Raw genomic sequence first — 57,671 nt, forward strand, 5'->3', positions numbered from 1 at the left:
GGTAGCCTATTGGGGGAGGGTGGTCAATTTCTACCCGACCGATAGTGATCAATTATCGACCGGCGCTACTGGCTAATTATAGCCCGGCGTCGACATTATATACAAGCTCATCACTGATATTGTCAAAATCAATGTTAATCACCTGATTGCCCCCCTTCATAAAAGTTACTAAAATTATAACAATACAAAATTTCTCATTCCAAATTTCAAAAAGGTTTCTTTTAAGTACTATAAAATGATCCTTTTTCAGAACTCGAATAAGGTGGGATTTATTCTCCTTAAAGCAAATAAACAATCCCCATGCCAAAATGACACGGGGATTGTTTATTGTTATCTAACTTACAATATATCTTTGAAAATGTTGAAGATATGACTTGGATTTATTTTTCACTCAAATAACAAACCAGCCATTGCTGATACATTCTCCCCTGTCTATTCTGCAGGTTCTTCGATATCAAACCCGCCTTTAAGAATATAATCCTGAAACAAATTATGGACTTTTATATTGACCTTAAATGCTAGTATTTTCAATTTTTCTAGTGTAGGCATGGCTTCTTTTATCATGCGATAGTAACAAATCGCCTCGGGTATACTGCTGGTAACAAAAATTGCATGAAATTTAATATTGTGGCTCAAGGTCATCCAGTTATCGATAATATACGTTACTACCATTCTTTTATGATCTTCAGTTTCATATTGAGCTCTGGGCAAGTAGTCCTCGATACCTTTTACATAATTTCCGTCACTGCCGATATCGTCCGCCAACAGCCGCTCCAACTGCAACAACTACTTCTCCTCCCGTTAATTGTCCTATGATGACCGCAAAACAAAGGACTCACATGATGCAGGATATGATGGCATCACCAGAAATGAAGAGTATGATGATGAATATGATGAAAGAAATGATGTAAGAGATGATGACAAAACATGATCCCCAACTGCAAGAAGATCATTCTCAAGATCAATAATTTCATATCAAAAAAGGGGCTTTTAATACATCCACTTGTTATTTATTCACCAGACGACGCCCCAAAGGAAAGAGGGAAGTGGTTTTTCAAAGCCACTTCCCCTTCTTTTTTAGCACTAAATTGCAAAGCTCAAAAAACACGCTTAGCTCCATAATACCGTTGTACAAAATAATTGTCAGTCATATCTGCAACTGCAGACTGCTAGTTTTAGCCACGCTCCTATATTGCTATATCTGAAACTGTTTTACAGCATTTTCCAGTGATATTGCCATCTGTGCCAGACGTTGGCTTGAAGCAGCCATTTCCTCCATTGAGGCCGACTGTTCCTCGGTTGCCGCAGATATAGTCTGCGTTTCGGCTGCAGTATGTTTACTCACTTGATCAATTTCTCGCATTGCGGCCACTACATGACTACTGTTTCCGGCCATCTTTTCAATTGCGACTGCTATTTGTCCAACCTGCGTCGAGACCTTCTCAACCAACGCTGCAATTTGTGCAAAAGATTCGCCTGCATTATTAACTACGGCCGTCCCAGTTTTAACCTCCCGGGTGCCGTCTTCCATCGCCGCCACGGCCCGTACGGTGTCCTGCTGGATTTCGCCAATCATGGCAGCTATTTGCTTGGCCGCCACTGCCGATTGTTCGGCAAGCTTGCGCACTTCTTCGGCGACCACCGCAAAACCGCGGCCCTGCTCACCGGCCCGGGCAGCTTCAATGGCGGCGTTAAGGGCTAATAGATTGGTCTGCCCGGCGATGCCGGTAATGGTATCAACGATTTGGCCGATTTCTTTCGACCGCTCGCCTAATTCAGTCACCACCTGCGCCGAGGTGGACACCGTCTTTTCAATATTGGCCATCTGCACCACCGCAGCTTCGGCGGCTTTATGACCTTGCCGGGCCGTTCCGGCGCTTTCATTGGCTACACTGACGACGGTATTGGCATTTACTGCCATGTGCTGCATATTGGCTGCCATGTGCTCAATGATTTGCGTCGTATCATCCACCGTTTTCGACTGCTGTACCGTACCTTCCGCGACCTCCATGATGGAGGTCGCGATTTGAGTCGTGGCCTGGGCCGATTGTTCCGCCCCTTCGGTTAACGCCTCTGATGCTGTCGCTACCTGCTGCGCCGACTCAGATACCTGGCGGACTAACTGCCGCAGATTGGCTGCCATTTCATTAAAAGCCTTGGCCAGTTGCCCTACTTCATCATGCGTAATCGCAACTACGTCTTCTCCCGTTAAGTCACCTTTCGATATATTTTCCGCCCTCGCAACCATAGTCTGCAGCGGCCGCGCTATCATTCTGGCAATCCACAGCCCCAAGCCCAGCGACACCAGCATGGCGACCACGGTAATGCCCAGCGATAATGTAACAGCAGTCATTGCTTCCTTGGCGCTATGCTCGCTGCGTTCCTCTGCCTGCTTGGCTTCCGCATGGGCCAATTCTTCCATGACAGCATTAATATGCCCAATATGACCGGCAGCGTTCTTGATAAAAAAGGCATACCCTTCCTGCCTTTTGCCGCTAAGCACCAGATTCACCGCTTTTTGCCGTTCTGCATGATAGTCGTTCATCATCTTTTTTACTTCAGCTACTTGTTGACGAGCTTGCTGGGTAGTTACTTGTTTTTCATACTGGTCGATTAACTGATCGGCATCATCCATCCGGCTTTTGGCCTCAGCCAGCAGTTTTTCCTGCTGCGCTTTTGCTACGTCTGCCAACACCACCTGCAGCGTCAGCGCCTCCGCTGTCCGGGACTGAGCCCGCGCCATATTGAGCCACTCCACAGGCAACAGATTGGCTTGATACATATCCTCCAGCGACTTTTTCATGTGACTGACATAATAATAGCCGGTAAAACCAACCATTCCGGTAAATACCAGCATAACGACAACCAAACCCACTATTTTTTTTGCCATGCTCCAGTTTCGAAAAAAGCTCACACCCATCGCCCTCCCGCAAATAATCCATAACTAATCTTATTGTAAACTGTCCAGCTCACCATGAAAAGACATTTTTTGCGCAAATTGCAAAGCTCAAAAAACACGCTTAGCTCCATAATACCGTTGCACAAAATAGTTATCATTCATATCCGCAACCGCTACTACTCCTTGAGTATACGACGTGTGGATAAACTTATTGCCGCCGATATAAATGCCTACATGCGAAGCTCCCGGCTCATAGGTCGTAAAATATACCAGATCGCCCGGCTGTAACCTAGCAGGCGAGACAGTTCTTCCTACCATGAACTGCAAGTCAGCTGTTCGCGGAAGTGAAATACCAGCCTGGCGAAATACATATTGGACTAAGCCAGAACAATCAAAGCCTTCCGAAGGATAAGCGCCTCCCCATACGACCGGAGAACCAAGCAGCGACTTAGCACCTAAAACAACTTGAGCAGCTTGTCCGGAAACGCCAGCCGTGTTATAGCCCGTCATAAGCACTTCTTCGGCAACAGGCAGTACAGCCTCTTTCTGAATGGCATCAAGATTTTTTAGCAATTGCCCATACCCGGTTTGGGGAGCGGCCTGTGTTTCTGATACTCCTAACAGCAAGACTACAGTTATAACGGCAAGACTTATCCACTTCTTCACATTCCGCTCCCCTTTCATTTAGTGACTCATGCTTTGTAAATGCGTCGTCGTCTTCTTCATAATTTCTTGCATTTTAGCCGCTTTTTCATCCATCGCTCCTGGATCCATTTTCCCAGAGTTTACGCTGTCTTTAATCTCCATAGTCATGCTACGCAGATTGTCCTTCAGTCCTGCATCCATCATATGAGGCTGAACTTTTTCCATGGCATTAACCATTTGTGCAGCGCTCTTTTGCGCATCCATCGTTTGCCCAGCCCGAGTATATTTCATAACATCCTGCAAAGACTTTTCCATATCCTTCATCATGGGCATCGGATCTCCTTTAGGCATCGAATGCCCCTCATGCCCCATGTTTTGCTGCTGCCCTTCCTGCGCTTTAGGTGCCGCCTTTTCACTCGAGCCGCAACCAGATACCAAAATCGCTAGAGCCAACATACCTGCCGCTCCCAAAACCAAAAGCTTCTTCTTCATTTGTATATACCTCCTATGTTGTAGTTTTAATCATTTACCTTCTCTGCGCAACAACCATCGATTCCACACCAAGTATATGCACGGCAGAACCAGTAGTGTTAAGATCGTGGACGTAACCAAACCACCGACAACCACCGTTGCCATTGGTCGTTGTACTTCTGCACCAGTTCCTGTTGCAAACAATAATGGAAATAGGCCGAGGCTGGCTACCAAGGCGGTAATCATAACCGGTCGAAGCCGCGTATACGCTCCTTCCAAAATCGCCTCTTCCAATGGCTTATGTTCCCGCAAATGCTTGATATAGGTGACCATGATAACCCCGTTTTGAACGGCAATGCCAAAGAGAGCGATAAAGCCCACTGCTGCAGCTACCGTTAGGTACGTGCCTGTCAGATACATAGCCACAATGCCGCCAACCAATGAAAATGGCACATTCATGAGAATCAATATAGCATCGCTGGCCGACTTAAAGGCCATATACAATAGGAAAAAGGTTAGCGCAATGACTGCAGGCACCACCATCGCCAAACGAGTTTTAGCGCGCTGCTGGTTTTCATATTGGCCGCTCCATTTCATGGAGTAGCCTGCCGGCAGATTTACTTGATCCTTGATGACTTTATTGGCTTCATCAACAAAGCTAACCACATCCCTGCCTCTTGTATTCATCTGGACAACCATGCGGTACACGCCATTTTCACTGCTGATCATCGACGGTCCATCCACTACTTGAAACTGCGCTACCTCGCCGAGAGGAACATACGCCCCGCTGGCCGCTTTAGCACTGCCGCCGCTACCGCCCATGCCTCCCATTCCGGAAGCTTGCGTCTTAGGCGCACTCCCGCCGCTGCTAACGGGGATCAGAATGTTTTGCATAGCATTAATGCTTTCACGATTGTCGCGATTATACCGTACAAGTACGTCAAAGCGCTTTTTGCCTTCGATGGTCGTTGTGGCGGTTTTCCCGCCTACAGCCAATTCAATGGCATCTTCCACATCGGCCACATTCAGGCCATAACGAGCCACCTTATCCCTTTGCACCTGCACTTCTAGATATGGAGCTCCAAAAACACGCTCTGCCAGCAAATCACTCACCCCGGGCACGGTTCCCAAAGCTTTTTCAATTTCAAATGCTTTTTGCTGCAGGACGCTTAAATCATCACCATACAACTTGATTCCCAGCTCTGTCCGCACCCCGGTAGTCAACATAGACAACCGTCCTGCAATTGGCTGGGTAAAGGCCATATTCAGGCCCGGCAGGTTGGCCAATTTAACCATCATTTCTTTTTCAATGCTTTCCTTCGTCACTCCAGGGCGCCACTGCTCCTTAGGCTTTAAGGTCACAATGGTCTCAATCATGTTGATCGGAGCCGGATCCATAGCGGAGTTAGCTCGTCCCACCTTCCCTACGGACATGTCGACTTCCGGAATTTCCATGATGATTTTATCCATAGCCTTGGCAGACTCCAGGGCTTCAGTCAAAGAAACGCTTGGCATCATCGTCGGCATGACTAGGAAGGTTCCTTCATCAAGAGCCGGCATAAAGGTGGTTCCCAAAAACGGTAATAAGGAAAAGCCGCCAATCATCACAGCCAAGGCAATACCAATGGTTTTCTTATAGCCTTTCATAACGGCTTGCAACACCGGCAAATACGCCTGATGCATCTTTTCTACAATCCAGGTATCCTTCTCCTGGATTTTTCCTCTGAGCAGCAGCGTGCACAAGACCGGCACCAAGGTAAACGCAAGTAGCAAGGAACCGCTCATAGCAAACGATTTAGCCCAAGCCATCGGCGTATATAGTTTCCCTTCTGTGCCTGTCATCGTGAAAACCGGTAGGAACGTTACAATAATAATGGTTATGGAAAAGAAAATTGGTGCAGCTACTTCTTTCGCCGCCTCCAGCGTTACCTCAATAATACTGCGTCGTTCTTGGTCTTCCGCCAAATGTCGAAAGACATTTTCCACCATAACAATCGCCGCGTCGGTCATCACGCCAATGCCAATCGCAATACCGCCTAAGGACATTAAGTTGGCCGACAGATGAATCTGCTTCATAGCAATCAAGGCAATCAAAATGCCGATTGGAATCGCGCTTGTTACAATTAAGCTAGAGCGAATATTCCCCAAAAAGCACAATACGATGATCGAAACAAGAATGAATTCCTCAATCAAGGCCCGCGTCAGCGTATTGACCGCTTTTTTCACCAAATCCGTTTGATCGTAAAATGGCACTATACGCATGCCCTCCGGCAGCGTCGGCTGAAGCTCGGTAATCTTATCCTTTACTTGATCAATCACGTTCAGCGTATTTTCTCCCATACGCTGAATTACAATGCCCCCTGCCGTCTCATAGCCTGATTTGGTCAGCACACCGCGCCGAAAATCCGGGCCGAGCGTTACATTGGACACATCCTTGATGCGAATGGGAACATTGTTGTTTTGCGAGACGACAATATTTTTAATGTCTTCTACTGATTCAATAAGGCCCAAACCGCGAATGATATACTCTTGCCCGTTCTGTTCTACGACTTTTGCTCCAATGTTAGCATTATTGCTACTTAAAGCGCCGTAAACCTGATTAAAGGTGACCCGATAATTTTGCAATAAATGCGGGTCCAAATTGACTTGGTATTGCATCACATAGCCACCGATGCTGGCAACTTCCGCCACACCGGGAACCGCGCTGAGCTGCGGCTTAATCACAAAGTCTTCTACAGTACGCAAGTCGGCCAAATTGTGTCGGTCGCTTTCAATCGTGTACATGAAGACCTGTCCCATGGGCGTACTGACCGGACCAAGGGACGGCTGCACACCGCTGGGCAGACGCGGAATCGCTTGCTGTACTTTTTCATTAACGACCTGCCTTGCAAAATAAGGATCTACGCCGTCTTCAAAAATAACGGTAATCAATGACATGCCAAAGGAAGAAGACGAACGGACCTCTTTTACCTTCGGTAAACCACGCAAGGCGGTCTCCAGCGGATAGGTAACCTGATCCTGGATTTCCTGAGGTCCGCGTCCCATCCAGTCGGCGGAAACCAATACCTGGTTCTCGCTTAAGTCAGGAAAGGCATCAATCGGCGTTTCTTTTACGGAAAAAGCGCCCCAGACAATCAAAAATACCGTCAGAGCTAAAATGATAGCCCGATTGCGCAACGAGAATTCGATGAGTTTATTTAACATATCGCTCCTCCTCGCTATTGGCCGTGACCGCTATGACTCCCACCTGAAGCTGGAGCCGCTTGTTGGGTTGGAGGCGCTGCTGGCGCAGAAGATGAGCTTCCACCACCACCGCTGCCGCCGTGGCCTGCATGGCTGCCCACCGTCCCTAGCTTGGTCTGCGAGTCAATCAGGAAGGTAGCGGCCGTAACCACCGTCTCTCCTGGCTGCAAGCCGGAAAGAACTTGCACATAGCCGTCGGCCTGCTGGCCAATCACGATATCGCGCTTAACAAAGGTGTCTTCACTTTGTGCTACAAACACCACTTTGCGGCTCCCTGTATCAAGGAGGCTCGACTCTGGAATAACCAATGTTTCCGCTAACGGAATGAGAACACTGGCATTTACGAACATATTGGGTTTTAGGTGCCCGCCAAGATTAGCCAATTCGACGCGAACCTTTACGGTACGGGTTGCATCATCCATGATGGGAGTAATAAACGTTACTTGCCCATTAAACGTTTCTCCCGGATACGCGCCGCTGGTAACGACAACAGGTTGCCCTGGGGCAATGCTGGCAATATCCTTCTCGTATACATCCATATATAACCATACCGTCGATAAGTCCGAGAGACTGAATAGCTTATCTCCTGGCATAACATAAGCGCCAGGAAGAAGCTGCTTTTCTAATACAGTACCGCCAAACTGGGCATATACCGTCATATGTTCATTCGGCTTTTTTGTATGTTCCAAGTGAGCGATTTCACCATCCGGCACATTCAGCAGCTGAAGTTTTCTTCTGGCTGCGTCCTTAAGCCGGCTGTTAATTTGAGCAATTTCCTTGCCCGCGCCTTGCAGCTTTTGCATATTGTCTAACGTCAATAAGTACTCTTCTTGCGCCGCAATGTATGTGGGGCTGTATACGGAGGCGATTGCTTGTCCTGGTGCAATATATTCCCCTTCCGTACTGACATACAGCTCATCAATCCGCCCTTCAACCCGGGAAGTAATATACGTCCGCCCACTATCATTCAGTGCAATTTTCCCGGTGGTCTTTATGGCCTTGGTGAGCGCCTTGCTAGCAACCTGCGCTGTTTGCAAGCCAGAGAGCTGCCGTGCCTTGGCATCCAGTGTTACGACATCCCCCATAGCCATAACCGGTGTAGTTGTTTGATGTCCGGCATGCTCGGCACCACTACTTTGCTGCTGCGCATAATAATAGTAGCCTGCACCGCCTATAACAAGAACCCCTGCAGCCACACCTGCAATAAGCTTCTTTTTGGCCTGAAGTTTTTCGATCATGCTGTCCGCTCCTTTTCCAATGATTATGATAAGGGAGCCAAACTAGAAGCCAACGGCTTCCCTAGCGCTTTTTCAAGGCTGACCACCGCTTTTTCATAGTCCACTTTAGCCTTGTAGTGCCCCAATTTGGCATTACGCAGAGTGTTTACGCCCTCGAGGACTGTCATTAAGTCGACTTTTCCATTGGTATAGCCAACGATCGCCGCCTGGTAGGTTTGTTCCGCCTGTGGGATGATCGTATTTTGATACAGTTCGATGAGCCTCCAATCCACCTGCACTTCCGTCAAGGCCATCTGCACATCCAGCTCCGTCATATTCTGCATATTCTGCAAGGCCGCCTGCGAGGCTTCATAGTTTGCTAACGCGCTACGTACTTCTGCTTTATTCTTCCCCTGCCAAATAGGCAGCATCACCATAAACTCGATTTTCCAAGTTGGTTTCCGCTCTCCCAGCATAAGCGTAGTGTTCATGGGATTCATCGGATCGGTTTGCGCTTCAACCATTGGCTCTTTATTGTTTTTATAGCCAAGAGACAATGAGAAATCAGGCAGTTGTTGTTTTTTAGCTACGTCGACACCGTTTTTGGCCATTTCGACTTGCGATTGCATTTCTAGAATAGCCGGCTTATTCGCACGCGCTTCTTTTACCAAAGCATCAATATCAAACTGAGGAGCTGGTGCTGCAAACTCTTCCTTGACCTCAAAATCGATATTCGCATTACGCCCCATCAAGTTATTCAATTTAGCTTTTGTTACGGCTTCCATGGAGGCCATATTCAAAAGATCGCTTGTCATCTTTGAGAACTCGGTTTGCGCTTTCAGGGCGTCTTGCAGAGGCACCATGCCGGTTGCATAGTTAACTTGAGCCAATTTAGCCAGTTGCCCCATAAGCAGTTGGCTTTCCTTGCCAATGCTTAGCGATTGTTTTGAGTAAAGATAATCATAATAGGCCTGTTTAGTTTGCGCATACACATCAATGCGTTTTCCGCTCCAAATCGCTTTATTCATGTCCGCTTCACTGCGCGCCATGTTTCCCATGGCCTTCAATTTGGCCGGATGCATGAACTCCTGGGTAATACTGAACTCGGTCATCATCGCCTGCCCAGGGTTGATCGTCGTCGTAGGAATGTCATCCTTCATAATGCTCAGTTTAGGATTAGGCTGCGCGGTTACAATATCAATGCGGTTTTTCTTTTCTTCCCAACGTTTTTGCCCTTCTACCAGTGTCGGATTCTTGGCAAGCGCCTCGTCAAGAACTTGCTGGAGCGTCATGGTTTCCTGGGCTTCCGCTGCAAAGACAGGCATCGCGGATCCAACAATCAAAAGTACGCTCAGGGCCAATGTCTTTGGAATCATTCGCCTTTTCATAATGCTTATGTAGCCTCCTTTTCAAAAATAATTTGTGAGCCTTCGGACCGCTTGTAAATGACTGTAACATATGTTTGTGAATAAGTTATGAAGAGCGGTAATTTGCTTATAGCGCAGTTTAAGCCGGTGCAAGCACAGGCAACCAAACCTGAAAGGTGCTTCCTACGTTTAACTGGCTCTCAATCAACACTTTCCCTCCATGGAGTTCCACCAATTGCTTTACGATGGCCAATCCAATGCCAGAGCCACCGCTCTTGCGGTCTCTCGACTTTTCCCCTCGATAAAAATGATCAAATACATAAGGAATATCTTCTGCAGAGATGCCGCAGCCATTATCTTGAATAGAAATACAAATCCATTGCCGCCCCTCTTTCTGCTGTAGCGAAGTACTGGCGCGAACCCAGCCTTGCACTGACGAATATCGAATGGCATTGACAAACAAATTATTGAGCACCTGGCTAATGCGATCCGCATCCACCGTGATCTCCGGTAGTTTTTCATTGGTCTCATAGAAAATTTGAATTTGCTTGTTCTCTGCCATCGGGCGCAGTTTTTGCACTGTTGAAGACAATAAGTAGTTTATATCGGTAGGGTATTTCTCTAAGTTCAATTGCTGTGCTTCCGCCAAAGATAAGTCCCGTAGATCTTTAATAAGCCGATTCAGCCGCACTGCTTCTTCATGCAACGAAGCCAACTGCACTTTGTCTGTTTCAATTACCTCATCCATCATGCCTTCCAGATTCCCCTGGATAATGGCTAAGGGAGTTCGTAGTTCATGAGCGATATTGGCTAATAACTGCTGGCGCAACTTTTCATTTTGTTCTAGTCGCCGGGACATACTGTTAAAAATCGCAGCTAACTGCCCAATTTCATCATCTTTTTCCACTTCAACCGTTTCCCCAAGATTTCCTTGTTCTAGCTGAGCCGCAACGCCTCCCAGCCGATGCAACGGTACAGTAATACTGCGGGCTACGCAATAGCTAGCAATCAAGCCGATGCCCAGAATTGCGCCCCCCACCCAAATCAAGGATTCATGCACAGATTCAAGAAATTTCATCTCTTGCGGTCCAAAGGCAAGCATTCCGTTCATCAGATGCCCATTGGCCGCAGAATGCACTTCCATATGCTGCAATGACAAATACTCTTGAAACAGCTCATTCATTTGCACATTAGCCAAATAGACAAGAATGAACACTGTCGTAGCAATGGAAAGAAACATTAAGCCCGTAATCCGAAAGGTAATACTATGAAATCGCTTCATTTGCGTCACCTATAAATTTATATCCAATACCGTACACCGTTACAATGTACTTGGGGTCTCGCGGATTTTCTTCCAGCTTTCGCCGTATGTTTTTAATATGTGCATCAATCGTCCGCTCATACCCTTCAAAGCTATATCCTTGTGTTTGCTCTACAATTTGCAGGCGACTAAAAACTCGATTCGCATTTTCCACCAATAGCAGCAATATATTAAACTCCGTAGGAGTAAACTCCAAAGGAAGTCCGTTTTTCTCTACTTGATGCTGATCCAAGTTAATGGTAAGACTCTCTGTCTTAACAATCCGAGACGCCACCAGCATATTTTGTGTACGGCGCAGGATGGCCTTCGCTCTAGCCACAACTTCTCTAGGACTAAATGGTTTAGTCACGTAGTCATCGGCGCCGATTTCCAGGCCAATTAAACGATCGCTTTCTTCATCACGAGCTGTCAGCATAAGAATCGGCAAATTACTGTCTTGCCTGATTTTTTTGCAGACATCCCATCCGGCCATTCCGGGGAGCATTAAATCCAACACCATAATATCCGGTTGTTTTTCCCGAGCTTCTCTGAGTGCAGCAAGACCGTCATTTGCTTCATATACAATAAAATTTTCTTTTTCAAAGTATGCTTTTAACAACTGCACCAATTTCAGATCATCATCCACAAGCAATACCGAATTACGATTCATCTCCGCTCACACTCCTCTTATCAACACTGAATATTTCTCGATTCAATGTTGCAAAACCTTTTTTTCAAAAAAGTCTGTCTAATCATCTTTACAACAACTACTTCAGTTTTTCGTCGGCTGTCATCTTTTCTGTAGTATACGCAATTAGTGTGAATAACTTATGAAGGCTCTATGAAAAAGTCATGTAAGCGCATAATCCCAGGAAGACAAAAGCCGGGCAGCAACTACAGTTTCACTGTTTGCTCAGCCCGGCTTATAAAAGCACCTGTTAACGCTTATCCGTGATGACCGGCATGCTCATTGCCGCCTCCCTGTGGAGCATCATTGGACGGTGGTTGTTGCTGCTCTCCGGTTTGTTCAGCCGCAAATACAACCGAACTTACTGGATTCAACAAAGCACCAGTCGCCACCATCGCTGCCAAAGCAAACATCACGATCTTCTTGTTCCATTGTTTCATAGTAATCTCTCCTTCAAATCAACGTCATGTTGTAAAAACTCATAATGTGTCTTTCCCTACTAATATGAATTGTAACAAAAGAATGTGAAGAACTTTTGAAGGCATTTCTAATATCTTGTGAAGATTTCAAGAATCTTTTCTTTCTAGATGGAGACTTAAAAACACGTCAACCAATTTAGGATCAAATTGACTGCCTGCGTTTCGCTTCAATTCCGCCAATGCAGCCTGATGAGCCAAGCCTTTTCGATATGGCCGGTCCGACGTCATTGCCTGATAGGTATCCGCCACAGCAATAATACGAGAAGCCAAAGGAATATTTTTCCCGGCGATCGCCGCAGGATAGCCTTGCCCATCCCAGCGTTCATGATGATGACGTACAACATTTGCTACCGTATGCAATGCTGGAATGCCGGTCAAAATCTTAGCTCCGATACTAGGGTGTTGCTCGATTACGCTGCGCTCTTCTTGGGTCAGGCGTCCTGCTTTGTGCAAGACTTGATCCGGTATGCCTATTTTCCCAATATCATGAAGTAAGGCAGCTACTCGTACGCCAAACAATTCTTCTTCGTTAAACTCCATTTTTTGAGCCATCGCAGAGGCCATCGTACTGACATGAGAAGAATGCCCATACGTATAGGTATCTTTGGCTTCTAGCGCAGTTACCAGCGATTCAATGGCTGAAAGCAAGAGTTCTTCCCGTTCATGGCTAAGCTTCATTGCCAAATGATTAAGGCTTTGAGTCAAAAGAGCCAATTCATCTCGGCCTGATTCAGCTAAGGTTATATCTAAATTTCCTTCGGTCATTTGTTTCATCGCAGACTGTAATAAAAGCAGCCGCTTCGAAAAGTTTTTCGCCAACCACCAACTGATACTGCCCACAAGAATTAATGCCAAGAAATAGCCTTGCCCTACTTGGTACGTAAAATGTTGTATATCTGCCGCAGCCTCTTTATTGCTTACAATTAGTACAATTGTTGCAACAGCTGAATTAGGGGCTTCTTTCACCGGCACATAGATAAAAGAAGTAAAATCGTCGCTTATTTCCGTTGTTGCGGATCCCCCCCGCGCATCTGCAGCTTCGGGTTCCCCAGCAAGCTCTTGCATTCTGTCAAAAGCATCTTTATCCAAGAATGGCTCTTGCAGCGAAGAATACATCCATCCCTTTTTTTGCCTTTGGTTCCACACATATATTGCGGCAAGGTCTACATCTTTTTCTCTGAGGCGCGTTTGGAAAGAATGCATTGCTGTTTCAACAGCCTCGCCATACGGTACGTCGCGTTTGAGCAGAGCTGCAAGATTCCTTCCGTCATCTTGCTCCATTGCCAGTTCCGCAATAATGCTCCAATCATGCTTTAAGGTATTGAGATGATTCGTTTGCATATGCATAAGTAACTGGTAAGATACTGCCAGCGTAATTATTGCAGACAACAAGAAAAAGGCCAGAAAAAGCTTGGTCCGCAAGGAAGAAAAAGGCATCTGCATGTTCAAACGTTCCCACTCCTTTAAGCTGGCTTCAGCGTTTGCTTGCTTCTATTGTACCTCTTTTCCTCTTTAGACACTATTATCCAGAACGAATATCACTAAGACTTTCTAAAAAACCGAGGCACAAAACCAGGTGTTTTCTTCATGTACTCTGCATAGTCGTTTCCAAAATGAGCCAGCGATTCACGCTCTTCCATACGTGCTAATCGGATATACATCACTACTAAAACAGGATACATCGCTATGGTTAAGATAGTTGGCCATTGCAATAAAAATCCGGTCATGACGGAAATGAAAGCAATATATTGAGGATGCCGTACCAAGGCATACGGGCCGGTTTGAGCCACTGCATTTTCTCGTTGCGCTTTGTACAAAAATCTCCAAGTGAAGGCTAAAAAAAGCATGCCTCCAACGATAAGCAAATTGCTCAGCTCATGAACGAAACTTTGATGCGGATCGCCAGTCATGCCAAGTAATGTATACCAAATATGTCCTGCATCATGACTAAACAGTGTTATATCCGGATACTGATTCCCTAACCATCCTGATAGCAAGTATATGGTTAAGGGAAACCCATACATTTCGGTAAACAGAGCTACAATAAAAGCCGAAAAGCCGCCGAACATTCTCCAATCCCTAAGATTTCCAGGCCGTGTAAAGCTGAATGCGAAGATAATAAACATAAGCGAGTTAATTGCTACAATCGGCCACAATCCATAACCCCACATCGCGTGTTCCATATTCATTCTCCTTTATCTTTAAATTAAACCTGTTTAGCCTTCCTTCTGATCCCCCACAAGATCACGGCCGCTATGACCGTAAGCATTGTACTTATTTGAGCTGCTTTAACTCCATAGAACATCAAGCTGTCGGCTCTGAGAAATTCTAATCCAAAACGCACCAGCGAATATAGAATGAAATAGGTTAATACAACTTGCCCGTCAAATTTCCTTCGAGGATATAAGCGCAGCAAGCAATAGACTATCGCAAAATCGAGCCCGGCTTCCATCAATTCCGCCGGAACAAGCGGCATGGTCCCCCATGCATGAAAAGCAGGAGTGCCCGGTTGGTATATTACTCCATACCACGAATCCGTAGGAATTCCGTATGCATCTCCATTAAAAAAACATCCAATGCGGCCAATTGCCTGTCCCAACATTAAACCAGGAGCTGCAATATCGGCAAAACGGCTAAATGATAGCTTTTCTTTTTTGAAATACCACCAACCAAAAAAGCTACCCGCCACTACGGCTCCTTGAATCGATAAGCCTCCTTGCCAAAATAACAACGCTCGTATTGGCTCCGCACTGTACTCGCTCCAAGAAAAAGCGACTTCCCATGCTCGCGCTCCTAAAAAGCCAAAGAAAACGCCATAAAAGACAAATTCTTGGATCTTAGAAGACGAAAATTCACTTCCTTGGGCTAAACGTATTGTTAGCCACATTCCGCTGAGAATTCCCAGCATCACAAGAATTCCCCAAGAATGAATCTCAAAATTTCCTATAGTTAACAAGATAGGATACAAACGTGCACCTTCTTCCCAGTTGCAAGATAATATGAAGGTTGCCTAGCATAAAATGCCAGGCAACTTTATATCAACCTGAACGTTCACTATATGCCAACGTCCAGGATTATTTCAGCAAATAGACTACTTGCCAATATCACCGCCGCTAGCGGCTTCTCCTTTTCCCGGCTTCATTGCTTTCATCATCAGCAAATGGGTCAACGGACAAAGCAAAAATACCAAGTAGCTGCCGACTCCTTCATAGTTAATAGCGTTCAACAAGAATACCACTCCGAGGGGAAGCAAGCAGCACCCAAGCATCATGGCAAAATGCTTCCATTTGTTATCACGAGGCTCTTTTTCTCCTGCCGGCTGAGATTGTTTGCAACATTCCATCTTGACTGCCTCCTTTTATGTAGTACTGCCGCAATATTTGCGGCACTGTTTGAATTGCTCTAATCATAACAATCAATTATGAAGAAGCAATGAAGAACTCTTGAAGATCTTTTGCTTCTTTTTCAAAGTCTCAGCTACTACGCACGAGCATTTCCCAACTGCTCATCCTTTTCATACACACTAGCCATCCCTTATTTTAACTGCCTGTTACAATAATGAAAGCGGACAGAATCCAGCTATCTGCTGAACGCTGTCCGCTATGTTCACAATCGCTTAATATTGCTTAGCCTTCAATCTCTCCTCTTTCATTGGTAAATCTTCCTATAAAACAATCCAGTTTCCTATTGCCATAGTTACCTATGCCTCCTCTCTCTCTCCGCAAAAAAAGAAAAGGCTAAAGAAAGCGCTACACGCGCATTCTTTAGCCTTCAGTTTACTGATCAGCTCATATTTATTTTTTGACTTTACCACAAAGAAAGCATAAATTCAACTGGTTTTGTCGAGTTTAATAGTGTTATTAGACATTGGATTTCCTAAGTGCATCTTCCAAAGCTTGCGCCATTTGCGCTAATTGTTGACTTGAAGCAGCGATTTCTTGCATGGAAGTGGCTTGTTCCTCCGTTGCTGCTGATACGCTTTGGTTTCGGTAAATGTCTTTCGTTCAATTGCTCCGACTTCATGGATAGCATTAACAATTTGCTCACTACTGCTCAGTATAATCTTAGTTAAAAAGGCTGAAACACTCGCTTTTCCAACGGAAGTGCGAAGGTTTCCAGCCTTTATTCTACTTTACCGGTTCCATCTAACATCTCGTGTCGGTCGTGATGTTTTTTCCGCCGTCGCTGCTTCTGCTTTCGAAGAGGCAACAAGGTCTGTCATCATCTTCTTAAACTCAGGATCTTCTGCCATCATTTTCTTCATCATCGCTTGCATTTCTGGCTGTTTCATTTTTTCTTTCATCATCGCTTGCATATCGGCATTTTTCATCATTTCCGTGCACTGCTTTTGCATCTCGCCACTCTTCATCATGTCGGCTGGCATAGCGCTACTAGCCGCCATAGGCATATTCCCCGAAGTCATTGCCGCATCTGTTTGTGCAGCTGCATTACTGATTGGCGCTCCCAATAACGATACTCCCATTATAGTTGCGGCCGCCAATCCTCCAGAAATCATCTTTGAAAATTTGTTTTTCATCATGTTCCTCACTCCTTCATATTTGCTAAAGCTCTGCTTTAAGGTATGCAATTTCTTTATCTGTCTGTATCATACCAATGCATTGTGAAAAAGCTATGAAAAACTCTTGAAGAACTTCTGTCTTTCCAAAAAATTTTCAATTTGATTTTTAAATACATTGCCCCCGTTAGTATACTAGACCTTAAATAACAATTCATTATATTTTTATTCATTCACGGCACACTAACCACCAGTTTACATCAGATGTAGAATCTGTTCAGCTAGCTCACTCTCCGCATACTCTGAAATATATGGCAGACTAGCTTCAAAATCTCTGCGGTGTAGATTCGTTAGATCCCGTACTTTGCGCCATGTCAAAGTGACACCTCTGGCTTTTACTTGACGCGCAGCCCAGACTACTTCTCTAGCCCAATATTGTTCCTGTAATTCCCTATGCCGCTGTATCTCAGCAAGGCATTTAGGCAAATACAACGATATTTGCTTACTGGGAAGATGCAAAAGGTTCTCCACAGCATAAATCGTAACCTTTTTAGGCCGGGTTGTTCCATCACCCTGCAGCTGATGGATAGCATTCTTTACAAGCGGTAGTGTGTCTTCATCAATCTGTTGCCAGTTTCTTGGCTTTACCCCGCTTTTTAGCGAGGTTTTTGGTGTCTTATGATGCGTTTTTCCATACCTGCCTTCACCGATAGCCTTAACCGTCTCATAGGGAGCGCCGAGAGCTTTTGCAATAGCCGGATACTTCAATCCTTGTTCATGCAGTCTGAACACTGCTTCATCAAACAGCTGTTGTTGGGTTTTCTCCGGCAGATTCATTTGTACCAGTTCATCAGCGGTAATACCAAGAAACATAGCTATGAGACAAATTTCATAGAAGTTCACTCTATTATTCGTCAACACCTTCTGTATCTGCCATAACTCCATAAACCAGTTTCGTGGCAAATTCTTATAATACTCTCTAACGTCTGCATAAAATAGCGCAATATTACGCTGTTCGCCACGTACAGACCGATATGGGGTATTAGCCATTCTAGAATGAAGAAAATCGCCAACCACAACACATGAATCCATATCAACCTCAGCTTGAAAAACCTCTGCCATATAAACAGTTGCGCGTATTTCGATTTCATTATCCTCAAATACGCATATTTCCGATTGTGGAATTATTTCTTCGGCTGTTTTTAAAGAGGGCGTAGCTTTACCACTGCTAACCACGCCGCTGTCTATCAAACAACATTTATGAACCGGACAAACACGAATCCATAGCAGCTGATGAATCCGATGCCAATAGGCTTCTCCATACCGTTCTCTATCATTAGCTGCACAAGCCGGACAGTAGCGCAAACAGCGAACATTCCCATTCTTGCTTTGGGGGATTGGTAAAATATTATGGTAGTTCCCCGTCATAGCTACCAATGCAGAAAATGCTTTTTGTCTGCGTTCTTTCGGCAAAAACCGCCCATAGCAAGGAAACATCGTATGCTTTTCAACGACGTGTTCCATAGATATATTCCTTGTTATGGCCTGTACTGCAGCAGGCGTGTAACTATTGATAAAATCCACATCTGGGCGTACCGTCTTTGCTGCAAACAGTTCTTCCGCCGCGAAGGTGTATGCCATATATCCTGATTTCGTGTAATATCGTGCCAACTGGCTATAAAGAAGCTCATCGGGATATGCGGTTGGAAAATAAGCTATCATATAGCCACCTCTACAACAGACATATTGGACTTTAAAAGCTTCACAATATCAATGCGTTCATTTTTGGCTTTGGCAACCAACTCAGCAATACTACTACCATCGGAAGTTTCCCTCTCAGTCACCATCGCAGTAGGAACAGGTGCTTTTTTCTTGACTTTAGAGGTATGCTTACCTACTGAAATCGATGGCTGAATATATCCATGAAGCAGAGATAACCGTTGTTGATAAGCTTCGTTTAACGATTCCAGATTGAGCGTTTCTTTGCTATTCAAAATTGCAATTTCCTGTGCATCATGAATCAGAGCGACAACAACCGAGGTGATTCCTGCGCTATGCTCATACAGCCATGCAATGATTCCATCCGTAATTTCCGTTCTTTTTTGAACATATTGGTACCGAAACATGACCTTGCAGAATTCTTGAAAATATTGGTCATAACTCATGGTCGTATACTGCAATCCTACTGAACGTCGTGCAAGCTGAATGGCCGATTCAAAAAACCGACTGCTTTCAGGAGTGCCAACCATACAGATGCTGATTCCGCTGTTATTGATCAGCTGTGTCAAAGCCCCTATCAAGCTTTTTCCATTCTTACTGTTGGCTACGTTTTGAATTTCATCCACTACCAGCATCCCGATATGATTAAGAGCCACCTGACTGACAGAGCCAATAAGCATATCTGTTGTAGCTCTAGCCCTTAAAGCATTCTGATAGTATTTACTATCCAGAACTTCATCAACCTTACGCAAAATTTCTAGCAACAAACCTTTTACTGACGAATCAAAGGGGCACTGCACAATCACACATGGTACGACATGGGTATAGGGACTCTCCGCTTCAATCACCCGAGTCTCCGTGATTAAGTTAATTGCTCTGCTAACGGCGGAACTCTTACCTATTCCAGACGTTCCAATAATGGTAAAGCTATCCGATCCACCCATGATGCCGCTGTATTCCTGTTGCATGATCATCCTATAATTCTGATTCTGCTGCTGTACTGCCAGCTTCGTTCCCTTCTTCTGCATGGAGCGTAAGAGAGCCAAATATAATTTGCTGTAGATTTCCAGCGACATTTGCGAGGGAATATAAACCTTGTACAAGTCCGATAAAGCCATAAGCCTTACGGATGCATCACCAATACAAATCTCTGGATGGTACTCCGGCAATACTTCCAATGCATTTATTAACGCATCCCCTGATTTCATGTGAGGCAGGATACTAATGATGTCTGAAAGCGTTGTCATGACTCTGCTCCTTTCATATAATTTTTATGGTGTTTACGTTGTTCGCGCTTGCGATTATCTTGGATATTCTTAATACTTATATCCGCACTGCTCCTGACGCTGCCAGAGATTGCTTCAATATGTCGCGCAAGATTAATCTGAGCCTGTAGATTATCCTGATTGGCTCCTTTTGCAATGTCTCTTTGGGCAGTCTGCAAGCTCTGTACAGCCGCCAAATCTTTACCCTCAAACCTGGATTCAACAATAGTAAATTTGGTATATATCCCATTTTCCATTAGCCATACACAAGTAACATTTTCTGGATCATAAGCAACTGTAACCGCACCGCCTTTAAGATACTGCTCTGTATACCCATCACAGTGATAACGCATTTTATTGACTTTCAGGCCGAACCTACTAAACTTACCCGTAGTTCTCGGCAGAAGGGTAAGAATAAGCTCTATAGGGTCTACTTCAATTAAATTGGCTCCCTTTTGAGACTTACCCCAATTCCAGATACAGCTCGCATATGGCTTCACATTCTCGGCAATCATGGCTTCGGTATAGGGGAAATTTTCAACGATTCGTTGAGAATTATAATAAACAATGCAATGAATGATAATTTTTTCAAAGTCTGTCATGGTCAGGCAGGCATCTTTCCTGTAATCATGTGCTCCCCGTTCTTGATAATCAGGCTCAATCACCCCTTTGCCTTTCAGGTGTTTTTTATATGTGGCCTGAATCACATCAAAGAATTTTTCCACCATTCCTTTCAACTCAGGTCTATATGAGGGAAGATTGATTACTTTAACGCCCAACTCTGCAATTTGCTCAAAGGTTTCCGATTTGTATTCACTTCCCATATCCGTGACCATCGTGCCAGGGAGTTTATCACAAGACCAGTCTTCTGCCTTTATAGGAATACCATACTGCTTACTCCAAGCAGCCTTGTCCGCTATAACGTTCAAAACAAGCCCTCTAAGACTATATACACCGCCTGCCCATGATAAGATATACCCGCAGCAAAATCCGCTGTAGGCGTCAATACAAGCCGTTAAAATGGGTCTACCTACAAGATCTCCATAATCATTGATGAGATAAATATCGCATACAGTAGAATCTAGCATACCTACTCCAATAGCAGGAGCAAACGATTGTATACCATCGCCAATAAGAGGTCTGTTATTTCTCTGGTAATTCTTCAATCCATCTCTGGAAATATAAAAGTTCTGCATCTTTTTTGTTTTACGATAGAAATAGCGAAATTGGTAAAATGACGGATAGTGATTTACAAGAACACCCAGACGATCACAATACTTCTCTTTCAGCATCATGGTATAGGCAGTCTTAAGAGATTGCTTTTGGGTAGTGTAAAAGAATTTGTTCAAAGCCCACCGTATTTTTTTCTCGTCCTGGGTTAGTTCTGCATGATCATCTATCCGCTTCCGTGGAGCTAGTACGGCTATATTCATATAGGCCAGATAAAGGCATAAATAGTTTCTGATGGTTTGCTTGGATATGTCGTGTTCTGTTGCTGTAGCACCAATAATTTCAGAACGCATTCTTTCATCCGCTATAAAAGGCAGAATTGGTGCAATCAATGTATAGCGGTTATACATACTTTTTTTCTGGTCAGTATCCAAAGCATCAACGGCTGGGACTGTAAAATTCGCAGCCTCGTTCAACACTTCATCATTGCAGCTAGAGAAGGAATCCAAAGTCAACGAGTCTACCCATACGGGCATAGTCTTTTTGATACAGTCGATAACAAGTATCTTGTCAGGCTTTATCTCTAACACCCTGATAATGCGGTTACCGTCCTTCAGCAAATCATGCTTCTTCATCAATGACTAACCCCCAATCGGTAACACCTTGCCTTAACCAGTATTCTCTTGATGCATCCAGCAGCTTGACCGTAAGCGGCTTCATCAGTAACTTACGAAATACACATTCACGGACCATCAAATCATTATCAGATTTGACGCAGACAAAATCCGAAGTATATTGGCCAATGTCCCGCCCAGCCAGCGGGACATTGCACCTGATTTCTTTCACTTCATCACTCACTTCTAGAATATCTGCATAAGCATACTGAATGGCATCGTATGTCCTGCATACCTCATTGCACTTGGCAATGACACGTTTCTCGCAACGGCCTTTAAACTTTTTCTTCCTCACCTTGCAAAACCTCCTTGTATGGAACGCTCTGCTGCTTGACCCATTTTCCCAAAAACGCTTCCCAAAAATGAAAAAAGACAGCTTTTGGGGAATGGAAGCTTATACTTTTGGGAAAACAGAAAATCATAAATAGGCTCTCTTACCCTCATTCCATGGGCATTTCAAGCCAATGTTCATGAAAATCAAACCGCCATGCTTTTTCCCAAAAAGCATAAAAGAAATTATCACCATGTCGTGGGGCACAGTCGTTTTTTCTGTAAGAGGCATTTTTATTTATTCTCCCTGGCTTTGCCAGGTATGCCCGCCACTCCATGGTGACTGTCTTTTTGAAAAGCCGAACGTTCCAGTATTTACGCAGGTTGAGGATAAAAAAAGACCCTGCAAGGAAGCTCCGAAAAGCTTCTGCAAGGTCTTTTTGTCTATGTCGGGCAGGCTAAGTCACTTTGGCCTCTCGAGAAAAAACGACTGTGCCCCACGACAACTTACTTATTCAAATTCAATTGTTGCTGGCGGTTTCCCTGTGCAATCATAAAGCACACGGTTAACGCCTTTTACTTCATTTACAATACGACTGGTAACAATCGCGAGTACTTCCCACGGAAGCTGCGCGCTTTCAGCGGTCATAAAATCAGATGTCATAACGGCACGAAGAGCAATCGCATAATCATACGTACGGCCATCGCCCATAACACCAACCGAACGCATATTGGTGAGCGCTGCAAAATACTGTCCCAGATCTTTCGCTACTCCGGCTTTTGCTACTTCTTCACGGTAAATAGCATCCGCCTCCTGAACGATCTGTACTTTTTCTTCTGTCACTTCACCGATGATACGAATACCAAGTCCCGGACCCGGGAACGGCTGGCGGCTAACAAGATATTCCGGAATTTGTAATTCCCTGCCAGCTTTTCTTACTTCATCTTTAAATAACAAGCGCAGCGGTTCTACGATTTCTTTGAAATCAACATAATCCGGCAGACCGCCTACATTATGATGGGATTTGATAACCGCCGATTTACCCAGGCCGCTTTCGATAACGTCCGGATAGATGGTTCCCTGTACGAGGAAATCCACCTTGCCAATTTTTTTAGCTTCATCTTCGAATACGCGAATGAATTCTTCGCCAATAATTTTACGCTTTTCTTCCGGATCCGTAACACCCTTGAGTTTTGCATAGAAACGCTCTTTAGCATTTACGCGAATGAAGTTCAGATCATAATGACCATCAGGGCCAAATACAGCTTCTACTTCATCGCCTTCATTTTTTCTCAGTAAGCCATGATCAACAAATACACAGGTCAGTTGTTTGCCGACAGCTTTTGACAGCAATACAGCAGCAACAGAGGAGTCAACTCCGCCCGACAAGGCGCAGAGAACTTTTCCGTCGCCAATCTTCTGGCGAAGAGTCTGAATTGTCACTTCTACGAAGGAATCCATTTTCCAGTCGCCACTGCATTCACATACATTGAAAATAAAGTTACGAAGCATTTTCATGCCTTCAACGGTATGCATAACTTCCGGATGGAACTGTACAGCATAGAGTTTTTCGGCTTCATTTTCCATTGCTGCCACAGGACATACAGGCGTAGAGGCTGTAACCGTAAAGGATGCCGGAGCCTCTGCAATATAATCCGTATGACTCATCCAGCAAATCGTTTCCTTGGAAACCCCTGCAAAGATTTTAGAGTTTTCGTCTTTAATGCTAACTTCCGTTTTGCCATATTCGCTGACCGGAGCTGTTGCAACCTTGCCGCCCAGTAAATGCGCCATAAGCTGTGAGCCGTAGCAAATTCCCAAAACCGGAATTCCCAGCTTTAAAATTTCTGCACTGCATACGGCAGAGTCCTTTTCATACACGCTATTCGGGCCGCCGGTAAAAATAATCCCCTTCGGCTGCATTTTTTTTATCTCTTCAATGCTCATCGTATACGGAAAAACTTCGCAATATACGTTGCACTCTCTGACGCGTCTGGCAATTAGCTGGTTGTACTGCCCGCCAAAGTCCATAACCAAAACCAATTCATTTTGTTTGGTATTCATGAACAAGAACCCCCTTTTCTATATGAAGAAAATTAAACCACACCCGAGGCTACTTGTAAATACCCTTTAAGAGCGTTTCTTTACGCAAACTAGCGCATTCGCACTCTCCTACAGCCCGTAAATGACGGATAGTGTCAAGAAGAATGCGGCTGAGCATGGGGGCGTCGTCATAAAAAATATCTTGTAAATCTTTGTGCGACCAGTTTTTCACAACCCCTTCGCCGTAGTTAACGACAAAGTACAGCCCTGCAAAACAGGCGCCAATTTCCCTCGCCAGATATACTTCGGGACAAATACTCTGGCCGACGATATCGGCATGTCCCTTGAGCATAGCGATTTCCGCCGGACTTTCAAAATGCCGTCCGTCTGTAACCGCATATATTCCCCTGCTGAAGATACGGCCTAAATAGTGTTCTTTAGCAGTTTCCACCAACACTTCCCGCATTTCCGGGCAGATAGCGTCGCGCATTACCAGCAGGTAATGCCCCTCAAGGCCAACATCCTTGCGCATGGACTGATCCAAATAATCATGAGGAATGACAATATCCCGGGGATCCAGCAGATGATTGACCGTGCCGACACCGCCCTCCCCGAGAATACGGCGTACGCCAGCTTCGCGAAGCACCCAAAAAATCTGCCTCGACGCGTCAGCGCGGCTGACTTGGCGTCCCCAGCCATGCATTTTACAGGTTAAAACCGGCTTTTCATCCACCGTAAACAGCCGAAACGGCGGGCTTTCTCCATAAGGAGTTTCAAAGACCAACTGGTCTTCCAACAGAACTACGCCGGGATCCTCCGCCCCAAAGGGAAAATCACTGGACAATGTGCCCGAGCCGCCAATGACGGCAAAATCAGCTTGAACCGTTACTTTCATGCTTCCACCTCATTGTCAAAACGTTTAATAATTTCATATACCGTATTACGCTGCGCCGGTCTTCTGCCAGCTTGTCGAATGAGACGAACCATAGCCTCAACATTCATGGCATGGGACGTCCCCGCCGCCTTCACAACATTTTCTTCCAACATAACGCTTCCCAAATCATTCGCGCCGAAAGCGAGCGTCAGCTGCCCAATTTCCTTGCCCTGGGTCACCCAGGAGCCTTGCACAGTATGGATGTTATCCAAATACAGCCGCGCCACGGCCAGTGTACGCAAGTATTCCCAAGAGGAAATCTTTTCGCCCCCCAGCTCATTATTCCCCGGTTGGTACGTCCAGAGGATGAATGCCCGAAAACCGCCGGTTTCCTCTTGCAAGCGTTTGATTTTCTCCAAATGCTCCAGCCGCTGCGCCCGGCTTTCCCCCATGCCGATGACCATGGTAGCTGTCGTGCCAAAGCCTAAAAGCTGCGCCTGGCGCATCACGTCCAGCCATTCGCCGCTGGAAATCTTTTTGGGACTAACGCGCTGGCGAATCTCATCCACCAGGATTTCCGCGCCGCCCCCGGGCAGCGAATCAAGGCCCGCCTCCCGCAACTTTCGCAGCACTTCCGGTATGGAAAGGCCGCTCTGCCTGGAAAAATAGAGAATTTCCGTCGGCGAAAACGAATGAATTACAATATCATACCGCGCTTTAATCGCCTTTACTAAATCCAAATACCAGGAAAAAGGCAAATCCGGATGCAGTCCGCCTTGCATGAGAATTTGCGTGCCGCCAGCCGCCACCGTCTCGCCGACTTTTTCCAACACCTCTTCATGCGTCAGCACATACCCTTCCGGATGCCCAGGACGCCGAAAAAAAGCGCAAAAGCGGCACTCGCTGGTACAAATATTCGTATAATTAATGTTGCGGTCCACAATAAAGGTTACCGTATCATCCGGAAACCGCTGGCGCCGGCAAGCGTCCGCCGCCAAACCCAGCGTTAAAATATCTTCTTGCTCCAGAAGAGCCAAAGCCTCTTCTTTTTTCATGCCTGCGCCTCCCCGGTAAAGAGCAACTGCGGCACCCTTTCAATCAATCCCAATGCATGCGCCCGCTGATAAAATCCCAACAACGCCTGCTGATGGGTTGGGGTCATCTCATAGTTCAAAAGACCGATATAATGGACGATTTCTCCCGGCGTAAAGCCGTCCCGACGAATCCAAGCCGCCGCTTCCTCCAAATGCTCTAAGCCGTACGTAAAGGCCTTGCGCAAACGCTGCTGCACTTTCCTAACCACCTGCGGCTGCGCAGCGGCAAATTCGCGCCGAGCCACCCAAACCGCGTAAACCATGCCGCCGCCGGTCAATTCCCGCCATTGGCCGCCCATATCATAGTAATAATAGCCTTCTTGCTGATGCAAGTAGGCCCCAAGAGCGTCGTCACCGATAAATAGCACTGCGTCAGCTTCATCCAAAACCCCTGCCGTCCACAAAGACGTCGTAGTTTCATAACGAACTTGGCGCAAGCCGTAATGCTGGGCCAACACTATTTTCAGCTGCCGATGAGAGGTAGCTGATTTGCTTGTCAATAAGACCTTACCGCCTTCCAGCTCTTCTACCGGTTTTTTAGAAACAAGCAAGATGCTTTCCAAGGCCTTGTCGGCGCTGATGGATAGCTCCGGCAAAAGCAGCAGCTTATCCGCATGCTGTGCATAAATAATGGATGAAACCGGACTGACATCCAGTTCACCAGCCAATAATTTTCCGTTTAGCACTGCCGGCACGTCACAAACCACATCAAGCCCTTCGGCAAAGCCGCCTTCCATAAGAGCATAATCTAAAGGCAAGCAGTTCAAAAACTGAATATGCCCGACTCTAGGACGCAATTCACTCATATTCATTCCTCCCGTTCCGGCAGGGGCGATAAAAAGTATCTCGTTCCACCGGGATATAGCCGGTTTCCCGGATAATGCCGCACAGTTCTTCTTTGGTGATACCTTTGCGCGTCGTACTCCCTGCAGCGTGAATAATCTTTTCTTCCATGACGGTTCCGTCCATATCATCTACGCCAAAAGCCAGCGACAGCTGGGCCACAGGCATTGTGAGCATCATCCAGAACGATTTGATGTGTTCCACATTATCCAACACTAAACGCGCTAAGGCAATCATCTTCAAGTCTTCCCAAGCAGTGGCTCGCTGCAACTGAGCAAAGCCCGTATTAGCCGGATGAAACGGAAAAGATACAAAGGCTTGAAAACCACCTGTCTCATCTTGAATATCCCGTAGCGTCAGTAAATGCCGCAGGCGTTGCTCTGGAGTTTCCACATGCCCGTAAAGCATGGTGGCATTCGTAGGAATGTGCAATTGATGCGCCGTTCGGATAATTTCAATCCATTCTGCGCTGTTCGCCTTATCCGGGCAAATGCGCCGCCGTACGGAGTCATCCAGAATTTCAGCGCCGCCGCCCGGCAAAGAATCCAAGCCGGCTTCCTGCAACTGCTGCAATACGTCCTTAAAAGATAAACCAGTTAGCCTAGCAAAATGCCAAATTTCCACAGGCGTAAACGCTTTAATATGCAATTGCGGCCACTTAGTTTTGACCGCCCTTACGATCTCCAAATAGTACGAAAAAGGCTGATCCGGGTGTAGCGAACTCACCATATGCACTTCCGAAAGATCCGGCGCTTCTTCTACCGCCCGCTCCACTAAATTCAACACATCTTCCTGTGTGAGCAAAAAACCCCGCTTATCGCCGCTTTTACAAGAAAAAGCGCACAAAGGACACCCGGCAGTACAAATGTTGCTCAAATTCACATGACGGTTCACATTATAGTAGACTTCCTTGCCGCTGCTGCGCTCCTTGGCCGCCCGGGCCCAGGCCCCCAAATCTAGGATATTAGCCTGTTCATACAACGCCAACGCATCTTCTAAATTCAGTCGCTCCCCTGCTTGCGCTTTGGAAGCAGCAATATCCAACGCCTTCATGTATACGCCACCTTGTCAATTGTTTTAAATCCACGCAACACAAAGCAGGCTTGCAGCGCTTAACGCGCTGCAAGCCTGCCGAAGCAGTTTTTATCCCTGCCATTCCCAAAAAGGAAACCGGCGCAAAATAATCCTGATAAAATAATCGGAAAAAGAATAGGCTACCCGCAGCGTCAGCAACAAAGAAATAGCTGTCAGCCACCATAAAAACTCGCCGGAGCGATATTCGTAAGGAATTAACAAAACCGATAGCCCCGTAACTACAACAAACGCCAGCGCTAACGGCACTACGGAATGAATTACGCTAAAAACCAGCTTAGAATAAAGAATTCCACGCCCTGACAAGCTGATAGAGTTAAAAAAAGACAGCAATTCTTCATGCATCGGCTCCGCCCATTCCCGATAAAGACCTTGAACTACTAGCGATCCTGCCGCAGGATAACAGTTTTTTAGCACAAAGGACAAGGCCCCTCGGTTCACGACTTCTACCGTCAGACTAATCCGATCCGGCTGTCCCCATTCCTCCAGTAAGGCAAAAAGCTCTTCGCGGCTGCTTACCTTCACTTCTTCCTCTTGTTCCGTTTTCTTTTTGCGTCCCAATGGATCGCAGCCTCGAGCCAGCACGGCTTGCCAGATAATTTCTCCTTCTCGCTCCAACCGCGACAATAAACTGTCTAACTCCTGCGCATCCAAATGACAAGCAGGTAAATTACTCTTAAATTCGTTGCTGTTTTCTTCCTGTTCCTGCATGCTCACGCCTTGCCCTCCATTTTACACTGTAGTTTAAAACTACAAAAATAAAAAAATATTTTAAATTATACCGATTAGTAAAATGATAGCAAATCCGATAGGTCCGCGCAAGGAAAAAATAGGGTAATGTCACCTTTGAAAAAAAGAGGTTGCTCACAAGTTGAAACAACTCATGAGCAACCTCTAATTTTTAGAAAATCCCGGGAACAAAGGGGCCTGATTACATCATGCCGCCCATGCCGCCCATGCCGCCCATACCGCCCATAGCAGCAGCGGCAGCAGCGCCGTTATCTTTTTCCGGCTTGTCAGCTACCAGGCTTTCGGTGGTGAGAACCATCGAAGCAATGCTGGAAGCGTTCTGCAGAGCCGAACGGGTTACCTTCGCAGGATCCACGATGCCCGAAGCGATCATGTCCACATATTCTTCGGTCAACGCGTTGAAGCCTTTGCCTTTGCCGGCTTTCTTCACGTTTTCCACAATAACCGAACCTTCGAGGCCGGCATTGTTGGCAATCTGACGCAGAGGCTCTTCAATGGCCCGACGCACGATAGCTACGCCGGTTTTCTCATCGCCAGTAACCTGAACGGTAGCCAATACATCTTGGATGTCGATGAAGGTGGTGCCGCCGCCAGCGACAATGCCTTCTTCTACAGCTGCGCGAGTTGCATTGAGAGCATCTTCGATGCGAAGTTTCTTTTCTTTCATTTCCACTTCCGTCGCAGCGCCAACTTCGATAACGGCTACGCCGCCAGCCAGTTTAGCCAAACGCTCTTGGAGTTTTTCACGATCAAAGTCGGACGTGGTTTCTTCGATTTGCGCACGAATCTGACCCACGCGAGCTTTGATTTCTTCTTGACTGCCTTCGCCGTCAACAATGGTAGTTTCTTCTTTAGAAATGCGAACCTGACGAGCGCGGCCCAGATCAGCCAGTTCAACGCTATCCAGCTTGCGGCCCAGCTCTTCGGTAATAACCGTGCCGCCGGTGATGATGGCGATATCTTCCAACATCGCTTTACGGCGATCGCCAAAACCAGGAGCCTTAACAGCTACCGCTTTGAAGGTGCCGCGCAGTTTGTTTACTACCAAAGTAGCCAGCGCTTCGCCTTCCACGTCTTCCGCAATAATCAGCAGCTCTTTACCCTGCTGCACTACTTTTTCCAGAACCGGCAGCATATCAGCGATAGCGCCGATTTTGCGGTCGGTAATCAGGATATAAGGATTGGACAGAACGGCTTCCATTTTGTCCGTATCCGTGATCATGTAAGGGGAAATGTAGCCGCGGTCAAACTGCATGCCTTCTACAACCTGCAGGTCCGTGCCCATGCCTTTGGATTCTTCAACAGTGATAACGCCATCTTTGCCTACTTTTTCCATAGCTTCAGCAATCAGTTGGCCGATTTCTTCGTCAGCTGCAGAAATGGAAGCAACCTGAGCGATAGCGTCCTTAGTTTCTACTTTCTTGGAAGCTTTGCGAATTTCTTCTACCAAAGCGGCAACGGCTTTTTGAATGCCTTTTTTCAAAACCATCGGATTCGCACCGGCGGCAACATTGCGCATGCCTTCGTGAATCATCGCCTGAGCCAAAATAGTAGCTGTCGTGGTGCCGTCGCCTGCAACGTCATTGGTTTTGGTTGCAACTTCTTTCACCAGCTGAGCGCCCATGTTTTCAAAGGGATCTTCCAGTTCGATATCCCGAGCAATGGTCACGCCGTCATTGGTGATAAGCGGTGCGCCGAATTTCTTATCCAGAACCACGTTGCGGCCCTTAGGACCAAGAGTTACTTTTACAGCATTAGCCAGAGAATTAACACCGCGTTCTAATGCGCGGCGAGCTTCTTCATCAAACAAAATTTGTTTTGCCATGTTCATTTCCTCCTCAAATTATATGTTTACTTCGAGGCTTGCGCCTATTATTCTACAATAGCCAGAATGTCCCGCTCGCTGACGATGAGGTATTCCTTGCCGTCAATTTTCACTTCCGTGCCTGCGTATTTGGAGAAAATAATTTTATCTCCTGCTTTGACATCCATGGAAGCGCGCTGGCCATTATCCAACAATTTACCAGTGCCTACCGCAACAATTTCACCTTCCTGCGGTTTTTCCTTGGCCGTGTCAGGCAGCACAATTCCGCTCTTGGTGGTGAGCTCTCCTTCCAGAACCTGGATGACAACACGATCTCCTAATGGCTTAATCATCTAGATACCCTCCCTTGAAGATGTCTTATTTTTGTTAGCACTCACCTTGATAGAGTGCTAATCACATTTCTTATGATATAGAAAACGCTCCAAAAAATCAAGAGCTCTCTTAAAAAAAAACGGCTGTTTTCAGCCGTTTTTCTTATTTATTCTCAAAAGCTACCTTATTTCCTTTTTCAAGCTCGTTTTTACACCTACAGACGTCTATTTATTTAGTAGCCGCGTGGATGATCGCTTCCGCCACTTCCCGAATGGAAATGCGTTTCGCCATGCTATATTGCTGGATACGCCGAAACGCCTCGCTTTCATTCAAATGATGGGCGTCCATTAAAATCCCTTTCGCCCGATCAAGAATTTTACGCGTTTCCAAGGAGTGTTTCAGATCTTCCAGCTCTTTTTCCAACTCTTTCATCTCTCCAAAACGGGACAAAGCAATCTCAATCGCCGGAAATAGATTTGCCTCTTTTACCGGTTTCACCAAGTAAGCTAAAACGCCGGACTCTTTAGCCTTTTCCACAATTTCTTTTTGACTAAATGCTGTCAGAAGGAGTACAGGGGCCAGCTTTTCCGTAGAAATAAGTTTTGCCGCCGTAATTCCGTCCATATTAGGCATTTTTACATCCATAATGACCAAGTCCGGCCGATATTTCTTGGCCAATTCCACGGCTTTTTGACCGTTGACAGCTTCACCAACCACAGTGTGTCCGGCTTCTTCCAGCATTTCCTTTAAATCCATGCGAATAATTGATTCGTTGTCGGCAATAACAATGCGTAACGGTCTCATAGCTAGCGTCCTCCTTCAATCGATTTGGGAATGGTAATGCGCGCCCTGGTTCCTTGGCAGCCTTCCAACGAAAAGCGGCCTCCTAGATCCGATTCCACAAGGGTTCTTGAAATTTGCAGACCCAGGCTTTGCAAGTCCTGTATGGCAAAGGTTTCGGGCAAGCCGACACCGTCATCGTAAATCACCACTTCATACATGTCCTCTGTGCTGCTGATGGAAATGCCGATGGTGCCTTTTTTTCTACCTACAAACGCATGCTCCAAGGAATTTTGAATGAGTTCGTTAATCACCAAAGCCAAACTGCTGGCCTGCTCAGACGGTAAAATGACCGTATTGCCATCCAGCTCCGTATTCAAATCAAATTCAGGCTCCAGCATATTTTGGCTGACTGTCTCCAATATATTTCGGGCCACTTCTGCGACATCAATGATTTCCGCGTCTTGCTGGGATAAAAATTCGTGCACAACGGAAATACTGAGGATGCGGTTCACGCTTTCCCGCAGCGCCGCCTGCACCTCCGGCGAGGTGCTGCGCCGCGCCTGCAGCCTCAAGAGACTGGCGATCGTCTGCAGATTGTTCTTCACACGGTGATGAATTTCCTGAATGACCGCCGACTTAATGAGCAGCTCTTTTTCTTTTTTGCGTAACTCCGTCACATCCGACACCAACACGACTAAACGCTGCACCTTGCCCTTGTGCAAAATAGGCAAGGCCCGCATGACCAGCACCATGCCGCCTGCTTCACACTCGGCTTCTGCTGGTTGCTGCGCCGCATGGGCCTTTTCTACAAACTGCAGCTCTAAGCCCCGTTCGTAAATATGCCGTCCAGGCAGTTGCGCCGCCCCCAACACACGATACATGTGGGCGGCTGCCGCGTTAGCAAACAAGATTTGCCCTTTAGGATCCACAAGAATAATGCCGTCGCTGGCCGTGAGGGTCTTAAAACAAGCTGCCGGCACCGCAGGAACCGCCGCCAAAAGCAGCCACTGCGCCGTTTCCAAAAGCAGCTCATGCCCTGCCGCGCCTGCTTCTTCCATGCTGGACTCACAGCTTAAAACAGCAATAACCTCGCCTTGGGCATTGCAAACAGGCAGCGTCTGCATCTGCCCCAGCATGCCCAGAGCCCATTCCCGCTGTCCTAAGATACTTTGCCCATACTTTAAAGAATACTCAACAAGCGGCTCCTCCAGACAAGGAACTACAGTTCCCAGCAAATGCGGCTTATACCGCACAAAGGTAGTATGGGGCCTGGCCTGGGCCACAACCACCACAACCTGGCGTTCTGCCGCGCGCACATAAAGCGTCAGCTGTGCATGAGCCAAGTCTGCCGCTACCGGCAGCAACGCGCCCATGCGCTCCAGGTACGCAATGTCTTCTATTGCCAATTCAGTCAGCTTTTTGCATAAATCGCCAACCATTCCCATTTCAAGCCCCTCCTTTCAGCAAGCGTTTTTTATTCTTTCGTTCCCAGCGGCAACGAGGGCACCGCATTAAGGTGCAAATCAGCCAGCGGCCCGCCGCCGGCATACTGATAATGAGCTCTACAGGCGATCATTGCCGCGTTATCGGTACAAAGCACCGGCGGCGGATACAACAGTTCCCAGCCATGCTGTTGACACAAGTTCTGCAAATGCTCTCGCAGGCCTGAATTAGCCGCTACCCCGCCCGCCAAAACGAGTTTGTCCAGGTTCAAGTTCTGCATAGCCAATAAGGTTTTTTCACCCAGAATATCCACTACCGCCTGCTGAAAGCTGGCGGCCACATCGGCTGGCACGTAGGATTCTCCTTTTTGTTTCACACTGTTCAAATAGTTAAGCACCGCCGACTTCAAACCGCTGAAACTAAATTCCAACTGCTGATTGCCAGACAGCGCCCTGGGAAAGGCAATCGCGTCCGCTCGTCCTTTGCGGGCCAGTTCATCAATATGCGGGCCGCCCGGATACGGCAGCCCCATCACCCGGGCCACCTTGTCAAAGGCCTCGCCAGCTGCGTCATCGCGGGTTTGCCCCAACAAAATAAGCTCGCTGTAGCTGCGCACATGAATCAGTGACGTATGACCGCCCGATACCACCAGCGCCGCAAAGGGAGGCTCTAATTTCGGATGAGCCAAAAAGTTAGCAAAAATATGTCCTTCCAAATGATGCACACCTACTAGGGGTTTGTCCATGGCAAAAGACAACGCTTTAGCCGTGGCCACACCGACCAGCAAGGCACCGACCAACCCCGGTCCATAGGTCACGCCCAAAACATCTATATCCTGCAATGTTACGCCAGCTTCCTTGAGCGCTTCATCCACCACCGGCAGAACATGCTCAATATGTTTACGTGAAGCAATCTCCGGCACAACACCGCCATATTTTCGATGCAAAAGTATCTGGCTGGAAATTACATTCGACAAAATTTCCCGACCGCCACGAATAACGGCGGCGGAGGTTTCATCACAGCTGGTTTCTAACGCCAGCGTCAGCCTTTCATGTTGTTCCTTCATCTTCTCTTCCCCGTTCCAGCTCATTCCAAAGAATAAGCGCATCTTCTCCATTATCGCTATAATAGCCCTTGCGCACGCCGTCCTGATAAAACCCCTGCGTCTCATAAACCCGCAACGCAGCCACATTACTGCGGCGCACTTCCAGCGTCATGCGCCTGGCGCCTCGCTCGTAGCAGCATTTTTTCAAGGCCGCTACCAATTGAGCTCCATAACCGCGACGACGAAACTCAGGTGCTACGGCCACATTTGTTACATGAGCTTCGTCCAAAATCACCCAGGCGCCGGCATACGCAATAACAACGCCATCTAGCTCCATGGCCAAATAACAAGTTACCGGATTGTTGAGTTCCATGATCATAGTTCCCTTGCCCCAAGGAGCGGAAAAAGAAGCCTGATTAATCACATCCACAACATCCAGATCGCTGTGCTGCAATTTGCGAAAAACGATCATACGCCGCCAGCCTCCCGGCCATGTCGTTTTTCCCAAAGCACCTCGGCTTCGGAGCGACGAATATACATGGGTTCCAAGGTCATCGCTTCATCACTGTCTCCTTGCTGCAAACGCTGCCAAGCCAAAGCGGCTACACTGGCGGCGCGCGGCATGGCTACCGACAAGGGCGTAGGCGCAAGAAACTCTTGCCAGCCTTTATATTCCTCCTGCTGCAGCCAGGCTGCTCCTTCTCCCAAGGCCATAGCCGGTTCACCAGCAGCAGCCAATTCTTCCAGGGCTGTCCGGAAGGCTACCACCCGCGGCGGCTGCGCTTCCACAACCATCCCATTTTCTATGCGATAACGCCCTTGGTACACATTGCCTTTCTGCGCATCCAAAAATGGGGATAACAACAGTCCTGGCACGGGACAGTTATAGGCCAGCGCTTCCAAGGTCGGTACGCCGATCAGGGGGATGCGCAGAGCGTACGCCAACGCTTTCGCCGTTGCTAATCCAATGCGCAGTCCTGTAAACGACCCGGGCCCAAGACTGACTGCCACCGCTTGCAGCTGTTGTTTTTCTACTTGCGCCGCCTGCAGCAGCATTTCAATATGCGGCAGCAGCAGCTCCGAATGTGTTTTTGCCGTTTCCAGCTTCCACTCCGCCAAAAGAGCCGACTCAGTCGCTAAAGCTACGCCGGAAACCAAAGTAGCCGTCTCAAGAGCCAATACCGGCATTTGCTTTCAACTCCTCACACAATCTTTGATATGCCTCGCCATGGGGCTCCAATTCAATCTCCCGTTCGTCCTGCGCGATTCCATAACGCAAATAAATGCGCAAATGTTCCGCAGGCATTTCCTCCCAAAAAGCATCGGGCCACTCAATCAGCGCGATGCCGCGCCCTTCTACATAGCTGTAAAAATCAATGTCCCAAAGCTGTGAAGCCTCTTCTAAGCGATACAAATCAAAATGATACATTTCACCTTTGCTGCTTTGGTATACATTCATCAGTGTAAACGTCGGGCTTGTTACATCCTCAGACACGCCCAAGCCATGAGTCAAGCCTTGCGAAAAAAGTGTTTTCCCCGCCCCCAAATCGCCGGAAAGGCAGAGCACTTCATGCCCCTGCAATAAGCTTCCCAACCGCTGCGCCAGCTTCCAAGTTTCCTCCGGCGACACCGTCTTCCATTTCCACGACATTACATGTCCTCCTGTCGGAAATGATTATAGCCACGTGGCTGCAGCAGCGTCCTCTGCCCGTCGTTCTGACGCAGATAAACCCCTTGCCCCCGGTTGACTGTGCCAATCACCGCCAACGGCAGCTCAGGCGCCTCACGCTGCAACTGCGCCAGCGTATCCGGCGACATCGTGCCAAGAAGCTGATAATCTTCGCCGCCGTAAAGAGCCCACTCCAAGGGATTGATCCGGGCTTGAAGCGCAGCATGCAGCACCTCTGTTGACAGCGGCACATCAGCCGCCCTTAGCTCTATCGAAACTCCGCTGGCCTCGGCGATTTCATTAGCCTCACTGGCCAAGCCGTCGCTAATGTCATTGAGACTGTTTACACCGGCTTCCCCCAGCATTTTCCCCCAGGCAACCTGGGGTCTGGGGCGCAAATGCCTCTCATGCAAAGTTTTTACCCAAGGCTCTTCTGGGGCTTCCTGTTGGCCCAGCAGGCACAAACCAGCGGCCGAATCTCCCACCGTGCCGGTCAGGACCACTACGTCGCCGCACTGAGCGCCGCTGCGGTAACAGACCTTCTGAGGCAGCGCCTCGCCGGTAACAACCACATTCAAGACCAAGCCTTGCAAAGAGGAAACCGTATCCCCGCCAATAATGCCCACGTTATATTCTTTAGCCAGCGCCCTCATGCCTTGGTAAAGCTGTTGTACAAATTCCACCTGGCAATCCTGCGGCAGCGCCAAAGAAATCAACGCATGACGCGGACTACCTCCCATTGCGGCAATATCGCTAAGATTGGCCGCCATCGCCTTCCAGCCAAGACTCCAGGCATCGGTGGTAGTCAAAATAAAATGCACGCCTTCCACCAGCATATCCGTGGTCAGCAGCGTCACATGATCTGGAGTCGGTTGTACTACAGCGGCGTCATCGCCAATACCGACAATTACTCCAGGCGTCTGCTCGGCCTCCTGGAGTAAACGAATCAGGCCAAATTCGCCTACTTCGCATATTTTCATATTCCCATAGCTCCCATCCTAAAAAGATAGCATCTGTTTTGTTTATTCTTGACCAACAAGCAATTCCCTGCTGAAAAAAGAAAGACGAGGGCCCCTTTCTACAGAAAGAGTCCCCCGCTTCATTGCGGTATTTCTATAAACAAATGCCAGGATAAGGAGAACGAACAGCCTTCTTTTAGCAGGAACCGCCCGGTTTTCCCAAATGCTCGCTGACAATCTTCATGGCGCAATAATCGCCGCACATCGAGCAGGCTTCCGCGTTGCCGGCGTTTCTCTCCTGCCGGTAGCGGCGCGCCTTTTCCGGATCCAAAGCCAACGAAATCTGGCCTTCCCAATCCAGCGCCTTACGGGCTTTCGCCATCGATAGATCCCACTCTTTCGCGCCAGGCACGCCCTTCACAATATCTGCAGCATGCGCCGCAATGCGCGAGGCCATTACGCCTTCACGTACATCGTCAATAGTCGGCAGAGCTAAATGTTCAGCAGGCGTCACGTAGCATAAGAAGTCGGCGCCAGCGGCCGCCGCCAGCGTACCGCCAATAGCAGCTGTGATATGATCATAGCCCGGGGCCACATCCGTAACCAACGGTCCTAGAACATAGAAGGGGGCTCCTTTACAAAGACGCTTCTGCAACTTCACATTGGCCTCAATCTGGTCATACGGCACATGGCCAGGTCCTTCCACCAGCACTTGCACGCCCTTGCCCCAGGCACGATCAACTAGCTCGCCCAAAATCAGCAATTCCTGCAATTGTCCGCGGTCGGTGGCATCTGCTAAACAGCCGGGGCGCAAGCCATCGCCTAAGCTGATGGTCGCATCATGACGCAAACAGATATCCAGCAAATCATCATACCGCTCATACAAGGGATTTTCCTTATTATTATGCAGCATCCAGCCGGTTAAGAAGGAACCGCCGCGGCTGACAATGTCCATCACGCGACCTTCCCGGCGCAGCCTGCCGATGCTTTCCATCGTAATACCGCAGTGAAGCGTCATGAAGTCCGCACCGTCTGCCGCTTGCTTTTCAATCACATGCAGCATGTCGTCTGCGGTCATCTCCATAATGGAACCTTTGCTTTTAATGGCTTCCACCGTGGCCTGATAGATGGGTACGGTACCGACGGCAATGGTCGAGCGTTCAATAATCGCTCGCCGGGATGCGTCAATGTTATCGCCAGTGGACAAATCCATTACCGCATGAGCCCCTGCAGCAATAGCTGCATCCAGCTTAGCTAATTCCGGTTCCAAATCAGGAAACGCACTGGATGTACCGATATTGGCGTTTACCTTGGTCGAAAGACCCTCGCCAAACCCAAACGGACGCAAAGACGTATGATTGACATTGGCGCATATCGCCACCGTACCAGCGGCTACTTTTTCCCGCAACGTCTCTGGCGCCATGCCCTCCGCTTTAGCCACTCCAGCCAGAACCTCGGTGATTTTGCCTTGTCTTGCCAACTGCATTTGTGTTGCCATGTTTATTTGCCTCCTTCTCGTTCCAGCCTTAAGCCGGACGGCATGCAGCCGCTGAGAGGAAGCCAGCGATACTAACAAGGGACCCTCTCGTAAAGAGAGGGTATGCAAAATCATAATGATCTTGTCCCACTTCCCTACGCTGGCATTACCCAGAATCAGGTTCCAAGGGTCAACCGCCGCAGCAGTTTCTCAGCTTTCGCTCCCCTAGTGGCTACTATGCAATTATTTATTAGTTATTGTAGCATAACAAAGCCGCCGAAGCAATCGGCGGCTCAAAAGGACCATTTAGTGTTTAATTATTTTTTCCGAGCGGCTCAGGGGCTCGCTGATGTCTACATGCCCCTGCAGAGTAGTGCGGCGCTTGCCTTCTACTAAAATTTGCACGCTCTGCACTTCTGGAAATTCAGTTAACGTATTTACAATGGCCGCCACTAACAGACGCTCGCTCGTAGACCCGGCGTTTTGAGTAATCGCCTCGCTAAAATCCACATAAGCAATTTCGTCTTTAACCCATAAGCCTTTAATTTTTACTTCTTTCGGCAGCAACCCCACCATACCGCTTCCATGGGGCGGAGCCGCCAGCAGTTCCATTGCCGTTTGAGCCGGATGATCATTTTTTTTCACCTGGAAAACTTCCGGTAACAACCATCTGGCATCGTTAGAACCTCTATATACCTTGATTCGCATAGTCCCTGGCTCTGGTTGCGACATATCCCCTGATGGCACCAGAACTGCAGTCGCTGGCGTCGCCGCTGTTGCAGGCGCTGTTGCCGACGTTTGCGCCGAAGACGGTTTCATGTCGTTTGCGCAACCGCCTAAAAAGAGCGCCGTCATCAATAAGCACGCTATCGTAATATACCGCATCATTGGCTCCCCCCTGACGCTGCAGCCTTGCGGAAAAAGCTATCCAATCCCATAACAATGGCGTTAGCCATTTTTTGTTGAAACGTCGGCGAAGCCAATAAACGTTCTTCTTCTGGATTGGAGATGAAAGCTAATTCTACTAAAGTCGCCGGCATAACCGTTCTTTTGATCACATAGAAATTGGCTGTATTGGATCCACGGTCATTCCGTCCGCCTGCATTAAGCAGCTGCTCCTGCAAGCAATCGGAAAGCAGACCGTCGTATTTCGTCTTTTCATAGTAAAAGCTGCTGGTCCCGCTAGCCGTGGGGCTGCTGAAGGAGTCGTTATGAATGCTGACAAACGCATCGGCTCTAGCGTTATTGGCCACGGCCGTCCTCGCGCTCAGTTCCTCAACATTGCTCGCATTGGGACCAAAAACATCCTTGTCAGTTACACGAGTCATCACAACTTTAGCGCCTGACTTTTCCAAAAGCGCTTTTGTTCGCATAGCTATCGCCAAAGTAACATCTTTTTCTTTCAGACCGCTCGGTCCAAGCGCGCCTGAATCGCTGCCGCCATGGCCCGGATCAAGAGTAATCACTTTCCCTTTGAGGCCAGCTGAAAATTTCAACTTAGTCAAAGGAGCGGAAGACGATTGTATGTCTAATACTATTCGAAAAGGCCGTCCCGCCTTATCGTCCGCCGGTAACGTAAACACCTTATAATCTCCGGCTTGCACCACGCCAGGCAAATTCACTGTTAAAGCAAGATCCGATCCGCTGCGCTTAAAAACCGCCGTATTGGCAATTTTTCCGTCCAACTGATAGGAAGCTTTGACCCCTTTCCCCAGCTTCACTCCTGGCAAGGCCAACGTCAAATTAGGCAATGGCGTCGCCGATACCGCCGCTTCCGGTACGGTTAGAGGGCCGTTCAAATCCAAAACAAGGCGCAACTTCGCAGCTCCTGTCGCCGCATCTATATGCACATGAGATTTCACATTCTGCACCTGCGTCGCTTGCGTGGCCGCTTCAGTCACCGAAATAGGGCTAAAGCATAGCAGCAGCAAAAATAAGCATAAAAAACAAACTATGCGTCGCAAAAAATACCCTCCTTTAAACCTTAAGAAGCTATGCTTCCTAAAAACGAAAGGCGGCACGCCGCAGCATGCCGCCTTTATGTACGTCAGACGGGTATCAGCCCCAGACTGATCTTGAGTGCTTCATCTACCTTGCGCATCATATCGGCATCCAGGTGCGTTACTTTTTCCTGCAGCCTTCGCTTATCAATGGTCCGAATTTGTTCCAACAAAATAACAGAGTCTTTTTCGAGTTGAAAGCGTTGTGCCGCCACTTCTACATGAGTAGGCAGCTTAGCTTTAGAAATTTGTGAAGTAATCGCCGCAATGATCACAGTAGGGCTGTAGCGATTGCCGACATCATTTTGCACAACCAACACTGGTCGGTGTCCACCTTGCTCGGAGCCGACAACAGGGCTCAGGTTTGCATAGAAAACATCCCCTCGCCGTATCGCCATCAGCTTTTACCTTCCATCCACATCATGGACAAGGAAAAGCATTCCACATCAATTACAGGGGCCTCTTCCGCAAGTCCCAGATTAATGGCAGCCATTTCCTCATAGCCTCGCCGCATCTGTTCCCGTTTACGAGCCTGCAAATAGATTTCTACAGCATCCTCAAAGCACTGGCTTACCGAGCACTGTTTTTCCTTTGCCACGCCGCCCACCTCTTGCACTAAGGAGCTGGGAAGGGTGACAACGATTTGGCGCAAATCAGACATCCAAGCTACCTCCGCTCTTTAGGCCCCCGCCTGTATCTCAATACCCATAGTCAAAGCAATCATATACCTATTATAAAAGGCATACCCGCCAGTGTCAAACCGTTTTCTCAGTTAAAGCATGTCTGGCAGTCGCCAAAGCGGCGACCACATCGCCTGCAGCCATGCCAATCCGGCCGGTTTCCGCCACAATATCGCCGGCCAGACCATGCAAATAAACCCCTGCCACCGCAGCAGAAACCGGCTTCATGCCTTGACCCAAGAGCGCCGCAATTACGCCTGTAAGCACATCGCCGCACCCCCCTGTCGCCATACCCGCGTTGCCTGTGGGATTAATCCAAGCTTCTCCGTTTGGAGCGGCAATGACAGTTCCTGCGCCTTTCAGAACTACCACTGATTGACAGGATTCCGCCGCTAATTTGGCAATCCCCAAACGATCCCCATTAACCTCTGCAATACTGCAATCCAATAAAGCAGCCAGTTCTCCAGGATGCGGCGTCAAAACAGCCGGTTCTTTTCGCTCTGTCAACGCCTCCGCCTGACCGCAAAAAGCATATAGCGCATCAGCGTCTAAGACCAGCGGCGTTTCCACCGTCCGCGCCACTTGCCGCACGCAAGCCAAGGTGCTTTCTTGTCTTCCGATGCCAGGTCCTATGGCCAGAGCATTCATTTTGTCAGCCCACTCCACTAGCCGCTCTGCCGCTTCGTTATGCCAGCCGCCATCCGCCGCTTCCGGCAACGGCCTTGTCATCACTTCCGTCAGTTTCAGAGCCGCCGTAGGTTGTAATGACGCAGGCGTCGCCAACGTAACCAGACCAGCTCCACCACGTACAGCCCCTTCCGCCGCCAGACAGGCGGCGCCGCAAAAAGACAAGCTCCCTGCCGCCAACAGCACTCTGCCGCTTATCCCCTTATGCGCATCCTCCGGCCTCGTCGGCAATAATTGGCGTACATAAGCAGCCGTAGTCAACTGCTGTTGAATCCCGACTCCGTCCAGCACCTCCGGCGGCATGCCAATATCCGCCGTTACCCAGCCTCCTGCATAAGCAGCGCCGGGATAAAATAGCAAACCCGGTTTAGGCAAAGCAAAAGTAACGGTATGAGCCGCCTGTACTGCATCTAAAGAAGCTTGTCCTGTATCCGCCTCTACGCCGCTAGGCAAATCCACCGCCCAAACCGGTAACCCGCTCTGATTCATCAACCGAGCCGCGCGAGCCAATTCGCCTCCTAACGCACCATGAAATCCAGTACCTACAAGCGCATCTACAAGCGCATCCGCAAAGAGAATGCTCAACCGAGCTTTTTCCCAGTCCCGTTCCTCGCGCAACGCAATAACTTCACCTCCATACCGGCGCAAAAGCTCTAAGTGAAACCGAGCATCTCCATTGACCTCCTCTTCAGAAGCCACCAGAAAAACCTTCACCTTCGCATTCTGACACAAGGCATGGCGCGCCGCCACAAAGCCGTCGCCGCCATTATTTCCTTTGCCGCAAAAAAAGCTCACTTTTTTGCCTGCCAGTCCTCTAAGAATCTGCGCCATGTGGCGTGTTACCGCCACGCCGGCATGCTCCATCAGCATTTGACCAGGGAATTTATATTTTTCAATGGTGATTTGATCGCAGGCCCGCATCTGCGCTGCTGTCGCAACTTGCATGCTCTTCCCCCTCCGTTCCCCATAAAAGACATTGCGCAGCCGCATACATCTTTGTATGCGTCAAAGACAAATGAATATCAACAACGCCATGTTTGCTTGCCAATTCTCTAAAAAAGCCGTGTACTATCAGCTTAGGCTTGCCTAATATGTCATTTAATACTTCTACATCCTGCAGGGTGCCGCCGCGCAAGCCTGTTCCCAACGCCTTGAGAAAGGCTTCCTTGGCGGCAAAACGAGCTGCATAGGACGCCGCCCTTCCAGCACCGCGCCCCTCACAGGCGGCAATTTCACCTGGCGTGTATACCCGTTCCACAAAACGAGGCCGCTCAATGGCCTTTGCAATTCGGTCCACTTCCACTAAATCCAAACCAATGCCAATAACGCGCATACAGGTTTGCACCTCTTTCATTTTAAAAAAGAACCCCTTGCCGTACATTGTGTACGCAAGAGGTTCTTTCCATTTCCTACAGCCGCGTCGAGCGCATAATCAGCACTTCCACACGCCGATTTTTCGAACGTCCCTCCGGCGTTTCATTCGTCATAATCGGTCGGTACTCTCCATAGCCGATCGCACTGAAACGCTCTGGTTTTAACGAGCCATCAGCGATCAAATAGCGCATAAAATTCACAGCCCGTTGGGAACTCAACTCCCAGTTGGATGGAAAATCGCGAGTATTAATCGGCACATTATCCGTATGACCGGATACGCTGATACGTTGATTCAGCACAGCCAGCATCTTGCCAATTTCAGTTGCGAAACGCTGGGACTGAGGCAATAAGGTCGCACTTCCCGAAGGAAAAAGCGCGCTGTCCCGAATGCGGATCATCAAGCCGTCTTCGGTCATCACGGTCTGCAAATCCCCGGCAAGATTGTTGTTCTTAATGTACTGCTCCAGCTTCTTTTGGGTTTCCATCAAATCCATAGATTCTTTTAAAAAAGCCTGTTCTTTAGCTTCATTCATCCCGGAAGCATTCATGCCTTGAGGCGTTGGCGGCTGCCCTTGCGTTACAGAAGGCTGCCCTGGCGCACTATCCAGCATGGCTTGACCGCTAAAGGCTACATTAAGAGAAGCGGCAATTTGTTCAAACTTCTTTTGATCTACCTGCGCAGCCGCAAATAGTACAATGAACAAAGCCAAAAGCAACGTCAATATATCTGCATACGGAACGAGCCAGGTTTCGTCAATATGTTCTTCATGATGCGCTTCGTGGTGTTTTTTTCTGGACATCAGAGACTACTCCTCTTTCTTCGGCTTCAAACCAGCCCGCTCGTTCGCCGGAATGAAGACCATCAGTTTTGCCTCAATCGCCGTAGGCGAATCGCCAGCCTGCAAAGACAGGATGCCTTCCACCATCATTTTGCGTATTTCCGACTCCCGTCCGGACATGATTTTCAGCTTGTTCGCAAATGGATGCCACAACACATAACCAGTAAAAATACCCAAAAGAGTCGCCACAAAGGCAGCGGCAATAGCAGGACCCAGCTTATCAATATCCGACAAGTTGCCCAGGGCGGCAATCAAGCCAACTACCGCTCCCAATACGCCCAGCGTCGGGGCGTATGTTCCCGCTTGGCTGAACATCTGCGCTCCATTACGATGACGTTCTTCCATGCTGCGAATTTCCGCATCCAATACGTCTGCTACGAAGTCTGGATCCAGGCCGTCAATGACCATGCTCAAACCACTCTTTAAAAACTGATCTGAGATTTCATCCACACGGCTCTCCAGCGCCAAAATCCCTTCACGCCGCGCAGTCTGAGACAACTCCACAAACAAAGGTACCAATTCCTGTTTGGTCATCATCTCCGGCAAGCGAACCAATTGTTTAAACAGCGTCGGCATCTGCTTGACCTGCTGCATAGGAAACGCATTAAAGATACAAGCAATCGTCCCCAAAATGATAATCATAAATGCCGCTGGATTTGCCAGTGAAGTCAAACTGGCTCCTTTTATAACCATACCGCCGAGTACGGCCACCAGACCTAATACAACTCCAATAATTGTTGACTGCTCCAAAACCAGAACCTCCTGCTCGTCATCTTCGTATTCCTTACTTGCATGATATCGGTTTCAATACGGTCTTAGTATAGTCTTTTTTCATAAAACAGCCTATACATTCCATAAAACAACGCATTAAATACATCTTTATTTATTCAACACCTATAAGCAGATTCCTTTTTTCCATGGCAGCGCAAAAAAAAAAGAAGCATAAGTAGGAAATCTATCCCACCTATGCCCTAATTAGAGCCTTCTTAACGTTAGCTGCGTCCCAACTTAGCCGCCAATTTATTGGCAGCAACCGCTAAAACATCAATCGGACTGTTGAACGGCGGTGAATAGGCGAGATCGGCGTCAAACAGCTTTTCTACAGTCGCTCCCAAGCTAAGAGCCATGGCCGCCACATCTACCCGCTTCACAACATCCCCTTCGCCCCAAGCCTGCATCCCCAGTAGTTTCCGAGTCGTCGTATCCGCTGTAAGCTTCAAAGTCAATTTTCGCGACGTTTTCATATAATGTGGCCGGTCATAACCGGAAACGGTTACACTAGCGCAATCGAAGCCAGCAGCCGCTGCTTGGCGCTCATTCAGCCCCGTTCTCCCTACCTGCAGATCAAAGAGCTTCACTACCGCCGTCCCCAGAACCCCGCCAAATTTCACGCCGGCGCCGCAAATATTTTCACCAATAACCCGCCCCTGCTTATTAGCCGTCGACCCCATGGGCAAAAACACTTTCTCTCCGCTAACCTTATGCGTATTTTCCGCACAATCGCCTCCTGCAAAAACAGCTTCATCCGAGGTCTGCAAATACTCATTTACGGCGATAGCGCCGCTTACGCCCAAGGTCAGTCCCGCTTGACTCGCCAGCTCTACATTGGGCCTTGCGCCTAATGCTAAAATCACCAAATCCGCAGCAATACTCCGTTTGTCTGTTTTCACTTCACGCACCTGCGCCTCGCCGCCAAAGGCTTCCACCTTTTCCTCCTTTAAAAACCGCAGACCTTTAGTTTCCAAACGCAGTTCCAACTCTTGCGCCATATCTGCGTCCAAAAGAGCCGGAAAAAGCTGATTTTTCATTTCCACTACTGTTACATCGACATCCCACATTCGTAATGCTTCCGCTATCTCCAAACCGATCAACCCTGCACCAATTACTACCGCTTTTTCATATTTTTGCTCTTCCAGGCCCCGCCTAATAGCAGTAGCGTCTTGGGGTCTCCATACATGAAAAATATTCTCTTTTTCTACCCCCGGCCAGGCTGGTTTTATCGGGGAAGAGCCTGTAGCCAAAACTAATTTATCGTAAGCGAATTGGCGCTTTACGCCAGTTTTCAAATCCAAAGCATGCACGATCTTTGCCTCACGTTCGATCGCCACAGCTTCCATCCGCGTCAAAACATCCAGGTTTTTCGCTTTTTTAAAAAATTCCGGCGTCCGCAGCGCCCCTGCTGGCGAGCTCATCAGTTGGCGAATCTGTTCTACCTCGCCGCCGATAAAATACGGCAAGCCGCACGCGCCATAGGAAACAAGCTCGCCTCTCTCTAATACGGTAATTTGAGCCTCAGCATCCAAGCGGCGCACTTTTGCGGCGGCTTTCAGCCCAGCGGCCACACCGCCTATCACTACAATTCGCTGCATGTTTTTCGCCCCTCTCCTCGTCTTCACGACAACTAGTTATTGCTTTAGTTCTCCTTTTCCCAGCACTTTCCTGCCAATATATAACGAGTGAGCAGGAGCACCAGAGTCACGAGAGGGTTCGACTGAGGGTTGCGAAGTTTAACAGGAGTACGACGCCGCCGGATGCGGTTAGGGTCGGTTGCGCCATGGAAGGCATAGCAACCGACGTCTGCTGGCATTTAATAGTGAAGGAACGGCCATGACTAAGGCGGCCGTGACTGTATTTGAGACTTTTGGGGAGCAAAACGGTCCGCAGGACGCAAAACCAGGAGGCGACGGGGAAAAGTTCCGTATGTCTGAGCGCCAGCGAGTTCGCGGAACTGCCGCCGACTCCTGGTTTTGCGAGTCGCGCGGAAATCTTGTCTCAAATGCAGTTGTGCTGCCGTTTATACTCTTAAAAACCCTTTTCGCGTTTTTCGCGATTTTCGCGGTTCTTCAGCCATACCCCCGCCATTTTTTCTGTCTCAGTCTTTCAAAACTACAAACTATGGCATAGTAAAAAAGCCGCCTCCTGCCGGAGACGGCTTCGTTTTTCAGTTTATCCGCGAGCGCGCTTACCCATTTCTTTATCCACATAGAAGATGGCGCCGACACTCTTGTCGCCAATCAGGCGAAGCTTGTCTACTACCGCCGTAGCGCTGGCTTCTTCTTCGACTTGCTCCGTGATGTACCATTGCAGGAAGATCTGCGCCGCTACGTCTTTTTCTTTAACTGCCAGCTCATATAAGCCGTTAATGCATTTAGTTACATACTGCTCATGTTTGAGCACTTCTTCAAACATCTGCAACGGAGTTCCAAAAGCAGCTGCCGGCGCATCAACTTGGGAAAGCTCCGGCGTACCGCCTCTCTCTAAAAGATAGCTCATAAATTTAAAAGCATGTTCCATTTCTTCTTGATATTGAATACGCAGCCAGGATGCAAAACCGCCTAAGCTTTGCGTTTCGCTATATAACGACATCGCCAGATAAATATTAGCGGAATTCATTTCCACCTGAATCTGCTTATTAATCGCATTTTGTAATTTTGCCGAAATCATAATCTAATTCCTCCTTTAGAACTTTGATGGTTTTATTTTAACATAAGTCTCTAATGAAAACAATAATTATCGACGGTAAATTGTAATCATTATTCTTTGCTATTTATTTCTCTCTTTATTTTCCTTCCCCCCTACCGTTTCCGAGGCATCCATTGTATAATTAAGAGTAAACGTTCAACGCTCGAAAGGAGATTTTTATGGCTTTTTTAAACGAAAACTACTTAAAATTACCAGGAAGCTATTTATTTGCGGAGATCGCCCGTCGCGTGAATCACTTCAAAGAAGAAAACCCCGAAGCGGATATTATCCGTTTAGGCATAGGAGACGTAACTCGTCCTTTGCCGCAAGCTTCTATTGAGGCTATGCACAAAGCGGTTGACGAAATGGCCTCAAGCGATACCTTCCGCGGTTATGGCCCGGAACAAGGCTATGCTTTCTTAGTGGAAAAAATTATCGCTCATGACTACGCTAGCCGCGGCATTCAGCTCGGAACGGATGAGGTCTTCGTCAGTGACGGTTCCAAGAGCGACGTCGCCAACATTCAAGAAATCTTTTCCAACGACTGCACGGTAGCCATTACGGATCCAGTTTATCCGGTGTACCTAGACACTAATGTCATGGCGGGCCGCACAGGAACCCTGCAGGAAGACGGTCGCTTTGCCAATGTCACCTACTTGCCTTGCAATGCAGAGAATAATTTCATTCCTTCTTTCCCAAAAGAGCGAGTAGACATGATTTATCTTTGCTGCCCCAATAATCCTACAGGCACCACCCTCTCCAAAAGCGAACTGAAAAAATGGGTGGATTACGCCAAAGCCAACAAATCCATTATCCTCTTTGATTCCGCCTATGAATCTTACATTCGCGAGGCGGATATTCCCCATAGCATCTATGAAATTGAGGGCGCCAAAGAAGTGGCTATTGAATTCCGCTCCTTCTCAAAAACAGCTGGCTTTACCGGCACTCGCTGCGCCTACACGGTTGTGCCTAAAGAATTGATGGCTTATACCAAAAGCGGTGAAGCCCATTCTCTGAATCCGCTCTGGAACCGTCGTCACACTACGAAATTCAACGGCGTTCCTTATATTATTCAACGCGGCGCAGAAGCCATCTTCTCCGAAGCAGGCCAAGCTCAAGTGCAAGAAACCATTGACTACTACATGGAAAACGCCCGTATTATCCGTGAAGGCCTGCAAAAAATAGGGCTCTCCGTCTTCGGCGGCGTCAACGCTCCTTATATTTGGCTAAAAACGCCGGCTGGCATTGATTCTTGGGGCTTTTTCGATAAGCTTCTGAACGAAGCCAATATCGTCGGCACTCCTGGCGCAGGCTTCGGCCCCTCCGGCGAAGGGTATTTCCGGTTGACTTCCTTCGGCACGAGAGAAAACACCATTCGCGCCATTGAACGCATCCAAACTCGCTTAAAAGTCTAATGTTCCACCGATTTATTTAGCTCTCACGGTAAAGTAGATTTTCAATCATCATTCTTTTTTAAAAATCCTCGTTAGAGCGGTGCTCTGACGAGGATTTTTTCTCATTTAGCAACACAATTTCTTTTTTGGCACAGAGTTTCATTAAATCACCTGCGTTCATTTTCAAGTTTCTTTGTTAGTTTCAGATCCTTTTAAAAAACCAACTGTTTCAGCTACTTTTACCTGGTTTCTTCCGCTATTCTTGGCTTGGTATAAAGCTTCGTCAGCAGCAGCCAAAAGATTCTCTTTCCATCCGTCATGACAAATATTCGAACTAGCAACGCCTATGCTGACTGTTACCCAAGAACTAGTTGAAGATGCAGCATGTTCAATGCGTAATTTTTCAACTTCTTCTCTAATTTTTTCCGCTATCCTAATTGCACCGTTTTTATCGGTTTTGGGCAACACAACAACAAATTCTTCTCCCCCATAGCGAGCAACCAAATCTGTCGATCTTTTCACCGTCTTTTGAAGAGTAGTAGCTATTTTTTTAAGACAATCATCTCCTCCTTGATGTCCGTAAGTATCATTAAATAATTTAAAGTGATCTATGTCGATAATAATAGCCGACATTCCCGTACATTCTCGTATGCCGCGCAACCACTCATGATTCAAGAAGTTATCAAAATATCGTCTATTCGCTAATCCTGTAAGCCCATCCAAAGAAGATAGTTTTGCTAATGTTTGATTTAATTCCACCAGTTGGTCTGTTTCCGAGCGAATAGTTTTTATCATAGGACGAAAAAGGAAGATTGCTTCTATCAGCAATACAAAAAAGATAACACTCATACTTATGCCTTGCAAATACAACATTTTTGCAATGCGAGCTTCACTTTCTTTTTGTTGCTGATTAACTGTATTATCAATACTCAAAAGTACTTCGTTGGATTTTTCTATCATCTCGCGAACCTTCTTTTTCATCTCGTCAGAAAAAGCTGGCTCGCTTAAAGCTACTACCTCATTGCCATTCTTAATATACGTATCAATTTTCTCTTTGTCTTCCAAAGAGGCTTGAACAAACCCGCTAAACTCTTCTCCGTTTAAACGCGTTTGCGCATTTTCCATTGATTTCGTTGCATCTGAAAGCTGCTTGCGCAACCATATGCGCTTGTTCCCGTCTGTTTCTTGAATCAATTCCAAACTATATAATGCCATTTTTTGAGACAACATGCGCTGTCGGCCATTAAGGTTTATTAATTCTGCCGCTTTTTGTTCATTATAGATTAATTGGTTCATATTTAAAAAAGAAATAACTGAAAGAAATCCAATTAGCGCCAACGCAGATATGTATTTCAGAGTTAATGATGAAAAAGATAAGTTATGCATGTATATCACCTCTTTGTAACTCATTGCAATCCTTGTTCAATTCTTTTTTCCCGCATACTCTTTCTACAGTCAGCGCAGCAAGTCCTGCAACAAGGTTGGCAACTGCTGCAGCGTCACCTTGTGGTCCGCTTTCTCCGGCAAGCCTTTGGCATTGATCAGGCAATCCGTTACCAAAACCGTCTGCACTCCAATCGTGCCGGCAACCAAATCCTCTTCCACGTCATTTCCCACCATCAGGCACTCTTCAGGCAAGACATTCTGTCGAGCCAGCACATCTTGATAGTACCGTATATCGGGTTTGCAATAATATTCGCTTTCGTAGGTAGTGATGTGTGCAAACTCCTCAAGAGCCACGCCAGCCCAGGCCAAGCGCTTTTCCACTGCTAAGCGGGGAAAAAGCGGGTTGGTCGCCAGAACCGCTGTCCTCCCGGCTTTTTTTACGGTTTTAACGGCTTCTGCCGCCGCCGCAGCAGCGCAGGTCACTTTTTGCAAGGAGTCAAACTCCTGCCGATAAAATTCGTTCACTAAAGGTTCCAGCTTGCCTGGCGGCAATGGCAAACGCCGATAAAAGTGCTCCCAAAAGCGCTCTTCGTTTTTTCTCCCTGCCTCCGGCTGCATCACGATAGCTTCGGTCGCCTCTAAAAGAGCCTTAATAAAGGGCTGCGCCGGCGTAACCGAAGCCACCTTCGCAGCTAAGGCTTCTATATACCCTTTAATAAAACGTCCCTGATCCATAGGCAGCAACGTTCCGTCCAAATCAAAACAAACAACCTTTATCAATAAGCTCTCCCCTTCCTGATACTTTCCCTATCTATTCTCCATAGGCAGCGCTTTTTCCTTGAACAAAAACAGCCGGCCCCAAAAGGGACCGGCTTGTTTTTACGAATGCCTTATGCGTCAGCAAGGCGCTTATAGGTAGCGCGACGATCAGCGGCATCTTTTTCTGTTTTGGCAAACAATGCTTGCGCATTTTCCGGGTTCTGCTTCTGAAGAGAAGCATAACGCACTTCGCCTTTAAGGAAGGCTTGGAAGTCGCCTGTAGGCTCTTTGGAATCCAAGGTGAAAGGATTCTTGCCCTGCTCGGCCAGTTCCGGATTGAAGCGATACAAGGACCAATAGCCGCATTCCACAGCTTTTTTGGTTTCTTCTTGGCTGCAACCCATGCCTTGTTTCAGACCGTGGTTAATGCACGGAGCATAAGCGATAATCAGGGACGGACCCGGATATGCTTCCGCTTCGGCAATAGCTTTGAGGGTTTGGTTTTTGTCCGCGCCCATGCCGATCTGCGCCACATATACATAGCCATAGGACATAGCCATCATGCCGAGGTCTTTTTTCTTGGTTTTCTTACCGCTAGCGGCAAACTGAGCGATCGCAGCAGCAGGAGTCGACTTGGAGGACTGACCGCCGGTGTTGGAGTACACTTCGGTATCCAGAACCAAGACGTTGATGTTTTCGCCGGAAGCCAACACATGGTCCAGACCGCCGTAACCGATATCATAAGCCCAACCGTCGCCGCCGAATACCCACTGCGAACGTTTGGTGAAGAAGTCGCTGTTTTTAGCGATTTCAGCCAGTACAGGAGCTTGACCTTCTTTGCCTTTCAGAGCGGTAGCCAAACGAGCGGCGCGGTCACGCGTTCCTTCGCTGCTATCAACCTTCTCCAGCCAATCAGTCATAGCTGCTTTCAATTCTGCGTCAAGATCCAATTTGAGAGCTTCTGCTACATCAGCAGCCAGCTTAGCACGTACTGCATTGGTACCAAAAAGCATACCCAAACCAAATTCAGCATTGTCTTCGAAGAGGGAGTTAGCCCAAGCCGGACCATGACCATCGCGGTTGGTGCAATACGGCATGGAAGGAGCGCTGGCACCCCAGATGGACGTACAACCGGTAGCATTAGCAACCATCATACGATCACCAAAGAGCTGCGTTACCAACTTGACGTAAGGAGTTTCGCCGCAACCTGCGCAGGCGCCGGAGAACTCGAGCAGCGGCTGTTCGAACTGGCTGCCTTTAACCGTCAGCTTGTTCACCGGATTGGCTTTCACAGAGACTTCTTTCGTTGCATAGTTCCAACGTTCGTTGCAATTGGAAAGTTGGCTTTCCAGAGGTTTCATAATCAACGCTTTTTCCTTAGCGGGGCACACCTGAGCGCAGTTGCCGCAACCGGTGCAATCCAGCGGGGAAATAGCCAGATGGAAATGAAGCTCTTTAGCGCCTGCTGCCGGTTTGGTTTGAATACCTTCCGGAGCGTTTTTAACTTCTTCGTCGTTCAGCAGCACCGGACGGATAACTGCATGAGGACAAACATAAGCGCACTGGTTACATTGGATACACTTATCAACCTGCCACTCCGGCACATTCACGGCAATGCCGCGTTTTTCATAAGCAGAAGTTCCTACCGGGAAAGTACCGTCTTCCACGCCTACGAAGGTGCTTACAGGGAGGCTGTCGCCTTCCAGACGATTCATGGGGTCAACAACTTTTTCAACAAATTCCGGTTTAGCGCCTTCGGCGCAAGCCAGATCGTCCGCTGCATTGGCCCAGGCAGCAGGCACATTGATTTTAACAATGGCGTTAACGCCCTGATCGATGGCCGCATTGTTCATATCGACAACGTTCTGGCCTTTTTTGCCATAGGATTTTTCCACAGCATCTTTCAGATACTTCACAGCGTCTTCGACCGGAATGATATTGGCAATCTTAAAGAATGCAGACTGCATGATCATGTTGATGCGGCTGCCCAAACCAATTTCATTACCGATCTTCACAGCGTCCAACGTGTAGAAGGAAATGTTGTTTTTAGCAATGAAGCGTTTCATCGACGCCGGCAGATGCGTTTCCAGCTCTGCTTCGTTCCAGATGCAGTTCAAGAGGAAGCTGCCGCCTGGCTTCAAGCCGTCTAGTACATTGTATTTGTAGACATACGCCTGATTGTGGCAAGCGATAAAGTCAGCTTTGTTGATGAGATAAGGCGATTTAATGGCAGATTTGCCAAAACGCAAATGGCTCATGGTTACGCCGCCGGACTTCTTGGAGTCATAAGCAAAGTAGCCTTGCGCATACATGTCCGTATGGTCGCCGATAATTTTAATGGCGCTCTTATTGGCGCCGACGGTGCCGTCGGAACCCAAGCCCCAGAACTTACAGGCTTTCGTACCAGCAGGAGTGGTATCGAGATCCTCTGTCGGCAACGGCAGGCTCAAATTGGTCACGTCGTCGACAATACCGACAGTGAAGCCGTCTTTGGGCTGCGCAGCTTTGAGGTTATCGAATACCGAAACCACATGAGCCGGCGTGAATTCTTTGGAACCCAATCCATAACGGCCGCCAACGATAACAGGCTGCCAGTCTTTAACATTGTAGAACGCCGTTTTAACGTCCTGGAATAAAGGTTCAGCTTGGGAACCAGGTTCTTTGGTACGATCCAATACGGCAATTTTCTTAACCGTCTTAGGAATATATTTGAAGAAGTGAGAAATGGAGAACGGACGATACAGATGAACCGACAACAGACCCACTTTTTCACCCTTGCTGCGCAAGAAATCGATGGTTTCTTCAATGGCTTCACAGCCGGAACCCATAGCAATAATCAAACGATCTGCTTCAGGATCGCCGTAGTAATCAAACAAATGATACTCACGACCGGTGATTTTATATACTTCCTGCATGTAAGCTTCTACCAATTCTGGAATCGCTTCATAGAAGCTGTTGGAAACTTCACGCTCCTGGAAATAGATGTCCGGGTTCTGAGCAGTACCGCGAATGACCGGATGATCCGGGTTCAGCGCATTGCGACGGAACGCTTCAACAGCTTCAAAGTCGGTTACCTTCGCCATATCTTCGTAATCGATAAGCTCGATTTTCTGAATCTCATGGGAAGTACGGAAACCGTCAAAGAAATGAACGAAAGGAATGCGACCTTTCAGAGCGGTCAAATGAGCCACCAAGCCCAGATCCATGGCTTGCTGCACGCTGTTGGAAGCCAGCATAGCAAAGCCGGTCTGACGAGCAGCCATTACGTCTTGATGATCGCCGAAAATATTCAGCGAGTTAGCTGCCAGCGCACGCGCGCTAACATGGAAAACGGTCGGCAACAATTCGCCGGCAATTTTATACATATTAGGGATCATCAGGAGCAGACCCTGCGACGCCGTATAAGTGGTCGTCAAAGCGCCAGCTTGCAAAGAACCATGCACCGCACCAGCGGCGCCAGCTTCAGACTGCATTTCTACCACGCGAACAGGCTGACCGAAAAGATTTTTCTTTCCTTGAGCAGCCCACTCATCCACATGCTCCGCCATCGGCGAAGAAGGAGTGATTGGGAAAATCGCAGCTACTTCGGTAAAAGCATACGATACGTACGCCGCTGCAGTGTTGCCATCCATTGTCTTCATTTTCTTCATTGACTAAATTCCCCTCTCTTTTCTCTAAGTGTATTTTTATGAATATTACTAAAAAAAATAGTGGAAAGAATATATATCAATTATTTTTAATATACATCTTTCCTGTAACATTGTAAAGGCTTTGCACCGTCTCTGAAACAAATTAAAGTTTTCACGTGTATTCAGTGTACGTGCATTTTTATTGTACCACGCAAAACTGAAAGATGCTAGTCAACTTTTTTATAGTTATTTTTTTGTGAATTATTGCATAATTGTTATGGAAAATTCACATTTGCTACCAGTTTTTTGTGAAAATTTTAAAAATACCCACTTTACTAAAAATAATCGCAAGAAGATTTCTTTCCTTTTATAAAATCGTTCTCCGCTCTAGTGGAATAACTAGTACCGCTTTCCCCTTTTCGCATCTCGTTTTGCTTCGTTTTTCACTCGAAGCTACTAACTGAAATAAAATACAATAATCTGCATATTTTTTCATCTTGTTCGTCTGTTTTTTCTGATTCTATTTTCTGTTTCCTACATTATATACGTCTACATGAGTTCGATTTCAAAACTCTCTTTTCATACTCTCTTTATTTTTTTCCAACCATTCAAAAATTTTTTGATGAGGCCCCGCCCATAACACCGAGGAAAAAGCTTCTTCTTGTACCAGCAACCAGTTCGGTTGAGGCGGTTTGGGAATCAACTCACATTCATAAATGGCCAGTTCCCAGCGACGATGGCTAAATATGTGAGAGATCCTCCATAACGGAAAAGCAGGCTGCCGCAACTGCAATCCTCGCTCAGCCAACAGCTTCGCAGCTTCTGTCTCAGAACCCCCTTCTGCAGAAATAAACTGCCACATACCCGCCAAAAGCCCGCGAGCTGGCCGTTTTTCCAGAAAGTAGCCATCCGTCCCTTTAGCCAGCCCCACTGCCACATGTACGCATTGAGGCGGCTTTTTTTGCTTTCTAACCGGTAAAATTCGTTCTTGCCCCTGCAAACGAGCCAAACAGTACGCCGTCACCGGGCAACCTTCGCAGCGCGGTGTTTCTGGAATACAAATAGCTGCGCCAAAATCCATCAACGCTTGATTAAAGTCGCCAGGACGGTTCACCGGCAGTACGTCAGAAACCAATTTAGCTATCCTCTTTTTGGCTGCCGTAGTCTGCACATCTTCTTGCAATCCGTATAAACGGCTAAAAACGCGCAGCACATTACCGTCAACAGCCGGTACAGCCTGTTGATAGGCAATGCTCAAAATAGCGCCTGCCGTATATTCGCCAACCCCCGGCAGCGCGCGCAAAGACTTTTCATCTTTAGGAACTTCTCCGCCATATTGGGCTACCGTTTCCTTGGCGCCTTGCCACAAATTTCTTGCACGCGAATAATAACCAAGCCCCTGCCACTGCTGCAGCACTTCTTCTTCCGTAGCCGCCGCTAAATCCTCAATAGCAGGAAAGCGTTCTAAAAACCGCCGGTAATACTCTTTCACCGCTTCCACTCTCGTTTGTTGCAGCATTACTTCTGAAACCCAAGTTCGATATGCGTTCTTCTGTTCCCTCCAGGGAAGCTGGCGTTTATGCTCATCGTACCAGTTCAAAAGAAGCAACGGCCATTCTTTTTGCATAGCCCCTCCTACTTCATTCTTTTCTCGCAAGAAATACCATTCATAAGCCAACAGAGCCCAAACCAGTCTATTAGTCCCAAAAAATAACCCATAATTAACAATAACGCCGGCTGTCTTTGTCTATAATAAAAACAACGCATTTCTTCTATTGTAGCTTATTGATAAAAGGCATGCCACTTCATCCAAAAAAATCTGCATTATCAACGTGTTTAATGAAACAAGGAGCTGAGTAACCTATGAACCGCAAAGTCCGCAAACTACTCCTCCACTTAGGCCGCTCCGTCAAGCGCTCGCGCTGGCAAGGCGTTCCCTCAACCTTGGTTTCGGCCTTGCCCTTTTCGCGCCAGTTACAGCCGTTAACAAACAAGCCAGCTTTCAAAGCAGCGTCTTCTCACCCCTCTAATCTGGAAATAATACTAGAAACCCAAGCCATCACTACCCATTTTCAGCCCATTGTTGAATTGCGTACCGGCAGCATTATCGGCTACGAAGCGCTCAGCCGAGGTCCTCTTGACAGCCCCTTACATTCGCCAGTATCGCTATTCCAAGCAGCTGATACGGAGGAGCTGCTAACTAAATTAGAAGATTTATGCCTCGACCAGGCTTTGAAAAATGCCGCCGCACATCAGCTAGACGGTCTGCTCTTTCTAAACGTCAACCCCGTTACCCTTGGAAAACACGCCCGGAATTTTTCCGCTTTTTCACATCGTTTGCGCCAGCAGCATCTCGGCCCGGCGCACATTGTCTTTGAATTGACGGAGCGCACTGCCATTCGTGATTTCGATCTTTTTCGCGCTTCCATCTCCCGCTGCCGACATCATCAATTTACTATTGCCATTGACGACGCCGGCGCCGGCTATTCCAGCCTGCAAGCCATTGCTGAATTGCAGCCGGAATATATAAAAATTGATCGTTCACTCATTCAAAACATCCAAGAAAGCAATTTAAAAAAAGCGCTTTTATCAGCGCTTGTCGATTGCGGCCATGCCATCCATGCAAAATTGATCGCCGAAGGCATCGAAACCTCTGCCGAGTTAGCAGAGATCATTCGCCTAGGAGTAGATTACGGACAAGGCTTTCTATTAGCCCGACCGGCAACTCCGCCGCCTCCGTTAGCGCCAGATTGCCGCCAAGCCATCCAGACACTCCAAGCTCAACGACATCAGGAGCAAACCCTATCAAAAACCTTCGGACTTACCATTGGCGATATTGCGCAATATTGCCCTAGCGTCAGCGCAAATACCCTGGTTTGCGACCTAGAAGACTACCTTCACGACGAAACCATCCCCGGTATCGTTATCACCGAAAACGATACGCCTCAAGGTTTATTAATGAAAAATCGTTTGTATTCGCAACTCGGCACGCAGTTCGGCATTTCCCTTTACTACCAACGCCCGGTGGAACGCATTATGGATCGTCAGCCTCTCGTGGTCAGCGCCGACCTGCCCTTGGAAGCCGTTTCCCAAATTGCCATGAGCCGCCACGCCGACCATCTTTACGACCTGATTATTGTTGTCAAAGACGGCGCGTTGCACGGTGTAGTATCTATTATTCACTTGCTGAAAAACGTCACTAATTTGCAAATCCGCCGCGCTTTCAACGCTAATCCGCTCACAGGACTGCCAGGAAATCTAATCATTGAAGAACGGTTAAAAAACCTGATGGCGGAAAAGAACGCCTTTGCCGTACTCTACATTGATT

51 protein-coding genes and 1 riboswitch (1 of these 52 running past the window's edge) are annotated in these 57,671 nt (G+C 47.6%); of the genes, 2 read left to right on the top strand and 49 right to left on the bottom strand.

From position 1 onward, the window contains the following. Positions 1-432: 432 nt before the first annotated feature. From C508_RS20550 to C508_RS0109355, 45 genes are all read right to left on the bottom strand, one after another. Positions 433-786, bottom strand: a complete 354-nt coding sequence (locus C508_RS20550) for a hypothetical protein (RefSeq protein WP_018703251.1) — start codon at positions 784-786, stop codon at positions 433-435. 409 nt (positions 787-1,195) lie between these two features. Beyond that, entirely contained in the window at positions 1,196-2,914 is a 1,719-nt protein-coding gene (locus tag C508_RS0109125) for a methyl-accepting chemotaxis protein (protein WP_018703252.1), read from the bottom strand. A gap of 93 nt (positions 2,915-3,007) precedes the next feature. After that, positions 3,008-3,565, bottom strand: coding sequence for a C40 family peptidase (locus C508_RS0109130; RefSeq protein WP_026319455.1), 558 nt, complete (start codon positions 3,563-3,565; stop codon positions 3,008-3,010). An 18-nt stretch (positions 3,566-3,583) separates the two neighbouring features. Further along, positions 3,584-4,036, bottom strand: coding sequence for a hypothetical protein (locus C508_RS0109135; RefSeq protein WP_018703254.1), 453 nt, complete (start codon positions 4,034-4,036; stop codon positions 3,584-3,586). A gap of 30 nt (positions 4,037-4,066) precedes the next feature. Next, positions 4,067-7,219, bottom strand: coding sequence for an efflux RND transporter permease subunit (locus tag C508_RS0109140; RefSeq protein ID WP_018703255.1), 3,153 nt, complete (start codon positions 7,217-7,219; stop codon positions 4,067-4,069). Positions 7,220-7,233: 14 nt separating this feature from the next. After that, positions 7,234-8,496 (bottom strand): efflux RND transporter periplasmic adaptor subunit, encoded by a 1,263-nt coding sequence (locus tag C508_RS0109145; protein ID WP_018703256.1) that lies wholly within the window; start codon positions 8,494-8,496, stop codon positions 7,234-7,236. Positions 8,497-8,519: 23 nt separating this feature from the next. Beyond that, positions 8,520-9,863: a TolC family protein gene (locus C508_RS0109150; protein ID WP_039797186.1), complete on the bottom strand. Its 1,344-nt coding sequence runs from the start codon at positions 9,861-9,863 to the stop codon at positions 8,520-8,522. 118 nt (positions 9,864-9,981) lie between these two features. After that, on the bottom strand, positions 9,982-11,124 hold the full coding sequence (locus C508_RS0109155) for a sensor histidine kinase (protein WP_018703258.1): 1,143 nt from the start codon (positions 11,122-11,124) through the stop codon (positions 9,982-9,984). Beyond that, the gene (locus C508_RS0109160; RefSeq protein WP_018703259.1) at positions 11,108-11,812 is read right to left on the bottom strand and encodes a response regulator transcription factor; all 705 of its coding nucleotides are present in this window, start codon (positions 11,810-11,812) and stop codon (positions 11,108-11,110) included. Before C508_RS0109160 ends, C508_RS0109155 begins: the two co-directional genes overlap by 17 nt. A gap of 275 nt (positions 11,813-12,087) precedes the next feature. Continuing rightward, the gene (locus C508_RS0109165; RefSeq protein ID WP_018703260.1) at positions 12,088-12,270 is read right to left on the bottom strand and encodes a hypothetical protein; all 183 of its coding nucleotides are present in this window, start codon (positions 12,268-12,270) and stop codon (positions 12,088-12,090) included. Positions 12,271-12,396: 126 nt separating this feature from the next. Next, positions 12,397-13,752, bottom strand: coding sequence for an HD domain-containing phosphohydrolase (locus tag C508_RS19455; RefSeq protein WP_245553731.1), 1,356 nt, complete (start codon positions 13,750-13,752; stop codon positions 12,397-12,399). 98 nt (positions 13,753-13,850) lie between these two features. Then, positions 13,851-14,492, bottom strand: a complete 642-nt coding sequence (locus tag C508_RS0109175) for a methyltransferase family protein (RefSeq protein WP_018703262.1) — start codon at positions 14,490-14,492, stop codon at positions 13,851-13,853. A gap of 23 nt (positions 14,493-14,515) precedes the next feature. Then, positions 14,516-15,277 (bottom strand): prolipoprotein diacylglyceryl transferase, encoded by a 762-nt coding sequence (gene lgt / locus C508_RS0109180; RefSeq protein ID WP_018703263.1) that lies wholly within the window; start codon positions 15,275-15,277, stop codon positions 14,516-14,518. A 123-nt stretch (positions 15,278-15,400) separates the two neighbouring features. Beyond that, positions 15,401-15,652 (bottom strand): DUF2933 domain-containing protein, encoded by a 252-nt coding sequence (locus C508_RS0109185; RefSeq protein ID WP_018703264.1) that lies wholly within the window; start codon positions 15,650-15,652, stop codon positions 15,401-15,403. Between the two features lie 789 nt (positions 15,653-16,441). Then, the gene (locus C508_RS0109190; RefSeq protein WP_018703265.1) at positions 16,442-16,849 is read right to left on the bottom strand and encodes a hypothetical protein; all 408 of its coding nucleotides are present in this window, start codon (positions 16,847-16,849) and stop codon (positions 16,442-16,444) included. A 231-nt stretch (positions 16,850-17,080) separates the two neighbouring features. Beyond that, entirely contained in the window at positions 17,081-18,547 is a 1,467-nt protein-coding gene (locus C508_RS0109195; RefSeq protein WP_018703266.1) for a TniQ family protein, read from the bottom strand. Continuing rightward, entirely contained in the window at positions 18,544-19,791 is a 1,248-nt protein-coding gene (locus C508_RS0109200; protein ID WP_018703267.1) for an AAA family ATPase, read from the bottom strand. Before C508_RS0109200 ends, C508_RS0109195 begins: the two co-directional genes overlap by 4 nt. Beyond that, positions 19,788-21,614 (bottom strand): TnsB C-terminal domain-containing protein, encoded by a 1,827-nt coding sequence (locus C508_RS0109205; RefSeq protein WP_018703268.1) that lies wholly within the window; start codon positions 21,612-21,614, stop codon positions 19,788-19,790. The genes C508_RS0109200 and C508_RS0109205 overlap by 4 nt, the downstream gene beginning before the upstream one ends. Continuing rightward, positions 21,601-21,948, bottom strand: coding sequence for a PDDEXK family nuclease (locus tag C508_RS0109210; protein ID WP_018703269.1), 348 nt, complete (start codon positions 21,946-21,948; stop codon positions 21,601-21,603). The genes C508_RS0109205 and C508_RS0109210 overlap by 14 nt, the downstream gene beginning before the upstream one ends. Before the next feature lie 486 nt (positions 21,949-22,434). Further along, positions 22,435-23,988: a glutamine-hydrolyzing GMP synthase gene (gene guaA, locus C508_RS0109225; RefSeq protein WP_018703272.1), complete on the bottom strand. Its 1,554-nt coding sequence runs from the start codon at positions 23,986-23,988 to the stop codon at positions 22,435-22,437. A gap of 49 nt (positions 23,989-24,037) precedes the next feature. Next, complete coding sequence (locus C508_RS0109230; RefSeq protein ID WP_018703273.1) at positions 24,038-24,862, bottom strand: MTAP family purine nucleoside phosphorylase; 825 nt, start codon at positions 24,860-24,862, stop codon at positions 24,038-24,040. Continuing rightward, positions 24,859-25,896 carry a cyclic dehypoxanthinyl futalosine synthase gene (mqnC, locus tag C508_RS0109235; protein ID WP_018703274.1) on the bottom strand — a complete coding sequence of 346 codons (1,038 nt, stop codon included), beginning with the start codon at positions 25,894-25,896 and terminating at the stop codon, positions 24,859-24,861. The genes C508_RS0109230 and mqnC overlap by 4 nt, the downstream gene beginning before the upstream one ends. Continuing rightward, on the bottom strand, positions 25,893-26,741 hold the full coding sequence (locus tag C508_RS0109240) for a menaquinone biosynthetic enzyme MqnA/MqnD family protein (protein ID WP_018703275.1): 849 nt from the start codon (positions 26,739-26,741) through the stop codon (positions 25,893-25,895). The genes mqnC and C508_RS0109240 overlap by 4 nt, the downstream gene beginning before the upstream one ends. Further along, complete coding sequence (mqnE, locus tag C508_RS0109245) at positions 26,734-27,831, bottom strand: aminofutalosine synthase MqnE (protein WP_018703276.1); 1,098 nt, start codon at positions 27,829-27,831, stop codon at positions 26,734-26,736. Before mqnE ends, C508_RS0109240 begins: the two co-directional genes overlap by 8 nt. A 90-nt stretch (positions 27,832-27,921) precedes the next feature. Then, positions 27,922-28,587 (bottom strand): hypothetical protein, encoded by a 666-nt coding sequence (locus C508_RS0109250; protein ID WP_018703277.1) that lies wholly within the window; start codon positions 28,585-28,587, stop codon positions 27,922-27,924. Positions 28,588-28,801: 214 nt separating this feature from the next. Beyond that, positions 28,802-30,445 carry a chaperonin GroEL gene (gene groL, locus C508_RS0109255; RefSeq protein ID WP_018703278.1) on the bottom strand — a complete coding sequence of 548 codons (1,644 nt, stop codon included), beginning with the start codon at positions 30,443-30,445 and terminating at the stop codon, positions 28,802-28,804. A gap of 47 nt (positions 30,446-30,492) precedes the next feature. Then, the gene (groES, locus tag C508_RS0109260; RefSeq protein WP_018703279.1) at positions 30,493-30,777 is read right to left on the bottom strand and encodes a co-chaperone GroES; all 285 of its coding nucleotides are present in this window, start codon (positions 30,775-30,777) and stop codon (positions 30,493-30,495) included. A 208-nt stretch (positions 30,778-30,985) separates the two neighbouring features. Further along, complete coding sequence (locus C508_RS0109265; RefSeq protein WP_018703280.1) at positions 30,986-31,561, bottom strand: ANTAR domain-containing response regulator; 576 nt, start codon at positions 31,559-31,561, stop codon at positions 30,986-30,988. A gap of 2 nt (positions 31,562-31,563) precedes the next feature. Then, positions 31,564-32,985 (bottom strand): sensor histidine kinase, encoded by a 1,422-nt coding sequence (locus tag C508_RS0109270; protein WP_018703281.1) that lies wholly within the window; start codon positions 32,983-32,985, stop codon positions 31,564-31,566. 29 nt (positions 32,986-33,014) lie between these two features. After that, positions 33,015-34,049, bottom strand: coding sequence for a tRNA (adenosine(37)-N6)-threonylcarbamoyltransferase complex transferase subunit TsaD (gene tsaD, locus C508_RS0109275; protein WP_018703282.1), 1,035 nt, complete (start codon positions 34,047-34,049; stop codon positions 33,015-33,017). Next, positions 34,033-34,500 carry a ribosomal protein S18-alanine N-acetyltransferase gene (gene rimI, locus C508_RS0109280; RefSeq protein ID WP_018703283.1) on the bottom strand — a complete coding sequence of 156 codons (468 nt, stop codon included), beginning with the start codon at positions 34,498-34,500 and terminating at the stop codon, positions 34,033-34,035. The genes tsaD and rimI overlap by 17 nt, the downstream gene beginning before the upstream one ends. Next, on the bottom strand, positions 34,497-35,216 hold the full coding sequence (tsaB, locus tag C508_RS0109285; protein ID WP_018703284.1) for a tRNA (adenosine(37)-N6)-threonylcarbamoyltransferase complex dimerization subunit type 1 TsaB: 720 nt from the start codon (positions 35,214-35,216) through the stop codon (positions 34,497-34,499). The genes rimI and tsaB overlap by 4 nt, the downstream gene beginning before the upstream one ends. Further along, entirely contained in the window at positions 35,197-35,679 is a 483-nt protein-coding gene (tsaE, locus tag C508_RS0109290) for a tRNA (adenosine(37)-N6)-threonylcarbamoyltransferase complex ATPase subunit type 1 TsaE (protein WP_018703285.1), read from the bottom strand. The genes tsaB and tsaE overlap by 20 nt, the downstream gene beginning before the upstream one ends. Beyond that, positions 35,679-36,677: a thiamine-phosphate kinase gene (gene thiL, locus C508_RS0109295; protein ID WP_018703286.1), complete on the bottom strand. Its 999-nt coding sequence runs from the start codon at positions 36,675-36,677 to the stop codon at positions 35,679-35,681. Before thiL ends, tsaE begins: the two co-directional genes overlap by 1 nt. 175 nt (positions 36,678-36,852) lie before the next feature. Further along, complete coding sequence (gene thiC, locus C508_RS0109300) at positions 36,853-38,154, bottom strand: phosphomethylpyrimidine synthase ThiC (protein ID WP_018703287.1); 1,302 nt, start codon at positions 38,152-38,154, stop codon at positions 36,853-36,855. Between the two features lie 114 nt (positions 38,155-38,268). Then, a riboswitch (TPP riboswitch) is annotated at positions 38,269-38,370 on the bottom strand. 69 nt (positions 38,371-38,439) lie between these two features. After that, complete coding sequence (locus C508_RS0109305) at positions 38,440-39,021, bottom strand: GerMN domain-containing protein (RefSeq protein WP_018703288.1); 582 nt, start codon at positions 39,019-39,021, stop codon at positions 38,440-38,442. Then, the gene (locus C508_RS0109310) at positions 39,018-40,097 is read right to left on the bottom strand and encodes an N-acetylmuramoyl-L-alanine amidase family protein (RefSeq protein ID WP_018703289.1); all 1,080 of its coding nucleotides are present in this window, start codon (positions 40,095-40,097) and stop codon (positions 39,018-39,020) included. Before C508_RS0109310 ends, C508_RS0109305 begins: the two co-directional genes overlap by 4 nt. A gap of 83 nt (positions 40,098-40,180) precedes the next feature. Continuing rightward, positions 40,181-40,531 carry a type II toxin-antitoxin system PemK/MazF family toxin gene (locus C508_RS0109315; RefSeq protein ID WP_026319458.1) on the bottom strand — a complete coding sequence of 117 codons (351 nt, stop codon included), beginning with the start codon at positions 40,529-40,531 and terminating at the stop codon, positions 40,181-40,183. Next, positions 40,531-40,794, bottom strand: coding sequence for a hypothetical protein (locus tag C508_RS0109320; protein ID WP_018703291.1), 264 nt, complete (start codon positions 40,792-40,794; stop codon positions 40,531-40,533). The genes C508_RS0109315 and C508_RS0109320 overlap by 1 nt, the downstream gene beginning before the upstream one ends. Positions 40,795-40,888: 94 nt before the next feature. Further along, positions 40,889-42,445, bottom strand: coding sequence for a bifunctional ADP-dependent NAD(P)H-hydrate dehydratase/NAD(P)H-hydrate epimerase (locus tag C508_RS0109325; protein WP_018703292.1), 1,557 nt, complete (start codon positions 42,443-42,445; stop codon positions 40,889-40,891). After that, positions 42,393-42,833 (bottom strand): holo-ACP synthase, encoded by a 441-nt coding sequence (gene acpS, locus C508_RS18220; RefSeq protein ID WP_051086806.1) that lies wholly within the window; start codon positions 42,831-42,833, stop codon positions 42,393-42,395. Before acpS ends, C508_RS0109325 begins: the two co-directional genes overlap by 53 nt. A 76-nt stretch (positions 42,834-42,909) precedes the next feature. Next, a complete protein-coding gene (locus C508_RS0109335) occupies positions 42,910-43,674 on the bottom strand; it encodes a flagellar motor protein MotB (protein WP_018703294.1) in 765 nt (254 codons plus the stop codon). A 6-nt stretch (positions 43,675-43,680) separates the two neighbouring features. Next, complete coding sequence (gene motA, locus C508_RS0109340) at positions 43,681-44,463, bottom strand: flagellar motor stator protein MotA (protein ID WP_018703295.1); 783 nt, start codon at positions 44,461-44,463, stop codon at positions 43,681-43,683. 242 nt (positions 44,464-44,705) lie between these two features. Next, positions 44,706-46,082 (bottom strand): FAD-dependent oxidoreductase, encoded by a 1,377-nt coding sequence (locus tag C508_RS0109345; RefSeq protein ID WP_018703296.1) that lies wholly within the window; start codon positions 46,080-46,082, stop codon positions 44,706-44,708. 577 nt (positions 46,083-46,659) lie between these two features. Then, complete coding sequence (locus C508_RS0109355; protein ID WP_018703298.1) at positions 46,660-47,157, bottom strand: ferritin; 498 nt, start codon at positions 47,155-47,157, stop codon at positions 46,660-46,662. Between the two features lie 197 nt (positions 47,158-47,354). Between C508_RS0109355 and C508_RS0109360 the strand changes: the two genes are divergently transcribed. Then, positions 47,355-48,590, top strand: a complete 1,236-nt coding sequence (locus C508_RS0109360) for an LL-diaminopimelate aminotransferase (protein ID WP_018703299.1) — start codon at positions 47,355-47,357, stop codon at positions 48,588-48,590. 162 nt (positions 48,591-48,752) lie between these two features. Here the strand turns inward: C508_RS0109360 and C508_RS19460 are convergent, their stop codons facing one another. From C508_RS19460 to mutY, 4 genes are all read right to left on the bottom strand, one after another. Further along, positions 48,753-49,955 (bottom strand): diguanylate cyclase, encoded by a 1,203-nt coding sequence (locus C508_RS19460; protein ID WP_018703300.1) that lies wholly within the window; start codon positions 49,953-49,955, stop codon positions 48,753-48,755. Between the two features lie 69 nt (positions 49,956-50,024). Next, a complete protein-coding gene (locus tag C508_RS0109370) occupies positions 50,025-50,735 on the bottom strand; it encodes an HAD family hydrolase (protein WP_018703301.1) in 711 nt (236 codons plus the stop codon). A gap of 110 nt (positions 50,736-50,845) precedes the next feature. Next, positions 50,846-54,364, bottom strand: coding sequence for a pyruvate:ferredoxin (flavodoxin) oxidoreductase (gene nifJ / locus C508_RS0109375; RefSeq protein ID WP_018703302.1), 3,519 nt, complete (start codon positions 54,362-54,364; stop codon positions 50,846-50,848). A 544-nt stretch (positions 54,365-54,908) separates the two neighbouring features. Further along, positions 54,909-55,970, bottom strand: coding sequence for an A/G-specific adenine glycosylase (gene mutY / locus C508_RS0109380; RefSeq protein WP_018703303.1), 1,062 nt, complete (start codon positions 55,968-55,970; stop codon positions 54,909-54,911). Positions 55,971-56,206: 236 nt separating this feature from the next. Here mutY and C508_RS18230 point away from each other — a divergent pair, with 236 nt between their 5' ends. Continuing rightward, a protein-coding gene (locus C508_RS18230) for a bifunctional diguanylate cyclase/phosphodiesterase (protein ID WP_018703304.1) crosses the window boundary here: on the top strand, positions 56,207-57,671 show its 5' portion. 476 nt of this gene lie beyond the right edge of the window; the window shows 1,465 of its 1,941 coding nt (coding positions 1-1,465); it begins with the start codon at positions 56,207-56,209; its stop codon lies off the right edge, out of view.

This window comes from Anaeromusa acidaminophila DSM 3853 (genome assembly GCF_000374545.1).
In the GTDB taxonomy this organism is placed as follows: Bacteria; Bacillota; Negativicutes; order Anaeromusales; family Anaeromusaceae; genus Anaeromusa; species Anaeromusa acidaminophila.

Coding starts and splice junctions, on each gene's coding strand:
- C508_RS19455 (WP_245553731.1), bottom strand. CDS start 13,752: ATGCAGATGCCTTTTTCTTCCTTGCGGACCAAGCTTTTTCTGGCCTTT.
- thiL (WP_018703286.1), bottom strand. CDS start 36,677: ATGAAAATATGCGAAGTAGGCGAATTTGGCCTGATTCGTTTACTCCAG.
- acpS (WP_051086806.1), bottom strand. CDS start 42,833: ATGCGCGTTATTGGCATTGGTTTGGATTTAGTGGAAGTGGACCGAATT.
- C508_RS0109240 (WP_018703275.1), bottom strand. CDS start 26,741: ATGAGTGAATTGCGTCCTAGAGTCGGGCATATTCAGTTTTTGAACTGC.
- C508_RS0109315 (WP_026319458.1), bottom strand. CDS start 40,531: ATGGCGATACGGCGAGGGGATGTTTTCTATGCAAACCTGAGCCCTGTT.
- mutY (WP_018703303.1), bottom strand. CDS start 55,970: ATGCAAAAAGAATGGCCGTTGCTTCTTTTGAACTGGTACGATGAGCAT.
- C508_RS0109360 (WP_018703299.1), top strand. CDS start 47,355: ATGGCTTTTTTAAACGAAAACTACTTAAAATTACCAGGAAGCTATTTA.
- C508_RS0109150 (WP_039797186.1), bottom strand. CDS start 9,863: ATGAAAAGGCGAATGATTCCAAAGACATTGGCCCTGAGCGTACTTTTG.
- C508_RS0109190 (WP_018703265.1), bottom strand. CDS start 16,849: ATGATGAAAAACAAATTTTCAAAGATGATTTCTGGAGGATTGGCGGCC.
- C508_RS0109175 (WP_018703262.1), bottom strand. CDS start 14,492: ATGGAACACGCGATGTGGGGTTATGGATTGTGGCCGATTGTAGCAATT.
- C508_RS0109345 (WP_018703296.1), bottom strand. CDS start 46,082: ATGCAGCGAATTGTAGTGATAGGCGGTGTGGCCGCTGGGCTGAAAGCC.
- tsaD (WP_018703282.1), bottom strand. CDS start 34,049: ATGAAGGAACAACATGAAAGGCTGACGCTGGCGTTAGAAACCAGCTGT.
- C508_RS0109335 (WP_018703294.1), bottom strand. CDS start 43,674: ATGTCCAGAAAAAAACACCACGAAGCGCATCATGAAGAACATATTGAC.
- C508_RS0109135 (WP_018703254.1), bottom strand. CDS start 4,036: ATGAAGAAGAAGCTTTTGGTTTTGGGAGCGGCAGGTATGTTGGCTCTA.
- tsaB (WP_018703284.1), bottom strand. CDS start 35,216: ATGCCGGTATTGGCTCTTGAGACGGCTACTTTGGTTTCCGGCGTAGCT.
- C508_RS0109155 (WP_018703258.1), bottom strand. CDS start 11,124: ATGAAGCGATTTCATAGTATTACCTTTCGGATTACGGGCTTAATGTTT.
- C508_RS0109270 (WP_018703281.1), bottom strand. CDS start 32,985: ATGGGAATGGTTGGCGATTTATGCAAAAAGCTGACTGAATTGGCAATA.
- mqnC (WP_018703274.1), bottom strand. CDS start 25,896: ATGAAAAAAGAAGAGGCTTTGGCTCTTCTGGAGCAAGAAGATATTTTA.
- guaA (WP_018703272.1), bottom strand. CDS start 23,988: ATGAATACCAAACAAAATGAATTGGTTTTGGTTATGGACTTTGGCGGG.
- mqnE (WP_018703276.1), bottom strand. CDS start 27,831: ATGAAGGCGTTGGATATTGCTGCTTCCAAAGCGCAAGCAGGGGAGCGA.
- groES (WP_018703279.1), bottom strand. CDS start 30,777: ATGATTAAGCCATTAGGAGATCGTGTTGTCATCCAGGTTCTGGAAGGA.
- C508_RS0109230 (WP_018703273.1), bottom strand. CDS start 24,862: ATGAAAGTAACGGTTCAAGCTGATTTTGCCGTCATTGGCGGCTCGGGC.
- C508_RS0109185 (WP_018703264.1), bottom strand. CDS start 15,652: ATGGAATGTTGCAAACAATCTCAGCCGGCAGGAGAAAAAGAGCCTCGT.
- C508_RS0109265 (WP_018703280.1), bottom strand. CDS start 31,561: ATGAGACCGTTACGCATTGTTATTGCCGACAACGAATCAATTATTCGC.
- C508_RS0109355 (WP_018703298.1), bottom strand. CDS start 47,157: ATGATTTCGGCAAAATTACAAAATGCGATTAATAAGCAGATTCAGGTG.
- C508_RS0109205 (WP_018703268.1), bottom strand. CDS start 21,614: ATGAAGAAGCATGATTTGCTGAAGGACGGTAACCGCATTATCAGGGTG.
- groL (WP_018703278.1), bottom strand. CDS start 30,445: ATGGCAAAACAAATTTTGTTTGATGAAGAAGCTCGCCGCGCATTAGAA.
- C508_RS0109140 (WP_018703255.1), bottom strand. CDS start 7,219: ATGTTAAATAAACTCATCGAATTCTCGTTGCGCAATCGGGCTATCATT.
- tsaE (WP_018703285.1), bottom strand. CDS start 35,679: ATGTCGTGGAAATGGAAGACGGTGTCGCCGGAGGAAACTTGGAAGCTG.
- C508_RS0109195 (WP_018703266.1), bottom strand. CDS start 18,547: ATGATAGCTTATTTTCCAACCGCATATCCCGATGAGCTTCTTTATAGC.
- C508_RS0109160 (WP_018703259.1), bottom strand. CDS start 11,812: ATGAATCGTAATTCGGTATTGCTTGTGGATGATGATCTGAAATTGGTG.
- thiC (WP_018703287.1), bottom strand. CDS start 38,154: ATGGCAACACAAATGCAGTTGGCAAGACAAGGCAAAATCACCGAGGTT.
- C508_RS0109200 (WP_018703267.1), bottom strand. CDS start 19,791: ATGACAACGCTTTCAGACATCATTAGTATCCTGCCTCACATGAAATCA.
- C508_RS0109165 (WP_018703260.1), bottom strand. CDS start 12,270: ATGAAACAATGGAACAAGAAGATCGTGATGTTTGCTTTGGCAGCGATG.
- C508_RS19460 (WP_018703300.1), bottom strand. CDS start 49,955: ATGCATAACTTATCTTTTTCATCATTAACTCTGAAATACATATCTGCG.
- C508_RS0109305 (WP_018703288.1), bottom strand. CDS start 39,021: ATGATGCGGTATATTACGATAGCGTGCTTATTGATGACGGCGCTCTTT.
- C508_RS0109320 (WP_018703291.1), bottom strand. CDS start 40,794: ATGTCTGATTTGCGCCAAATCGTTGTCACCCTTCCCAGCTCCTTAGTG.
- C508_RS0109325 (WP_018703292.1), bottom strand. CDS start 42,445: ATGCAAGTTGCGACAGCAGCGCAGATGCGGGCCTGCGATCAAATCACC.
- rimI (WP_018703283.1), bottom strand. CDS start 34,500: ATGATCGTTTTTCGCAAATTGCAGCACAGCGATCTGGATGTTGTGGAT.
- C508_RS0109145 (WP_018703256.1), bottom strand. CDS start 8,496: ATGATCGAAAAACTTCAGGCCAAAAAGAAGCTTATTGCAGGTGTGGCT.
- nifJ (WP_018703302.1), bottom strand. CDS start 54,364: ATGAAGAAAATGAAGACAATGGATGGCAACACTGCAGCGGCGTACGTA.